Consider the following 41,687-nt stretch of genomic DNA (forward strand, 5'->3'; position numbering starts at 1 on the left):
AACCCCTCGGCTATATCCCGCCCGCCGAAGCTGAGGCAAACTACTATCGGCAACTTGAAACAGCTGCCGCTGAACCCGCATCAACTTAAACCAACCAGCCTCCACAATTCCCGGGGCGGTTCAGTCTGCCATGACCACGGTTGAACACTCTACCCCGCCCCGATTTGTTGGGACCACGGAAATGATACAACTCGCCTCGCTGGTGCCAGTTTCAGACAGAGCCCAGTGCTCTGTGGAACCTGTCCACGGGTGCAAGGAACTGCATCATGGAGCTTCGACATCTACGTTGCTTTGTCGCCGTTGCGGAAGAACTGCATTTTGGCCGGGCGGCCGAACGACTGCACATGGAGCAATCCTCCTTATCGCGCACGATCAAGGAACTGGAAGATCGCCTGGGGGCACGGCTGTTTGATCGCGATCGGCGTGGCACCCACCTCAACCAGGCCGGCAGTGTGTTTCTCCAGGACGTGCGCCGACTTTTCACCCTGCTCGAACAAGCCAGAAACGACGTACGTGCCGCTGCGGCAGGCAAGTGTGGCTTGCTGCATGTCGCACTGGCGGATGGGACAACCCATCCGCGTTTGGCGGACCTGCTTGCGCAGTGTCGTGAAGAGGAACCGTCGGTGGAAATTCGCTTGACCGAGGTGTCCCACGCCGAACTACTACGCGGCCTACGCGATGCGACTTTCGACGTAGGCTTTGCTCGCTCGGCCGATGTGGGCGAAAGCATCGAAACTCACGAGCTTTGGCGCGAGCCGCTGTTTGCCGCGCTGCCCGCCCGTCACCCCTTACTCTGCCACGCACGGATTCCGCTTGATGACCTTCTGCGCTAGACGACCATGCGCACGCGTCGGACCTGCCCGCGCCAAGGCAGGCGCGTCACGGTCGTGTCTTCGAACAGACCGCCCGACTTGGCGATCGCGCGCAGGTGATGCGCGAAGAACCGGAGATAGAACGCGCCGAAGGCGCTGCCCTGCGCGCGGGGACGCAGATAGTTCTGCAGCGCGTCTAGGTAGTCGTCAAAGTCCGGCTCGTCCTGGGCGTAGAACTGCACCACCCACGGATGCTCGTCGAGTTCGTCGAACGAGTCCTGCAAGGCGTTCTCGAGCGCATCGCGGGCATGCCACAGCCACGCCATCTCGCGGCCTTCGGTGCCAATCGGTAGCAGCTCGAAGAAGGCGGCGACCGACTGCCCGTCATCCAGCAGCATGCTCTTCGAGCCGGGCAGGTATTCGACCCAGGGCAACAGATCCGCGAAGGATGGCGCGACACCATAGAGCGCCTCGACATCCGCCTGGGTGGCCGGCTTGCGCTTGCCGCGATGCAGGGCGTCGCCCGGCGCAGGGATGCTGTGCACAGCCAAGGTAGAAACGTGCTGCTCCCACGCATCCGGCTCGCCAGCATCGGCGCCCGCACGCGGGACGGCCTTGCGCGGCCAAGGTAGCGACCACGCCATCAGTAGTCCTCCAGACGTCCCGACAGATCCCGATAAGCAGCAGCTTGCGCCGTTTCCATCGCGACTTCGCGAAACTCCTCGTCATAAGGAGGCAGCACGTTCCCGCCGATATCCTTCAACTTGAGGAAGACCGTGAATGGCAGTACGCAACGCAATACGCCCTTAGGACCAAAACCCCGGCGCCTTGACGGTACGCACCGATATCTTCGAGCCCTTGGCGGTCTTATGCGCCGTGCCGGTGCTCTCGGAGTAGATGTCCTTCAATACACCGTGATCACGCATGAACGCCATCGCCGCCGACGTCATGCTGCCGCTCTTGGTCGGCCGGTACGGGATACCGCTCGGGGATTTGCCGAGCAACAGTGTCAATAGGCCGCCGACGATATTCAGGTAGGTGGATTCGCTGCGTGGGCCGAGTTCACCCTCCGGCTTTTTTTCAGCGGCACGAGCCCCGCTCAACGCCTGGAATTCCTGATGCAACACGTCCCATGCCTTCAGCCGATCGGCAAGCTGGAGCTTGAGCGCCTCGCGATCCATGAGTAGCGCCTGCACCGCATCCATGCTGATCGCAGGATGAAGATGGCGCTCGAAAGCATCGAAGAGAAAAGCAGGACGCTGCTCGGGGTAGAAGCGAATCATCCATGCCTTCAGATCGACGTGACGGATGGTCAGGTCGGGCGTATCCAGAAGCGAAGCGTCGTCGCAGGTGATGCCGTTCTTGCCATAAGGCAAGTCACGATTAACCAGGGCGTCACGTAAACGTTCAAGGTTCAGGCAAAGCTGAGACTAGCGCGGGAAATCAGCGTGTTCCGGCAAGCCATTATGCTGCGTCAGCGCGCGCAAGATGCGCTGTTCAAATCGCAACAGCCTCGTCCACCGGATTGCCGCCTCAATGGGACGATAGAACACCTTGGTATGCGCGCGTAGAAGATGCAATTTGCCCATATTTCACTCCGCCTCTCAAATCAACGTGCGATCGGTTAACAACGGATAGGAGGATGGCGACCTGCTGAGACATCGCACTGCCACACTCATGCGCAATCCTGTGGCTGTCTGGACCGAACTGCCGGAAATGATGGCCTACTACCCGGCACTGATGACCAATGCCAGAAGGTTGGTATGAGGTGAGTTTTTAGGATTGCGGCGCGCGCCAGAAAAGACTTTTTGCGTCTTGTCGTTGGCGTCGCCGGAGCGATTGACGCGATTAGACCGAAAAAGTCATGCGTGAAACGCTATGTTGATGGGCATCCTTCCTGCGGGGTTTTAGCCCAATCTCTGGCGGAAAGGGTGGGATTCGAACCCACGATACGGTATAACCGTATACCGGATTTCGAGTCCGGCGCATTCGACCTCTCTGCCACCTTTCCTTTTCAGCTTCACCGGTAGGTCGCCCCGGCGAAGCGAAGATTATAGAACAACTCGCAGCAGCTTTCCAAGCCCTTCTTCAAAAAAATTTCGAAGCCGCGATTCCTTCTTCGCGACTCCTTGTCCGTTTAACTCGCGCTTGCGGCCGCGGCCGGTGCGGCAATCAACTCGAGACCGCCCATGTAAGGGCGCAGCGCGACCGGCACCGTCACCGAGCCGTCGGCGTTCTGGTAGTTCTCCAGCACCGCGACAAGCGCGCGGCCGACCGCAAGGCCCGAGCCGTTCAACGTATGCACGAGTTCCGGCTTGCCCTGCGCATTACGGAACCGCGCCTGCATCCGGCGCGCCTGGAACGACTCCGTGTTCGAGCAGCTCGAGATCTCGCGATACGTGTTCTGCGCCGGCAGCCACACTTCGAGATCGAACGTCTTGGCCGCCGAAAATCCCATATCCCCGGTGCAAAGCGCCATCACGCGATACGGCAGATCGAGCTTCTGCAGGATCGCTTCCGCGTGGCCGACCATCTCGTCAAGCGCGGCATACGACGTCTCTGGCGCGACGATCTGCACCATCTCGACCTTATCGAACTGATGCTGGCGGATCATCCCGCGCGTATCGCGCCCATACGAGCCAGCCTCCGAGCGAAAGCACGGCGAATGCGCGGTCAGCTTGAGCGGCAGCGCCGCCGCGTCGATGATCGAGTCGCGCACGGTGTTCGTCAGCGAAATCTCAGACGTCGAGATCAGGTATTGCGACGCCGCGTTCTCGTCGCCGCCCCGCTCGACGCGAAACATTTCGTCCGCGAACTTCGGCAACTGGCCGGTACCGTACAGCACGTCGGCGTTGACGATGTAAGGCGTATAGGTTTCGCTGTAGCCGTGCTGCTGCGTGTGTGTGTCGATCATGAACTGCGCGAGCGCGCGATGCAGCCGCGCAATGGGCCCGCGCAGCACCGAGAAGCGCGCGCCCGACAGTTTCGCGCCCGTGTCGAAATCGAGGCCGAGCGGCGTGCCGACGTCGACGTGATCCTTCACGTCGAAATCGAACTGGCGGGGCGTGCCCCAGCGGCGCACCTCGACGTTCTGGGTCTCGTCCTGGCCGACTGGCACGCTCTCGTGCGCAAGATTCGGCATCGCGAGCATCAGCTCCGATACGCGCGCCTGGATTTCGTCGAGCTTCGCCGCCGAAGCCTTCATCTCGTCGCCAATGCCGCTCACTTCGGCCATCACCGCCGACGTATCCTCGCCCCGCCCCTTCATCGCGCCGATCTGCTTCGACAGGCTATTGCGGCGCGCCTGCAGCTCCTCGGTGCGGGTCTGGATCGCGCGGCGCTGCGCTTCGAGCGCGGAAAACGCGGCGACGTCGAGGGTATAGCCGCGATCGGCGAGGCGCTTGGCGACGCCATCGAGGTCTTTACGCAGCAACTGGATGTCGAGCATGGGGGGACGAGGATTCGTTGAATGAAACCGGGATTTTAACGCACAGCGCCCGCGCGCCGGTGACCAGCCGGCTCAGCCGGCAATGGCCGGGCCGCGCCCTGCATCGCGGCCCGGCCATTGCCGGCCGAGCGCGGCGGACCGGTTCGTTGCCGCATGGCTCGCGGCGCGGCCCCGCGCTAGTCCTGCTTGCCCGCTTCGTTGTCCAGCTCGCGCAGCCACGCGAGCTTGTCGGCGATCTTCGCTTCGAGGCCGCGCGGCGTCGGCTTGTACCAGCGCGGCTCGCGCATGCCGTCCGGCAAATAGGTCTCGCCCGCCGCATACGCATTCGGCTCGTCGTGCGCATAACGGTACGCGTGGCCATAGCCCAGTTCCTTCATCAGCTTGGTCGGCGCATTGCGCAGATGCACCGGCACCTCGCGCGATTTGTCCTGCCTGACGAACGCCATCGCTTCGTTGAACGCGTTGTAGCCGGCGTTGCTCTTCGCCGCGCACGCGAGATACAGCACCGCCTGCGCAAGCGCCAGTTCGCCCTCCGGCGAGCCGAGCCGCTCGTAGGTCTCGGCCGCGTCGTTCGCGATCTGCATCGCGCGCGGATCGGCAAGACCAATGTCTTCCCACGCCATGCGCACGATGCGCCGCGCGAGATACTTCGGATCGGCGCCGCCGTCGAACATCCGGCACAGCCAGTACAGCGCGCCGTCCGGGCTCGAACCGCGCACCGATTTGTGCAGCGCCGATATCTGATCGTAGAAATTGTCGCCGCCCTTATCGAAGCGGCGCGCGTTCATCGTCATCGCGCTGTCGACGAACGCCGCGTCGATCGTCGACACGCCCGCGGACGAAGCCGCCGTCTGCGCCTGTTCGAGCAGGTTCAAAAAGCGCCGCGCGTCGCCGTCCGCATAGCCGACGAGCGTGTCGACCGCGCGCTCGTCGAACGTAAGGCCCGCGAGCGCGGTGTCTTGCGCGCGCTTGAGCAGCTGGCGCAGTTCGTCATCGGTCAGTGATTTCAGCACGTACACCTGCGCGCGCGACAGCAGCGCCGAATTCACCTCGAAGCTCGGATTCTCGGTCGTCGCGCCGATGAACGTGACGAGCCCCGATTCGACGAACGGCAACAGCGCATCCTGCTGCGCCTTGTTGAAGCGATGGATTTCGTCGACGAACAGAATCGTGTGGCGGCCGGTGCGGTTGAGCGTGTCGCGCGCCGCGTCCATCGATTCGCGGATGTCCTTCACGCCGCCCAGCACCGCGGACAGCGCGATGAACTCGCAATCGAACGCGAGCGCGGTAAGACGCGCGAGCGTCGTCTTGCCGACGCCAGGCGGCCCCCAGAGGATCATCGAATGCGGCTTGCCCGATTCGAACGCAAGCCGCAGCGGCTTGCCCTCTCCGAGCAGATGGGTCTGCCCGATCACGTCGCCGAGCGTTTTCGGGCGCAGCGCCTCGGCAAGCGGCCGGCGCGGTTCGACTGCAAACAGGTCCGACATGACCTTGGCTCCCACGAAAAACGATGGCGGCGCGCATGCGCCGCCCGACCGGACATTATGACAGCCGCATGCAAGATGCGCGGCGCCGCCGCGTCGGCGCGCCGCCCGAAACGAACCGGGCCCGCCACTGCTGGCGGGCCCGGGCGGGCATTGGCGCGAGCGGGAGGCGCTTAGCCGCTGACGACGTCCGCCCCCTTCGGCACGACGAACTTGAACTCGTCGGCCTTGAACGGCGGATTCGTTTGGATATTCGTGAACGTGAGCAGCGTCACGTTGCCGAACACGTCGTGCAGCTCCATCGCGGCGAGCACGCCGTTTTTGAAGCCGATGCCGATGCGCTGAAACTGCGTGTCCTGCGCCTTCGGCAGCATTTCGAGCCAGTCGATCCCGCCCTTCTCGCCCGCGTCGCGCAGCGTGTAGTTCTTCTCGAGATCGTTGCTGCCGAACAGGATCGCGGCCGGGCTCGCGCCGAGCGCGCCCGCGAGCTTGCGCTCGGTGACCTGGTTCAAATCCTTGTCGTACACGTAGAGTTTGTCGCCGTCGGCTTGCAGCACCTGCTGATACGGCTTCTGATACGACCAGATGAATTTGCCCGGCCGCGAAAACTCGAAGCTGCCGCTCGAATTGTCAGTGGGCTTGACGCTCGGCGCCGCGCCGCTCGCGGCCTTCGACGGCGTCTTGACGATCTGCTGCGTGAATTCGCCCTTCGCGCCGCGCACCTTCGACACGAATGCCTTCAATTGCTCGGTGCCGCTCGCGAACGCGTGCGACGCGGCAAGCGCGAGCGCCGCGCACGCCAGCGCGGCGCGCACCGTGCGCGCGAACGCTCGCCGCGCCGCGCGCGGCGAGCCGGTGTAGCCGGGATGGTTTGCCAACGACTGATCCTGCATGCTGTGGTTTTCTCCGTAGAAGGCCGGGGCGCCTGGGCGGCAGCCTCGGCGCGAACTCACTCGGCGTCGCGCGCGGGCACGAGGATTTCGCGGTTGCCGCTCGACGACATCGCCGAAACGAGCCCTGATTGCTCCATCTGTTCGAGCAGGCGCGCCGCGCGGTTGTAACCGATGCGCAAATGACGCTGCACGAGCGAGATCGACGCGCGCCGATTCTTGATCACGATCTCCACTGCCTGGTCGTACAGCGGATCGGCCTCGCTGTTCGCGTCGCCGCCGGCCGCGGCTGAGCCCTCGTCGCCATCGGCCGTACCGCCTTCGAGCAGCCCCTCGATGTAATTCGGCTCGCCATGCTCCTTGAGCTTGTCGACCACGCGATGCACCTCGTCGTCCGAGACGAACGCACCATGCACACGCACGGGCAGGCCGGTGCCGGGCGGCAGATACAGCATGTCGCCCTGGCCCAGCAGCGATTCCGCGCCCATCTGATCGAGAATCGTGCGCGAGTCGATCTTCGACGACACCTGGAACGCGATGCGCGTCGGCACGTTCGCCTTGATGAGGCCCGTGATCACATCGACCGACGGGCGCTGCGTCGCGAGAATCAGATGAATGCCGGCCGCGCGCGCCTTCTGTGCGATCCGCGCGATCAGTTCCTCGACCTTCTTGCCGACCACCATCATCAAATCGGCAAGCTCGTCGATCACGACGACGATATTCGGCAGCCGGCCGAGCGGCTCCGGATCGTCGGGCGTCAGGCTGAACGGGTTCGGAATTTTCTCTTCGCGCTTCTTCGCATCCTCGATCTTGTTGTTGTAGCCGGCAAGATTGCGCACGCCGAGCTTGCTCATCAGCTTGTAGCGGCGCTCCATCTCGGCCACCGTCCAGTTGAGCGCATGGCCCGCCTGGCGCATGTCGGTGACGACCGGGCACAGCAGATGCGGAATCCCTTCGTAGACGCTCATTTCCAGCATCTTCGGATCGATCAGGATCAGCCGCACCTGCTCGGCGCTCGCCTTGTACAGCAGCGACAGAATCATCGCGTTGATCCCGACCGACTTGCCCGAGCCGGTCGTGCCGGCAACCAGCAAGTGCGGCATCTTCGCGAGATCCGCGCACACCGGCTTGCCGCCGATGTCCTTGCCGAGGCCGAGCGTGAGCATCGACGGCGCGTCCGCGTAGACCTCGGAGCCGAGGATTTCCGACAGCCGCACCGTCTGGCGGCGCTGGTTCGGCAGCTCGAGCGCCATGTAGTTCTTGCCGGGGATCGTCTCGACGACGCGAATCGACACGAGCGACAGCGAGCGCGCGAGATCCTTCGACAGATTGACGATCTGGCTGCCCTTCACACCGGTCGCGGGTTCGATCTCGTAGCGGGTGACGACGGGCCCCGGATACGCGGCGACGACGCTCACCTCGACGCCGAAATCCTTCAGCTTCTTCTCGATCAGGCGCGACGTGAATTCGAGCGTGTCGGCGGAGATCGTCTCCTGCGCGGCGCTTGCCGGATCGAGCAGCGAGATCGCGGGCAACGTCGAGTCGCCCGGCAAGTCGGTGAAAAGCGGCTGCTGGCGCTCCTTCTCGGCGCGCTCGGATTTGGCCGGCGTGACCACGGGCGGCACGATCGTCACGGGCTCGTGCTCCTCGATGCGCACGCGCTCCTCCTCGACCTTGCCTTCGCGCTTGACGGCCGCCGCCTCGCCGAGCTTGCGGTCGCGCTCGGCCTCACGGCGCAGCCGCGCGAGCGTGACGGCCGAGATGATCGCGCCGCCCACGCGCTCGGCCACCGACAGCCACGAAAAGCGGAAATACAGCGACAGCCCGATCGCGAGCGCGATGAGCAGCACGAGCGTGCCGCCCGTGAAGCCGAACGCATGCGACACGCCGCGCGCGATCGTCTCGCCGACGACGCCGCCGGGCGCGCGCGGCAATGGCAGCTTCAGCGACCACATGCGCAGCGCCTCGACACCGTCGCTCGCGAGCAGCACGAGAACGAACGCGAAGCCTTCGGCAAGCCAGCCGATCGATTTTCCGGGCTTTTCCGGCTCGTCGGCCAGCGTCTCATGGCGCGTGATCCGGCGATAGTTCGCGGCCACGCGCCGCCCGAGCAGCACGACGAGCCAATAGGCGGAAAGCCCGAACAACAGCAGCATGATGTCGGCCGTCCACGCGCCGACCCGTCCCGCCCAGTTCGCGATGTGATCGACCTGCGCCGCGTGCGTCCAGCTCGGGTCGCTGCGGCTGTAGCTCAAGAGCGCCATGAGCAGGAACGCGAGCAGCGCGACCTGCAGGATCCAGCGGATCTCGACCAGAAGGCGCGACATGCGATGCGGCAGCGCTTGGGCCTGCGCGGTATAAGGAGCTTTTGCCATGAATCCGTCAAGAAGGCGATGAGACGGCGTCACACCGGGTGCGGGCCGCCGATCGTTCGATTCGGTCTATTGTAAACGCTGCACTGCCCGGCCAAGTGTAAATGACGGTAACGCGGGCCTCGCGCGTGAAGCCCGCGCGACGCTATCGCGCCGATTGAAAACGCGCGCGGCGGCACGGCGGGCGGGCCTTTATAATGCGCTCTTTGCCCCCATCTGCGACGCTATCCCGCTCGCATCGTGCCGCCCAGCGTCATCCGGCCGGCCGCTTTTTACGGATCATCCTCATGTCCACGCCCAAACACGCGAAAGTCCTGATTCTCGGTTCCGGCCCCGCCGGCTACACGGCGGCCGTCTACGCCGCCCGCGCGAACCTGTCGCCCGTGCTGATCACGGGCATCGCGCAAGGCGGCCAGTTGATGACGACCACCGACGTCGAGAACTGGCCGGCCGATGCGAATGGCGTCCAGGGGCCGGAGCTGATGCAGCGCTTTCTCGCGCACGCGGAGCGTTTCAACACGGAAATCGTGTTCGACCACATCCACACGGCGAAGCTGCACGAAAAGCCGATCCGCCTGATCGGCGACGCCGGCGAATACACGTGCGACGCGCTGATCATCGCGACGGGCGCGTCCGCGCAATACCTCGGCCTGCCGTCGGAAGAGGCGTTCATGGGGCGCGGCGTGTCGGCCTGCGCGACCTGCGACGGCTTCTTCTACAAGAACCAGAACGTGGCCGTGGTCGGCGGCGGCAACACCGCCGTCGAGGAAGCGCTGTATCTCACCGGCATCGCGAAGAAGGTGACGGTGATTCACCGCCGCGACAAGTTCCGCGCGGAGCCGATCCTGGTCGACCGGCTGCTCGAAAAGGAAAAGGAAGGCGTCGTCGAGATCAAGTGGAATCACGTGCTCGACGAAGTGACGGGCGATGACAGCGGCGTGTCCGGCGTGCGCATCAAGCACACGCAAACGGGCGCAACTCAGGACGTCGCCGTGCAGGGCCTGTTCATCGCAATCGGTCACAAGCCGAACACCGACATCTTCAACGGGCAACTCGAAATGAAGGACGGCTATATCATCACGTCGAGCGGCCTCGCGGGCAACGCGACGGCAACCAGCCTGGCGGGCGTGTTCGCGGCGGGCGACGTGCAGGACCACGTCTACCGTCAGGCGATCACGAGCGCGGGCACCGGCTGCATGGCGGCGCTCGACGCGCAGCGCTATCTCGAAAGCCTGCACGATCGCAAGTGACGATAACGGGCGCGACGCGACGCTACAATGGCGTCGTCGCGCGCCGCCCGCTCCAGGCTCAATGCCTCTGCCGCCAGCCGCTGCGTATCGCGCCGCGGCTTTTTCATGTCCGGCGGCAGCGCGCCGCCCCCTCGCATCCGACCGATCATGGCGAAGAACCAGCCCCATCCCAGCGACCCCGCGAAGCGGCAAGCCGCCGCCCGGCCCGCCACGCCGGCCCCCGCGCCCGCCAGCCCGCCGCCACCCGCCGCGCTGCGTGGCCAGGGGCTGGCCGGGCTCGGCGCGCTGCGCGCCGCGCTCGAGGGTCAAGCCGAGCAACGCGCCCGCGCGCAGGCACAGGCAGCCCAGGCCGCGCGCGAAGCCGCGGCGGATGCCAATCTATTCCGCCGCGAAATCGGCGACATCCAGCCGCTCGCCGCGCCGCAGCGCGCCGCGGGCAGTCGCACGCCGCCCGCTCCCGTGCCAAAACACACGCGGCAGGACGAAGCGGCGGTGCTCGATGCCACGTTGTCCGACGAATTCGATCCCGAGACACTGCTCGACGCCGACGAATCGCTGTACTACCACCGCCCCGGCCTGAGCCGCGACGTGGTCCGCAAGCTCAGAAGCGGCGCGTGGATCGTCCAGGCGCAGCTCGATCTGCATGGCATGCGCCGCGACGAAGCACGCGAGGCGCTCGCCGAATTCATCCGCGAATCCGCGAGGAAGGGGCTGCGCTGCCTGCGCGTGATCCACGGCAAGGGGCTCGGCTCGATCGGCAAGGAGCCGGTGCTCAAAGGCAAGGTGCGCGCATGGCTCGTGCAGAAAGACGAGGTGATCGCATTCTGCGAAGCGCTCGGCCACGACGGCGGCGCGGGCGCGGTGCTCGTGCTGCTGCGGCAGGCTGGCGCGGGCGGCGAGCGAGGGCCGCGTGCCGCATCCTAGGCTGACGCTGGCGATCACCGTACTCGAGGCGCTTGCCACGCTCGCGTTCGCGATCTCCGGTTTCATCGAGGCCCGCAAGAGCCGGCTCGACTCGGTCGGCACGTTCGTCGTCGCGCTCGCGACCGCGTTCGGCGGCGGCACCATCCGCGACATCCTGCTCGAGCGCCGGCCCTTCTATTGGGTCGTCCACGACGATTACGTGATCGCCATCTTCGCGATGGCGATGTTCGCGCCGATCGTGCTGCGGATGATGTCGCGGCTGTCGGCCGAGCGTGCGCTGCTCATCGTCGATGCGGTCGGGCTTGGCATCTTCAGCATCTCGGGCACGTCGATCGCGCTCGACGCCGGAATGCCGCGCTTCATCGCCGCGATGATGGGCGTGACCACCGGCGTCGCGGGCGGCATTCTGCGCGACGTGCTGTGCAACGACATCCCGCTGATCCTGCGCGACTCGCGCCCGTATGCAACCTGCGCGTTCGTCGGCTGCTGGTTCTATCTGCTGCTCGTGTGGCTGAAGCTCGATTCGGTCTACAGCGTGCTCGCCGCCACCGCGTTCATCCTCGCCGCGCGGCTCGTCACCTATAAACTCGACATCCGGTTGCCGCACTGAGCCGCGCACCCGAAAACGCAAAGGGCCGTTCGTTCCTGCCGGAACAACGGCCCTTCGTCATGGACGCAGGCTGACCTCGCGCGGCACGGCGGCGCCGCGCGCGCGTCACGCGATGCGCGCCTCGGTCGACGGATCGAACAGCACCGCCTTCGATACGTCGAACAACAGCGACAGCTTCTGCTGCGGCTTCGGATCGGCGGCCGGATGCACGCGGCTCACGATCCGCTTGCCGTTGACCTGCGCGAACACGTGCGTGTCCGGGCCGGTCGGCTCGGTCACGTCGACCGTCACGTCGATCGGCTGCAGCGACGATGCCTCGCCGTTGTGCGCGCTTCGCGCATCGGTGATCCGCTCGGGCCGCAAGCCGAGAATGACGTCCCGGCCGAGGTGGCCGTTCATCCGCTTCGCGTCGAACGGCAGGTGCAGCACGCCGCGCATCGCGCCCGTGTCGAGTTCGAGACCGACGCCGCTGCCCTGCTCGACCAGCTTGCCGTTGATGAAATTCATCGGCGGCGCGCCGATGAAACCCGCGACGAACAGGTTCGACGGCGAATCGTAAATCTCCTGCGGCGCGCCGAACTGCTGCACGACACCGTCCTTCATCACGGCGATCCGATCGCCGAGCGTCATCGCCTCGATCTGATCGTGCGTCACGTAGACGATCGTCGTGCCGAGGCGCTGATGCAACAGCTTGATCTCGGAGCGCATTTCGATGCGCAGCTTCGCATCGAGATTGGACAGCGGCTCGTCGAACAGGAAGAGCGACGGATCGCGCGCGAGCGCGCGGCCCATCGCGACGCGCTGGCGCTGGCCGCCCGAGAGCTGGCCCGGCTTGCGATCGAGCAGGTGCTCGATCTGCAGCATCGCGGCGACGCGCTCGACGATGCTCTTCTGCTCGCTCTTGGGCACCTTGCGGATGTTCAGGCCGAACGAGATGTTCTCGCGCACCGTCATCGACGGGTACAACGCATACGACTGGAACACCATTGCGATATCGCGATCCTTCGGCGACAGATCGTTGACGACCTGCCCGCCGATCCGGATCTCGCCCTTCGTCACGGTTTCGAGCCCGGCGATCATGTTGAGCAGCGTCGATTTTCCGCAGCCCGAGCCGCCGACGAGAATCAGAAACTGGCCGTCCTCGATATCGATATCGACGCCCTTGAGGACGGGTACCCCGTTCGGGTAAGTCTTGTACACGTCACGGATGGAAAGGCTTGCCATGCTGTGAATCCTCTGTCTTCAGTGCGGCGCGCGCGCCGCGTCGTGTCTCGTAATCCCGTATCGCCGCGCGGCGCCGGCCGCGCCCGCGTCATCCCTTTACCGCACCCGCCGTCAGCCCGCGCACGAAGTAGCGCCCGGCCAGCACGTAGACGAGCAGCGTCGGCAGCGCGGCGATGATCGCGCCCGCCATGTCGACGTTGTATTCCTTCACGCCCGTCGACGTGTTGACGAGGTTGTTCAGCGCGACCGTGATCGGCATCGAATCGACGCCGGAGAACACGATGCCGAACAGGAAATCGTTCCAGATCTGCGTGAACTGCCAGATCACGCACACCATGAAAATCGGCAGCGACACCGGCAGCAGGATCTTCGTGAAGATCGTGAAGAAGCCCGCGCCGTCGATGCGCGCGGCCTTCACCAGCTCGGCCGGCACGCTCACGTAGAAATTGCGGAAGAACATCGTCGTGAACGCAATGCCGTAGACGACGTGCACGAACACGAGGCCCGGGATCGTGTTCGCCATCCCGAAGTAGCCCTCCAGGCGCGCCATCGGCAGCAGGATCACCTGGAACGGGATGAAGCAGCCGACGAGCAGCATCGTGAAGAATGCATCCGCGCCGCGAAAGCGCCAGTGCGTGAGCACGTAGCCGTTGAATGCGCCGATCAGCGACGAGATCAGCACGGCCGGAATCACCATCTTGAGCGAGTTGAAGAAAAACGGCTTCATCCCGTCGCAGCGCACGCCGGTACACGCCTCGCTCCACGCCTTGACCCACGGAGCGATCGTCCAGTTGGACGGCGGCGTGAGCAGATTGCCGGTGCGCAACTGGTCGAGATCCTTGAACGACGTCGACAGCATCACGTACAGCGGGAACAGGAAGTACAGCGCGAACAGAATCAGCGCCGCGTAGATCACAGCCCGGCCGATCGTCATCTTAGGCTGCATTGCGGGTGCTCCTCGATTCGAGATACATGAGCGGCACGAGCACTGCGACGACGGTGGCGAGCATCATCACCGACGATGCCGCGCCGACGCCCAGCTGCCCGCGGTTGAACGAATACGTGTACATGAACATCGCGGGCAGCGACGACGACGTGCCCGGCCCGCCCGCCGTCAGCGCGACGACGAGGTCGAAGGTCTTGATCGTGATGTGACAGAGGATCAGCAGCACCGAGAAGAACACCGGGCGCATGCTCGGAATCACGATCTTGCGGTAAATCGTGGGCAGCGTCGCGCCGTCGACCTGCGCGGCCTTGAAGATCTCGCCGTCCACGCCGCGCAGCCCGGCGAGGAACAGCGCCATCACGAAGCCCGTCGATTGCCAGACGGCCGCGATCACGACGCAGAAGATCGCCTTGTCCGGATCGTCGAGCCAGCCGAACGAGAAGTTCGTGAAACCCCAGTCATGCATCACTTTCTCGAGGCCGAGGCCGGGGTTCAGAATCCACTGCCAAGCCGTGCCGGTGACGATGAACGACAGCGCCATCGGATACAGGAACACCGCGCGCAGCGCGCCTTCGTTGCGGATCTGCTGATCGAGCAGGATCGCGAGCAACAGGCCCAGCACGACGCAAATCACGATGAACGGAATGCCGAACCAGCCGAGGTTCGCGGCCGAGGTCCACCAGACGTCGTTGCCGAACAAATCGGAATAGCGGCCTAAGCCGTCGAACGTGTAGTTCGGCAGCAGCCGCGAATTCGTCAGCGACAGATAGCTGGTGATGGCGATGAAGCCATAAATGAACACCAGTGCGATCGCGATGCTGGGCGCGAGCACCAGTTTCGGAATCCAGCGATCGGCAAGCGCCGACAGCGGCGACGTGCGGCGTGCGGCGGCCGCGCTGGTTCCGTTTCCGCCAAGTGGGGCAGCCACGTGTTTCGACTCCTGGAACAAGATCGCCGGCGCCGCGGCGCGACGCCGCGAGCGGACAGCGGATGGGGCGCGAGCCGGCAACCGGCCCGTTTGCAGCACATGCGGCGCGCGCAATGCCCGGCGCGCTAAGATCCGCGCAACCGGGCTTGCGCACCGTTCGTTACTTCACCTTCGCGGCCTTCGCGAGCGCGGCGACCGCGCTCTTCGCGTCCTGCTGCGAGTTCATGAACTTCGTCACGACGTCGGTGATCGCGCCTGCGGTGGCGTCGCCCTGAGCCATGCCGTGCGCGAGCGACGGCACATAGCCGCCCGACTTGATCGCCGCCTGCCCGTCCGCGTAGGATTTCTTCGCGCAATCGTCGAACTTGTCCATCTTCACGCCCTGGCGCACCGGCACCGACCCCTTCAGCAGACTGAACTGCTCCTGGAACGCGGGTGTCATGATCGTCTTCGCCAGCGCGATCTGACCCGGCGTGGCCGCCTTCTGACCCTTCTGCTGGAAGAACACGAACGAATCGACGTTGAACGTGTAGGCGTTCGCCGTGCCCGGCACCGCCGCGCAGATGTAATCCTTGCCCGCCTTCTTGCCGGCCGCCTCGAACTCGCCCTTCGCCCAGTCGCCCATGAACTGCATGCCGGCGCGGCCGTTGATGACCATCGCGGTCGCGAGGTTCCAGTCGCGGCCGTTACGGCCGGAGTCGAAGTAGCTCTGGATCTTGCGGACCGTGTTGAACACGTCGAGCATTTGCGGGGAGGTCAGCGTAGCCTGGTCGAGATCGACGAGCGCCTTCTTGTAGAACGCCGGGCCCTGCGACAGCACCACGTCCTCCCACAGCGTCAGATCCTGCCACGGCTGGCCGCCCATCGCGACCGGTTGAATGCCGGCGGCCTTCAGCTTGTCGGCGACCTGGAAGAACTCGGCCCACGTGGCGGGCGGCTTCGCGCCGACCTTGTCGAGCGCCGCCTTGTTGATGTAGAGCCAGTTCACGCGGTGCACCGAGAACGGCGCCGCGACGTAATTGCCCTTGTATTTGATGATCTTGTCGATCTCGGCCGGCAGGTTCTGCTTCCAGTCGCCTGCTGCCGCGTTGATGTCGACGAGCACGCCCTGATCGGCCCATTCCTGAATCAGCGGCCCCTTGATCTGCGCGGCCGACGGCGCATCGCCGCTGATCACCTTGGTCTTCAGCGCGGTCATCGCCGCGGCGCCCGCGCCGCCCGCGACCGCGAAATCCTTCCACACGTAGCCCTGCTTTTGCAGATCGTCCTTGAGCACGCCGACGGCCTTCGATTCACCGCCCGACGTCCACCAATGCAGCACGGTGACATTCTCGGCCGCTTGCGCCGCGGCGGCGCCGAACATCAGGCCTGCGGCGCACAACGCGCCCATGATCGCGCGAACTTTCATCAGTTATCTCCTCCAGTTTGGGTCATCCACTCGCCGGACTTTCGATCGCGCCGAACGCGCGAAAGCCGGCTTATTGGCTAGGTCGCCGCACACACGACGGCACTAAACAAACGGCACAGGAAAGAAGACATGGGGAATCGAGCCGCGAACGACGCGCCATACGCGACGCATGGCGTGCGGGCCGATGCCGGCCGCGGGCTCTCAGAGGCTGAGTGCTGACTCGAGCTTCAACGACTGTCTCCTCCTGGGCTATCCGGTTGCGCTGCCCGACCATTGCCAGGCGTGCACCCCAGGGGCAGCAACGTGCACATATGCGCATCATCAATGTCCGATACCATCCGACGTGCGGCGTACACCTGCCGCACGCCCCGTCCGAAGTTCGCGCCTCTTCATGCCGTGCGCTTCTTTTCTTCATTCAGGTGCTACCCCTTGCGCCGGATTGTAGTTAAACTACAATTCAGTGTCAAAAATATTTTTATCGCACTACGGCCCACGATGCGCGGCATCGCGGGCGCCCGAATCCGTGGGAGACACATGCATACCGACTCGAGCTTCACCTTCGTTCTCTTCGGCGGCACCGGCGATCTGTCGATGCGCAAGATTCTCCCCGCGCTCTTCGAGGCGCACCGCGCGAACATGCTGGCCGAAGCCGGGCGGATCGTCGCGGTCGCGCGCGGCGCGGCCGATCGCGACGCCTACCTCGGCTGGGTCGAGGAGCACGTGAAGCCGCACGCGGTCAAAGCGGCCGGCAGCGCGTTCGACGAGACGGCCTGGCGAAGCTTCCTCGAGCGGATCGTCTACGTGAAGCTCGACGCGAGCCGCGCGGAAGACTACGCGCTGCTGCGCGACGCGGTCAACAAGCTGTCGGGCATCCGCGTGTTCTATCTCGCGACCGGCCCGTCGCTGTTCGTGCCGATCTGCAACGCGCTTGCCGCGGTGGGCCTCAACGAGGGCGCGCGCATCGTGCTCGAGAAACCGCTCGGCTACGATCTGCGCTCGTCGAACGCGATCAACGACGCGGTCGGAGAGATCTTCGCCGAAGAGCAGATTTACCGGATCGACCACTACCTCGGCAAGGAGCCGGTGCAGAACCTGCTCGCGCTGCGCTTCGGCAATGCCCTTTTCGAGCCGCTGTGGCGCCGCGAATGGGTCGAGAGCATTCAAATCACGATCGCCGAGGAACTGGGCGTCGAGGCGCGCGGCGATTTCTACGACAATACCGGCGCGCTGCGCGACATGGTGCAGAACCACCTGCTGCAACTGCTGTCGATCGTCGCGATGGAGCCGCCGCATTCGATGGATTCCGATTCGGTGCGCGACGAGAAGCTGCGCGTGCTGCGCGCGCTCAAGCCCGTCGATCAGCGCGACATCGGCAAGGTCGCGGTGCGCGGCCAGTACCACGCCGGCGTGATCAAGGGCGCGCAGGTGCCGGCCTATGCGACCGAACCCGGCGTGAAGCCGGATAGCCAGACCGAGACGTTCGTCGCGCTGAAAGTCGAGATCGAGAACTGGCGCTGGGCCGGCGTGCCGTTCTTCCTGCGCACCGGCAAGCGCCTGGCCGACCGCGTCGCCGAGATCGTCGTCAACTTCCGGCCGGTACCGCACTCCGCGCTCGGGCCCACTGCGCTGCGCGCGGGCGCGAACCGCCTGGTGATCCGGCTGCAGCCGAACGAGTCGATCCGCCTGTACTGCCTCGCGAAACAGCCGGGCGAAGGGATGAACCTCGCGAGCGTGCACCTCGATCTCGCGTTCGACCAGTTCTTCAAGGAAGGCCAGATGGAGGCGTACCAGCGCCTGCTGCTCGACGTGATCAACGGCCGCCTCGCGCTGTTCGTGCGTCGCGACGAGCAGGAGGCCGCGTGGCGCTGGGTCGAGCCGATCCTCAACGAGTGGGCGCGCTCGCTGAAACCGCCGAAGCCGTATGCAGCCGGCACCTGGGGCCCCGCCGCCGCGAGCGCGATGCTCGCGCAGCACGGCACCTGCTGGCTCGAAGAAGAAAACTGATGAATGCGGCGCGGCGGCGCGCGGCTTCGCCGGCCGCCGCCGCGCCGAGCAGCATCGATGCAGCCCCGCACAATTCGATGAATTCAATAAAGACAGTCTGGATGGAGGAGAAGTGATCGAGATTCACGCTTTCGAGACCCCGAGCGCTCAATCCGACGCGCTGGCGCGCGCGGTGGGCGAAGCGCTCGCGGCCGCGCTCGCGCAGCGCGCGCGCGCGACGCTCGCGGTATCGGGCGGCACGAGCCCGCGGCCGTTCCTGCAAACGTTGTCGAACGCGGCGCTCGACTGGCCGCGCATCGACGTGACGCTCGTCGACGACCGTTGGGTTCGCGACACCGACTCGGCCAGCAACGCGAAGCTCGTGCGCGAGACGCTGCTGCAAAACGCCGCCGCCGGCGCGCGTTTCACGCCGCTGGTGGATACGCGCGAGACACTCGATGCGCGGATCGCGGCGCTCAACGCGAGCGCCGCGCATGCGCTGCCCGACGTCGCCGTGCTCGGCATGGGCGAGGACGGCCACACCGCGTCGCTGTTCGCCGACGCGCCCGAGTGGGCGCACGCGATCACGACGCCCGAGCGCTTCGTCGCCGTGCATCCGGGCGCCGCGCCGCATGCGCGCGTGAGCCTGTCGCTCGACGCGCTCAAACACATCGATCGCCTGTTCCTGCTGATCGCAGGCAGCCGCAAGCGCGAGGTGCTCGAAGCCGCCGCCGCCGCGCCGCAACAGAACGCGATTTCGCAATTGGCCAACGACAAGGGGACAATACTCGATGTCTACTGGTGCGCAAATTAAAGCCGCCGCCGCGACCCAGCATGCGGACGGCCCGCGCCTGCTGGCCGACGTCGGCGGCACCAACGCGCGCTTCTCGCTCGAAACCGCCGCAGGCGAGATCGAGCAGATTCGCGTCTACCCGGTCGCCGACTATCCGACGCTCACCGACGCGATCCGCAAGTATCTGAAGGACGTGAAGATCAACCGCGTGAACCACGCGGCGATCTCGATCGCGAACCCGGTCGACGGCGATCAGGTGCAGATGACCAATCACGACTGGAGCTTTTCGATCGAGGCGACGCGCCGCGCGCTCGGCTTCGATACGCTGCTCGTCGTCAACGATTTCACCGCGCTCGCGATGGCGCTACCGGGCCTGACCGACACGCAGCGCCTGCAGGTCGGCGGCGGCACGCGGCGGCAGAACAGCGTGATCGGCCTGATGGGGCCGGGCACGGGGCTCGGCGTGTCGGGCCTGATTCCGGCCGACGACCGCTGGATCGCGCTCGGCAGCGAAGGCGGCCACGCGTCGTTCGCGCCGCAGGACGAGCGCGAGGATCTCGTGCTCCAGTACGCACGCAAGAAATTTCAGCACGTGTCGTTCGAGCGCGTGTGCGCGGGCCCCGGCATGGAGATCGTCTATCGCGCGCTCGCCGCGCGCGACAAGAAACGCATCGCCGCGAGCGTCGACACCGCCGAGATCGTCGAGCGCGCGCACGCGGGCGACGCGCTCGCGCTCGAAGCGGTCGAATGCTTCTGCGGAATTCTCGGCTCGTTCGCCGGCAGCCTCGCGCTGACGCTCGGCGCGCTCGGCGGCGTCTACATCGGCGGCGGCGTCGTGCCGAAACTGGGCGAGCTGTTCATGCGCTCGCCGTTTCGCGAACGCTTCGAGGCCAAGGGCCGCTTCGACACCTATCTCGCGAACATCCCGACCTATCTGATCACCGCCGACTATCCGGCATTTCTCGGCGTCTCCGCGATTCTCGCCGAGCAGTTGTCGAACCGCTCGGGCAGCGCGTCGTCGGCCGTGTTCGAGCGCATCAGACAAATGCGCGATGCGCTCACGCCCGCCGAGCGCCGCGTCGCCGATCTCGCGCTCAACCATCCGCGCTCGATCATCAACGATCCGATCGTCGATATCGCGCGCAAGGCCGACGTGAGCCAGCCGACCGTGATCCGCTTCTGCCGCTCGCTCGGCTGCCAGGGGCTGTCGGACTTCAAGCTCAAGCTCGCGACGGGCTTGACGGGCACGATCCCGATGAGCCACAGCCAGGTTCATCTGGGCGACACCGCGACCGATTTCGGCGCGAAGGTGCTCGACAATACCGTATCCGCGATCCTGCAGTTGCGCGAGCATCTGAACTTCGGCGACGTCGAGCACGCGATCGATCTTCTGAACAACGCGCGGCGCATCGAGTTCTATGGGCTCGGCAATTCGAACATCGTCGCGCAGGACGCGCATTACAAGTTCTTCCGCTTCGGCATCCCGACGATCGCATACGGCGATCTGTACATGCAGGCCGCATCGGCTGCGCTGCTAGGCCAGGGCGACGTGATCGTCGCGGTGTCGAAATCCGGCCGCGCGCCGGAGCTGTTGCGCGTGCTCGACGTCGCGATGCAGGCGGGCGCGAAAGTGATCGCGATCACGTCGAGCAACACGCCGCTCGCCAAGCGCGCGAACGTCGCGCTCGAAACCGATCACATCGAGATGCGCGAATCGCAGTTGTCGATGATCTCGCGAATTCTGCATCTCGTGATCATCGATATCCTCGCGGTCGGCGTCGCGATCCGCCGCGCAACACCCAATGCGGAACTCGCCGGGGCGATGGCGCGCGCGAAGGCGCATGCGGGCGCGAAGGCAGACGACGAAAGCGCGGACGTGCTCGATTGGCTGAGCCACGGCGCGTCGCCGGTCGCGCGGGACTAGCGCGGCCGCTCGGCGCGACGCGTTGCGCCGAACGCGGAAAAAGCGCCGCCGGCATGACCTCCGGCGGCGCTGATTTTTTGGATTGCCCGCGGCCCGATGCGAAGAAGGTGCTTGCTGCTAGCCATTGGGTGCTTGCTGCTAGCCATTGGGCGCTTGCCGAGCCGCACGGCCAGCGCGAGCCCAACATCGCGAGCCTGCCATCCATCCGCCATCGCTTGCCCGGCATCGCAGGTCCGCTATCGCTGCCCAACATCGCGGGCCCAAGGCTGTAGGTCCGCCATCGCAAGCCCACCATCACCGCCCGCCCATTGCAAACCCGAGGCCCCGGCCCACCATCACCGCCCCGCCGCCGCAAACCCTGAGCCGCCCCGGCCGCCGAGCGCCGCGGCCCTACCCGGCGTTTGTCACCGGCCGCCCGTGCCAGCGCAGCACGAGCACGCGCCCCACGAAACACAGCAGTCCCGTCGCACCGATCGTCACTCCCATCGCGAACGGCGAACCGTCGGACAGCGCGCCAATCACGACGCTCGCGAGCGCACCGAGCGCGAGCTGCATCGCGCCGAACACGGCAGCCGCCGCGCCGGCGTTGCGCGCATAGCGGTGCATCAGTTCGGTCGTGCAGTTCGCCGACAGCACGCCGACGACACCGACGACGAAAAAAAGCCCCGCGACGATCGACCACAGCCCGCCCAGCCCGGTGATCGCGAAGAACGCGACCGCGAGCGACGCCACGCAACTCACGAGCGCCGCGGCCGCGATGAGCGCGAGCGAGCCGACACGGCCAACGAGATGCGTGCTCACGAAGTTGCCGATCATGATGCCGACGACGTTCAGCCCGAACAGCAGCCCGTAATGCTGCGGCGACACGTGGAAATGCTCGATGTAGACGAACGGCGTCGCGGTGATGTACGCGAACATCGACGCGAACGCCATGCCGCCGCACAGGACGTAGCCCCACGCGAGCGGATCGGCGAGTATGTGCCCATACGCGGCGAACGCGCGCAGCACGCCCGAGCCGCCGCGTTTGTCGCGCGGCCAAGTCTCCGGCACGCGCAGAAACGCGGCCGCCGCGCACGCCGCACCGAACAGCGCGAGCACCACGAACACGCCGCGCCAGCCGAGAAAGCGCAGCACCTGGCCGCCGACGAGCGGCGCGAGCAGCGGCCCGACAGCGGTGACGATCGCGACCATCGACAACACCTTCGCCGCGTCGGCCGGCTCGTGCGCGTCGCGCGCGATCGCACGTGCGAGCACCGACGCCGCACCCGCGCCGAATGCTTGCAGGAAGCGCACGACGATCAGCTGGTCGATCGACGCAGCCGCGAAGCAGCCGATGCTCGCGAGCGTGAACAGCGCGATGCCGCCGAGCAGCACCGGCCGGCGGCCGTAGGTATCGGACAGCGGCCCGTAGAGCAGCATCCCGATCGAGAAGCCCGCCATGAAGCTTGTCAGCGTGCGCTGCGCGGCGGCGGCGCTCACCTGGAAGCCCGCCGCGATCGCGGGCAGGCTCGGCAGATACATATCGGTGGCAATCGGCCCGCACGCGGCAAGCGCGCCGAGCAACAGGATCAGCCGGCCGTCGGGCCGGCCTCGGGTGACGTGACGCATCGGAATTCCATACGGAAAGGGGCAGCCGAACCGCCTTGGCCGCGCACGCGCCAGCAGTTGCGCACGCCCGGTCCGCCTAGCCCGGCAAGACAACGAAAAAAGGCGACAGACCGCGCCGCCCTGGACCCGTGATTGTAAGCGAGCCGCTTCGGCGCTTCGGTTAAGCTTCTCATTTTGGTCCGACGCCCGCCCGCCGAATTGCCGACATGACTGCCTTCCTGCTGATCTGGAGCCCCAAGAAATGGCCGTGGCCCGAGCTGCCCGAGTTCGCCGCGCGCGTGCAGGCAGGCGAAGCGGTGGCGGATGTCTGGGGCTGCGGCTTCTCGCGCAGCATCCTGCCGGGCGACCGCGTGTTTCTGCACCGGGTCGCGCAAGAGCCCAAGGGCGTGTTCGGCTCCGGCTACGTGACGCGCGCGCCATACGAGGTGCCCGATCCGGCGACCAAGCGCGGCTACCGGCTCTGCATCGATTTCGTCTACGACTGGCTGGTCGACGGCCATCGCCAGGTCGTGATCACGCGCGACGCGCTGCGCACGCACCCGTATTCGGTGCAGACCTGGGACGCGCAGACCTCCGGCACGTCGATCAAGCCGATGGTCGAAGGCCCGCTCGAGAAGCGCTGGGCCGAGCTGACCGGCAAGCGCAAGCCGCCGCGGCGCGCGTAGCCGCACGCACGGGCGGCGGATGGCAGCGGCGCCGTCGAGCGGCCGTCCCGGCGCGCCAAACCGTCACGCCCGAGCCGGAGTCGCGCCGCACGCGTCTTAGGTACAATCGAGCGGTTAGCGCATAGCCATCCCCGATACGCCGTCCGACGCGAGCCATGGCCCCGCCGCTCGCGCGCACGGCCCTCTCTGTCGCAGGTCCCATTCATGTCGAACAATCAAACTCTCTTCGAACGCGCGCAACGAACCAATCCGGGCGGCGTCAATTCGCCGGTGCGCGCGTTCCGCTCGGTCGGCGGCACGCCGCGCTTCGTCAAGCGCGCGCAAGGCGCGTATTTTTGGGACGCCGACGGCAAGCGCTATATCGACTACATCGGCTCGTGGGGGCCGATGATCGTCGGCCACGTGCATCCGGAGGTGCTCGAGGCGGTCCAGCGCGTGCTTGCCGACGGCTTTTCGTTCGGCGCGCCGACCGAGGCCGAGATCGAAATCGCCGAGGAAATCGTGAAGCTCGTGCCGTCGATCGAGCAGGTGCGCATGGTCTCGAGCGGCACCGAGGCGACCATGAGCGCGCTGCGCCTTGCGCGCGGCTTCACCGGCCGTAGCCGGATCGTCAAGTTCGAGGGCTGCTATCACGGGCACGCCGACAGCCTGCTCGTGAAAGCGGGCTCGGGGCTGCTCACGCTCGGCAACCCGACGTCGGCGGGCGTGCCGGCCGATGTCGCGAAATACACCACCGTCCTCGAATACAACAACGTCGCCGCGCTGAACGAAGCGTTCGCCGCGTTCGGCGATGAAATCGCCGCGGTGATCGTCGAGCCCGTCGCGGGCAACATGAATCTCGTGCGCGGCACGCCCGAATTCCTGAACGCGTTGCGCGCGCTGTGCACGAAGCACGGCGCCGTGCTGATCTTCGACGAGGTGATGTGCGGGTTTCGCGTCGCGCTCGGCGGCGCGCAGCAGCACTACGGCATCACGCCGGATCTCACCTGCCTGGGCAAGGTGATCGGCGGCGGCATGCCCGCCGCCGCCTTCGGCGGCCGCCGCGACATCATGGCCGAACTCGCGCCGCTCGGCGCGGTATATCAGGCCGGCACGCTGTCAGGCAATCCGGTCGCGGTCGCCGCGGGGCTCGCGACGCTCCGGCTGATCCAGGCGCCCGGTTTCTACGATGCGCTCGCCGGCAAGACGCGCCGGCTCGCCGACGGCCTCGCCGCCGAGGCGCGCGCGGCAGGCGTGCCGTTTTCGGCCGACGCGATCGGTGCAATGTTCGGCCTTTACTTCACCGAGCGCGTGCCGACCAGCTTCGCCGACGTCACCAAGAGCAACATCGAGCGCTTCAAGCGCTTCTTCCACCTGATGCTCGACGAAGGCGTGTATTTCGCGCCGTCCGCTTACGAGGCGGGTTTCGTGTCGAGCGCGCACGACGACGCGACGCTCGACGCAACGCTTGCCGCCGCCCGCCGCGCGTTCGCGGCGCTCGCCGGCTGAGCGCGCGGCCGCTCGAACCACAGGACGGGCCCATGTTTTCGGAACAGGACTTTATCTACATGCAACGCGCGCTCGCGCTCGCCGCGCGCGGAATGTACACGACGACGCCGAATCCACGCGTCGGCTGCGTGATCGTCAAGGACGACGCCGTGATCGGCGAAGGCTTCACCCAGCCGGCCGGCCAGGATCACGCGGAAGTGCAGGCGCTCAAGGACGCGCGCGCGCGCGGCAACGACGTGCGCGGCGCGACCGTCTACGTGACGCTTGAGCCGTGCAGTCACTTCGGCCGCACGCCGCCGTGCGCGCACGCGCTGATCGACGCGCGCGTGGGCAAGGTGGTCGCCGCGATGGAAGACCCGAATCCGCAGGTGTCCGGACGCGGCCTCGCGATGCTGCGCGATGCGGGCGTCGACGTGCGTTGCGGCCTGCTCGCGCACGATGCGCACGAGCTGAACGTCGGCTTCGTGTCGCGGATGACGCGCGGCCGGCCGTGGGTGCGGATGAAGACCGCCGCGTCGCTCGACGGCCGCACCGCGCTCGCCTCCGGCGAGAGCCAATGGATCACCGGCGAAGACGCGCGCGCTGACGGCCACCAATGGCGCGCGCGCGCGTGCGCGATTCTGACGGGCATAGGCACCGTGCGCGAAGATGATGCCCGGCTCACCGTGCGCGGCGTCGACACGCCGCGGCAGCCGCGGCGCGTGCTGATCGACAGCCGCCTCGACGTGCCGCTCACCGCGCGCATTCTCGAAGGCGCGCCGCCCGTCATTTTCTGCGGCGCGCTCGACGCGCAGCGCGAAGAGCGCGCGCAGGCGCTGCGTGCGCGCGGCGCCGAGATCGTGCCCCTGCCGAACGCGCACGGCAAGGTCGACTTGCCCGCGATGCTCGCCGCGCTCGGCGAGCGCCAGATCAACGAGCTTCATGTCGAAGCAGGCCATAAGCTGAACGGCTCGCTGCTGCGCGAGCATTGCGTCGACGAGCTGCTCGTCTATATCGCGCCGACCCTGCTCGGCGCGGATGCGGCATCGATGTTCGATCTCGCCGGACCCGCGTCGCTCGCGGACCGCGCGCGGCTCGCATTTCACAGCGTCGAGCGCATCGGCGGCGACCTGCGCGTGCTCGCGCGTTTCGCCGGCGCTCACGCCGCTGCGCCCTCCACTCACTGACAACGGAAACCGACCAAGATGTTTACCGGAATCGTCGCGGCAGTCGGCCGCATCGAAACGATCGCGCCGCTGGGCGCCGAACCCGAGGCCGGCGTGCGCGCCACCGTGCACGCGGGCGCGCTCGATCTGGCCGACGTCGCGCTCGGCGACAGCATCGCGATCCAGGGCGCGTGCATGACAGTAATCGCGAAGACGGCCGATACGTTCGACGTCGAGATCTCGCGCGAAAGCCTGAACCGCACGGTCGGCCTCGCCGCGCCCGGCGACGTGAATCTCGAAAAGGCGCTGCGCGCGCACGACCGGCTCGGCGGCCATCTGGTGTCCGGGCACGTCGACGGGCTTGGGGTCGTCACGCGCTTTGCGCGCGTCGGCGAGTCGCACGAGTTGCGCATCGTCGCGCCGCGCGAACTCGGCCGCTATCTTGCATACAAGGGATCGATCACCGTCAACGGCGTGAGTCTCACGGTCAACGCGGTCGACGATCAAACGCACGGCTGCGAATTCTCGATCAACCTGATTCCTCATACGGTCGAGGTGACCACACTCAAGCATTTGCAGCCGGGCTCGCAGGTCAATCTCGAAATCGATCTGATCGCGCGGTATGTGGAGCGGATGCTGGCCACCGCATCCGCGGCCGGCGGCCAGCCTTCCCGGTAAATCGATTGCCGGAATCAGCCGCCAGCCCCACCAAGCTGCCGCGCGATGCGCCGCCGCAATTCCGGCAGCACATCGGAGCCGAACCACGGATGACGCTTGAACCACGCCTGATTGCGCGGTGACGGATGCGGCAGCGGCAGCACCGCCGGGCCATATTCGCGCCACGCTTGGACGGTTTCGGTCAGCGACGCCTTACGCGCGTCGCGCAGGAAATGCCGCTGCGCATACTGGCCGATCAGCAGCGTGAGACGGATCGCCGGCAGTTCCGCGAGCAGACGGTCGAGCCACAGCCGCGCACATTCCGGACGCGGCGGATTGTCGCCGCTCGCGCCGCGGCCCGGATAGCAAAATCCCATCGGTACGATGGCAAACCGCGACGCGTCGTAGAACGTGCCAGCATCGACGCCGAGCCATTCGCGCAGCCGCTTGCCGCTCGCGTCGTCCCACGGCACGCCGCTCGCATGCACGCGCGCGCCCGGCGCCTGCCCGACGATCAGGATGCGCGCGCCGCGCCGCGCGCGCAGCACTGGACGCGGGCCAAGCGGCAGCTCGGCCTCGCACGCGCGACACGCGCGAATATCGGCGAGCAGCGCGTCGAGCGGGGTGCGGGGTGGTTCAGGCATCGGCGCAGATCATCGTGTTCCAGGCTCGCGCATCGCGCGGCAACGGACATTGTAAGCCGGGCGCTTGCCAACCCAGACCAGGCTGGGCCGAGGATCGCGCGGGCCGATCCAGGCCGCTCCGCCATGTGCCCCGGCAACCCGCGGAATGCGAGGCCCGCGCCCCGCCCGCGGATTCATCCGCGCCCGGCCGCACCGGCCGTTCGGCCAATGCAACGCGCCGTCGCGCCATCCACGGCGATAACCCGCCGCGCGTGGCGTAAAATACGCCCTTTCCCTTTCATGCATCCCTTTATGACGCTCGCCTCCACGCCCGACATCATCGCCGAGTTGAAAGCCGGCCGGATGGTGATCCTGGTCGACGAAGAAGACCGCGAAAACGAGGGCGACCTCGTGCTCGCCGCTGAATTCGTCACGCCGGAAGCGATCAATTTCATGGCGCGCTACGGCCGCGGGCTGATTTGCCTCACACTCACGCAGGAACGCTGCAAGCTGCTGAACCTGCCGCTGATGACGTACCGCAACGGCACGCAGTACGGCACCGCGTTCACGGTCAGCATCGAGGCGGCCGAAGGCGTGACGACGGGCATCTCGGCGGCCGACCGCGCACGCACGATCGCCGCCGCCGTCGCGCACGACGCGCGGCCCGAGCACATCGTGCAGCCCGGCCACGTGTTCCCGATCATGGCGCAGCCGGGCGGCGTGCTGGTGCGCGCGGGTCACACCGAGGCGGGCTGCGACCTGACCGCGCTCGCGGGCCTGACGCCCGCGGCCGTGATCTGCGAAGTCATCAAGGACGACGGGACCATGGCGCGCCTGCCGGATCTGATCGAATTCGGCCGCGAGCACGGGCTGAAGATCGGCACGATCGCCGATCTGATCCACTACCGCAGCCGCACCGAATCGATCATCGAACGGGTCGCCGAGCGCACGATGCAAACGGCGCACGGCACGTTCAGGGCCGTGCTGTACCGCGACCATCCGAGCGGCTCGCCGCATATCGCGCTCGTGCGCGGCACGCCCGCGTCGCACGAGGCAACGCTCGTGCGCGTGCACGAGCCGCTATCGGTGCTCGATCTGCTCGAAACCGGCGTGTCGACCCACTCGTGGACGCTGCACGCCGCGATGAAGGCGATCGCCGAGCGCGAGTGCGGCGTGATCGTGCTGCTCAATTGCGGCGATACCAACGAGCACCTCGTCGACGTATTTCTCGCGTTCGGCGAACAAGAGAAGGCGGCCGCGCTCAAGCGCCGGCCGGTCGATTTCAAGACGTTCGGCATCGGCGCGCAAATCCTGCGCGATGTCGGCGTCGGCAAGATGCAGGTGCTGTCGAATCCGCGCAAGCTCGGCAGCATGTCCGGCTACGGCCTCGAGGTCGTCGGCTTCGAGCCGATGCCGGGCGGCGCGTAACGGTTTTGTCACGGCTTTCGTGCCGTACTTGTCGTCAGCCTGCGCTGCAGTCAATCACACCGCTCATCCACTTTACGGAAAAAACATGGAAATCGGACAATATCAACCGAATCTCGAAGGCGAAGGCCTGCGTATCGGCATCGTTCAGTCGCGCTTCAACGAACCCGTGTGCAACGGCCTCGCCGATGCATGCGTCGAGGAACTGGAACGGCTGGGCGTTGCCGGCGAGGACGTGCTGCTCGTGACGGTGCCGGGCGCGCTCGAAATTCCGCTCGCGCTGCAAAAACTCGCGGAAAGCAACCAGTTCGACGCGCTGATCGCGCTTGGCGCGGTAATCCGCGGCGAAACGTATCACTTCGAACTCGTGTCGAACGAGAGCGGCGCGGGCATCACGCGCATCGCGCTCGATTTCAACACGCCGATCGCGAACGCCGTGCTTACGACCGACACCGACGAGCAGGCGATCGCGCGCATGACCGAAAAGGGTCGCGACGCCGCGCGCGTCGCCGTCGAGATGGCAAACCTCACGATCACGCTCGATCAACTGAGCGACGATGAAGAGGACGAGGACGAGGACGACGAAGAAGACGACGAAGAGGAACGCGCATGAAGAAGAGCGCCCGCCGGCAATCGCGCGAGCTTGCGACGCAAGGCCTGTATCAATGGCTGCTGTCGAACGCGGCGCCGGGCGAGATCGACGCGCAATTGCGCGGCGCGCTGGGTTACGACAAGGCCGACAAGACGCTGCTGGATACCCTGCTGCACGGTGTGATCCGCGAACACGCGGCGCTCTCGGACGCGCTCTCGCCGAACCTCGATCGCCCGATCGACCAGCTCTCGCCCGTCGAACGCGCGGTGCTGCTGATCGCGACGTATGAACTCACGCATCAGATCGAAACGCCGTATCGCGTGATCATCAACGAAGCGGTCGAATTGACGAAGACGTTCGGCGGCTCGGACGGCTACCGGTACGTGAACGGCGTGCTCGACAAGCTCGCCGTCAAGCTGCGGCCGGCCGAAACGCAGGCGCGGCGCGACCCGTCGTAATGCGCCCGGCAGGCGCGCCGGGCGGCTGCCGGCCCGCCCGCCTGCCGGCCGATGCCGCGCGCGGCGCTCATGCGGCTGCGCCGCCGTCGCGCGCGGGCGTTTCCCGCCGCGATCCTTTCTTCGCTCGCTCCCTTTTTGTAACCGCCTTTATCCGACGATGAACACCGCCGCCGATTCGCTCGTCAGGCTTGCGTCGCGCGTCGATGCGATCGAGCCGTTTTATGTGATGGAAATCGTCAAGGAAGCCGCCGCGCTCGAGCGCGCGGGCCGCGACATCATCCACATGAGCATCGGCGAGCCGGATTTCACCGCGCCGGAGCCGGTCATCGAGGCGGCCGCCGCCGCACTGCGCCGCGGCGTCACGCAATATACGAGCGCGCTCGGCATCGCGCCGCTGCGCGAAGCGATCGCCGCGCACTACGCGCGCGCATACGGGCTCGCGATCGAACCCGAGCGCATCGTCGTCACGGCGGGGGCGTCAGCCGCGCTTTTGCTCGCCTGCCTCGCGCTCGTCGGCCGCGACGACGAAGTGTTGATGCCCGACCCTTCATACCCGTGCAACCGTCACTTCGTCGCGACAGCCGAGGGCTGCGCGATCCTCGTGCCGAGCGGCCCCGAAGCGCGCTTCCAGCTCACCGCGCGCGACGTGGACGCCCATTGGACCGAGCGCACGCGCGGCGTGTTGCTCGCGTCGCCGTCAAACCCGACGGGCACGTCGCTTGCGCCCGACGAACTCGGCCGGATCATCGGCGCGGTGCGCGCGCGTGGCGGTTTTGCGATCGTCGACGAGATTTATCAAGGATTGAGCTACGGCGGCGCGCCGGTATCGGCGCTGTCGTTCGGCGACGACGTCGTCACCGTCAACAGCTTCTCGAAATACTTCAACATGACGGGTTGGCGGCTGGGCTGGCTCGTCGTGCCGCCGGCGCTCGTCGCCACGTTCGAGAAGCTCGCGCAGAACCTGTTCATCTGCGCTTCCGCGCTCGCGCAGCATGCGGCGCTCGCGTGCTTCGAGCCGGATACGCTCGCCATCTACGAAGCGCGCCGCGCCGAATTCCAGCGCCGCCGCGACTTCATCGTGCCGGCTATCGAATCGGTTGGCTTCAAAGTGCCGGTGATGCCGGATGGTGCGTTCTATGTATACGCGCAGTGCGGCGGCGTCGCGCACCCGGCGGCCGGCGACAGCGCCGCGCTCACTCAGGCGATGCTGCACGACGCGGGCGTGGTGCTGGTGCCGGGCATGGATTTCGGCACCCACGCGCCGCGCGGCTATATCCGGCTGTCGTATGCAACCGCGTATGCGCGGCTGGAAGAAGCGATCGAGCGGCTGCGCAAACTATTTGGCGGGTAATCAAAGGCCGCGCGCCGCGCCAGATTGCATGGGCGGGCAGGCATACAGGCCCGCGCAAACGAAACGCTGACCCAACGGGCTCGGCGCGCCGTATCCGCCCAGCGCGATTGACCCGGGCGTACCGCCCCGGTCGTTCAGCGGTGCGTCGCGCGATCCGCGCCAGGCCGCATCACACCACACCGCTCGACCCCGCATGACGCGCGGCGTGGGCTCGCCGCCCAACGCTGCCAAGTCACGGACGCTTCCAGCCGTCTGCCCGAAAAACGGTCTGGCCGGATGCAAAAAGGCCGAGCCCGCTGAAAGCGCGGCCCGGCCTTTTCTCATTCCTGCTCCTCAACCGTTCCGGCCGAAACCGGAACAGCGGCGATCCCGCCGAGGCGCCGAGTCAGGTACCGAGATCGGACGCAGCAGGATCGTGCTTCGCCGCCGTATCGACACTGGCATCGTCGTCCTGCGGCTGCGCCTTCGACGCGGCAGAATTCATCGTCAGCGGGCGCGCGCTGTCGAGCGTCGCGTGCACGCGCTTTTGCGATCCGCCCGTCGCGCCCGGCGCCGACACCGCCACCGTCGTCACCGCCCCCTGCGCAGGCTGCGGCGGCGTGAAGATCGGCACCTTGCGGCCACGCGCGACATCGCGCAGCCGATCGCGTTCGCTGATCACCTTCGCGCCATAGCCACCGTCATCCGCCGACGTCGCGCCGACGTACAGCCGCAACCCGCCGGCGACCGAGCCGCCGCGCGCAATGCAATCCTTCAGCACGAGCGCGCCGACCTGAATGTTGACGAGCGGCTGCAGCGCCGCGCCCGTGCCACCGAAATACTCGAATTTGTCTGAGTGGACCTTCGACATCACCTGCATCAGGCCCTGCGCGCCGACGCCGCTCTCGGCATACGGATTGAACCCCGATTCGATCGCCATCACGGCCAGGATCAGCAGCGGATCGATGCCGACGTCCCGGCCCGTCTCGAATGCCGTCTTCACGAGTTGACCGAGCGGCTCCTGCGCAACGCGGTAGCGCCGCGCCAGATAAGTCGCGACGAGCGCCTGCTCGCGATTCGATACGAGCGTGCGATTGTCGCGCGCATCGGCGGCAACGCGCTGCGCCGGGATCAGTTTCGCGAGGGACACCGGCGACGCGCCATTGCGCACCGCATCGAGCGTCGCGTCCGCCGGGCTCGCCGCGGCTGCCACGGCCGGCGTGGCAGATACCGTCTCCGCACGGACCGCCGCTTCGCTCTCGTTCACGCCCGACGGGCCGAACGACGGCAGCGGATGACCGCTGAGCAGCCGCGCCGGGCCTGCTTCGACCGCAGCCGACACGAAAGGCATCAGCTTCGCCGCCAACGTGCCGCGCACGTTCGGCAGCAGCCACAGCGCGAGCGAAACCCCCACCGCGCAGCAACCGACGACGCTAAACAAATGGTGACTGACACGCGTCCCACGACGCAGCGCGACGCGCAACAGCTGCGCATGCCGCTCGTTGGGACGCCACGATAACCAAGCATTCATTCAGATCCTCCATGAGCATGACTCCTGCGGCTCGCTCGGCTCTGGATGGCGAGACGTGACGCGCTGCCGCGGAATCAAGACACCGAGCGTCTTGGTTGGACCGCATCGGTATCGGAGAAACGGTATAAGTACCGTCCGGGGGCCACGGCGGAATTGAGCCTGCGCACAGAGGCGGGCACACGCGCGGTGGCTCCCACGCAAAAAGCCAGCGCTGACTGGGCGCTGGCCAGGGCAACAAACAGACCGTCGAAAAACCGTGCAGGTGTCGGCCGACGGAGACGCGTTGCGTCTATAGGACCGGGGATGGATTGGTTCAAAAAACTTGAGCCTGCAACCAATGTGAGCGGATTCTAGCAGGGTTTTATAGATCGTCAACACTATAGAAATCCATTTTCATAACAAAAAGTAATCATTCGGCAGCGCGCCGCGGCCGATGCCGCTTGCCGTCTGGCATCCCGATCCGCCGCCATTTTTGAGATTTCGGGCGGCTGACCATTCGGCCGGGTAAAATCGGCGCTCGCTTACGGGTGGATTCGATGCCCGCCCTCACCGCCGCCGCCTGCCGCGCGCGGCCCGGATATTCTTCATGAGATACAAAGATTTACGCGATTTCACGAACAACCTCGAGCGGCTCGGTGAGCTGCGGCGCGTCACGCAACCCGTATCGCCCGTGCTCGAGATGACCGAGCTTTGCGATCGCGTGCTGCGCGCGGGCGGCCCCGCTCTGCTGTTCGACGCGCCGCCTGGCTATCGGTTTGCGGTGCTCGGCAATCTTTTCGGTACGCCGCGGCGCGTTGCGCTCGGCATGGGCGTCGATGCCGACGACCAGGCCGCGCTCGCGTCGCTGCGCGACATCGGCCGGCTGCTGTCCGCGCTCAAGGAGCCCGATCCGCCGAAAAGCCTGAAGGATGCCGGCAAGCTGCTGTCGCTCGCGAAGGCCGTTTGGGATATGGGGCCGAAAACCGTATCCGCGCCGCCGTGCCAGGAAATCGTTTGGGAAGGCAACGACGTCGATCTCGCGCGGCTGCCGATCCAGACTTGCTGGCCGGGCGACGCGGCGCCGCTCGTCACGTGGGGGCTCACGGTCACGCGCGGGCCGAACAAGACCCGCCAGAATCTGGGCATCTATCGCCAGCAATTGATCGGCCGCAACAAGCTGATCATGCGCTGGCTCGCGCATCGCGGCGGCGCGCTCGACTTCCGCGAGTTCGCGCTGCGCAATCCCGGCCAGCCCTATCCGGTCGCCGTTGTGCTCGGCGCCGATCCGGCGACGACGCTCGGCGCGGTCACGCCCGTGCCCGACACACTGTCCGAATACCAGTTCGCCGGCCTGCTGCGCGGCGCGCGCACCGAACTCGCCAAATGCTTGACGCCCGGCGTCGATACGCTGCAAGTGCCCGCGCGCGCCGAGATCGTGCTCGAAGGCTTCATCCATCCGCAGCGGGACCACGACGCGGCGCCCGCGCCGGCCGGCGCGCCGCCCCGGCCGGCCACCGGCCCGGCGGCGGCCTACGAGCACGCGCTCGAAGGTCCATACGGCGATCACACTGGCTACTACAACGAGCAGGAATGGTTTCCGGTGTTCACCGTCGAGCGCATCACGATGCGCCGCGACGCGATCTATCACACGACCTACACCGGCAAACCGCCCGACGAGCCGGCCGTGCTCGGCGTCGCGCTGAATGAAGTATTCGTGCCGCTGCTGCAAAAACAGTTTCCCGAGATCACCGATTTCTACCTGCCGCCCGAAGGCTGCAGTTACCGGATGGCGATCGTCCAGATGAAGAAGAGCTACGCGGGCCATGCAAAACGCGTGATGTTCGGCGTTTGGAGCTTTTTGCGGCAGTTCATGTACACGAAGTTCATCGTGGTCGTCGACGAGGACGTCGACGTGCGCGACTGGAAGGAAGTGATCTGGGCGATCACGACGCGAGTCGATCCGGCGCGCGACACCGTGCTCGTCGAAAACACGCCGATCGACTATCTCGATTTCGCGTCGCCTGTCGCGGGCTTGGGCTCGAAGATGGGCCTCGACGCGACCAATAAATGGCCCGGCGAAACGCAGCGCGAATGGGGCCGCCCGATCGAGATGGACGCCGCCGTGAAGGCGCGCGTCGATCGGCTGTGGACCGAGATCGGTTTGTCGTGAGCGCCGCCGCTGCCGTGGCGTTGGGCGCCGTCATCGCGCGATGAGCCCGGACGACGAAGTATGAGCGCTGCATCGATGCTGTCCGACGGTTTTCTGCTGTCGCTGTCACTGTGTCTCGATATCGGGTTGGTCAACGTCGCGATGCTGTCGCTCACGCTGTCGCACGGCTTCAAACCGGGCTTCTGGCTCGGGCTCGGCTCGTGCGTCGGCGATCTCGTCTACGCGGCGCTTGCGCTTGCCGGCATGGCGGCGCTGCTGCAGTTTGTCGCGGTGCGCTGGATCGTGTGGCTCGGCGGCGGCGCGATGCTGCTGTTCCTCACATGGAAGATGACGCGTGACGCGCTGCTGCCCGCGCCAGCCGGAGCGCAACCGCATTCAAGCGCGCCCGCGCGTGCCGGCGCATGGCGCAGCTTCACGCGCGGGCTGCTGCTCGCGATGTCGTCGCCGTCGGCGATCCTGTGGTTCGCCGCGGTCGGCGGCGCGCTGATTGCAAAGGCGGGCGCGACCACGCCTGCCGCTGCGTCGGTGTTTCTGGCGGGGTTTTTTCTCGGCGGGCTCGCCTGGACGATCTTTATCTGCACACTCGCGAACCACGGCAGAAAGCGCGCGGGCACAGGGCTGATGCGCGCGTGCCATTTGATATCGGCGCTGTTGTTCGCTTATTTCTCGTATGGCGTGATCGCCGGCGGCTATCGCGACTTGATTCTGAGCGCCGCCGCCTGACAGCGGCCGGACTTGCATGGGCCGCAACGCGGCAGGCGAGCGGCTCGGCAGCTCGGCAGCAAGTGTGCCACCGTGGACGCTGCGGTGCCAAGCGCGGCCGAACCGCTTCGGCGTGACCGCTTCGCCGCGCTCGCGTTGCCCCGCCGCCAAGCCCGCCGCGCACGGCACATCGCTCACCCGTGCAACCACTCGCCGTAGCGCGCGAGATCGACGTTGCCCCCGCTCAGGATTACGCCGACGCGCTTGCCCGCCACCGGCAGCACGCCATCCAGCACCGCCGCCGCCGCAAGACAGCCGGTCGGCTCGACGATCATCTTCATGCGCTCGGCGAAAAAGCGCATCGTGTCGACCAGTTGCGCGTCGCTGACCGTGACGATTCGCTCAACGAGCTTACGGATGATCGGAAAATTGTGCACACCGACATGCGTCGACGCCGCGCCGTCCGCGATCGTGCGCGGCACCGGAATATGCACGACCTCGCCGCGCGCCAGCGACTGCTGTGCGTCGTTGCCCGCCTGGGGCTCGACGCCGATCACGCTGCAGCCGGACGCGAGCGCCGCCGCCGATAACGCGCTGCCCGCGATCAATCCGCCGCCGCCCAACGGAACGACGAGCATATCCAGCTCACCCACTTCGTCGATCAGCTCCTTCGCCGCCGTCCCCTGCCCCGCGATCACATGCGGATGGTCATAAGGCGGCACGAGCGTCATCCCGCGCTCGTTGGCAAGCCGCGCGCCAATCTCCTCGCGGCTTTCCGTATAACGGTCATAGGTGATCACCTCGCCGCCGTACTCCTTCGTCGCCGCCATCTTCGCGGCGGGCGCATCTTGCGGCATCACGATCGTCGCCCAGATGCCCGCGAGCCGCGCGGCGAGCGCAATCGCCTGCGCATGATTGCCGGACGAATAGGCCAACACGCCGGCGCGACGCTGCTCGACATCGAAATGCGAAATCGCGTTGTATGCGCCGCGAAACTTGAATGCGCCCATCCGCTGAAAATTCTCGCATTTGAAGAATACCGTCGCGCGGGTGCGCGCATCGGCAGTGCGGGACGTCAGCACGGGCGTGCGATGCGCGGCGCCGGCCAGCCGGGCCGCTGCGTCGGTGACGTCGTCATAGGTGGGAAGAACGACGGAATCACGGGTGGGGGAAGTGGACATGGGCGATGGCGCAACGAGGCGACGGGTTGGAATGAAGCGAATATTGTCCCAGCTTCACCCGGCTTTTGCTGCCCAGAAATACGAACGGCGCGGCACGAATCGCTCCGTGCCGCGCCGTCATGCGGCGCGCCGCCTGCCGGGCACGCCGGCCCACCAGCGTCAACGGCGCCAGTGTGGCCGGCCGTAGCCGCCGTAATAGCCGTGATGCCAGTACGGACGCCCGTAGTAACCGCCAACCACGACCGCGGGCGGCGGGTAATAGACGGGCGGCGGCGCGTAGACGACGGGCGGCGGCGCGGCGTAAACCGGATACGCCGGCGCGACGAGCGGCACTCCGATGCCGACGCCGATCGACACGTGCGCGTGCGCCGCACCCGTGATGCCGAGACCCAGCGCGGCGGCGGCGATCAACGGAACGAGCTTTTTCACTTTGGTTCTCCTGGGCGACAGGCATCAGGCGCCGGCCGCATCGGCAGCAAAGGTAGCTTGCTGCATGCGACGAATGTAGCGAAAACCGGTATCACCAGCCACGGCCATTTGTTGCAAATTGCAATTTCGAAAATCGGGCCGGCATTGGCGTGCGCGGCATCGTGAAACGCCATGCGCGGGCGGCCCGTCGGCCGTTCGGCGGATCGTGGACGATCGCCGCAGACACGCGCGCCACAGCCGCGCCGGGCGCTGCGCGGCCGGTAATGAACGATTACAAATTAGAGACAAGACATTGCCGGCAAAAGCCGGATTCCGCTCTGGCAGACACACCAATTTTAGGGCTGGAACGCACCGGGCGCCACCAAATACGCGATACTGATGGATTGCGCGCCCCCACCTCAGGACCGCCATCATGCCCTTATCCGCCTCGCCCCGCATCGGCTTCATCGGCGCGGGCCGGCTTGCCCGTTGCGTCGCGCGCCGGCTCGCTCGCGCCGGATACTCCGTCGCCGCCATCGCGAGCCGCTCGGCCGCGTCGGCCGCGGCGCTGGCCAAACTGGTCGACATCGATTCGGCCGCTCGCGAAGCTCACGCCGACGCCCGCCCGGCGGCGCCGCAAGCCGCTCGTTGCGTGGCGCTGGACTCGCCGCAAGCGGTCGTCGACCACGTCGAGCTGATCTTCCTGAGCGTGCCCGACGACGCGCTCGCCGAGGTCGCCGCCAGCCTGCGTTTCGCGCCGGACCGTGCGCGCGGGCAAGCGCTTGTCCATTGCAGCGGCGCATCGAGTCTCGCGCTGCTGGCGCCCGCGCGCACGCAACGCGCCGCGACGGGCAGCTTCCACCCGCTCTATCTGTTCGGCGGCGGCGATGCTGACCTCACGCGCATCGAAGGCTGCTCGGTAGCGATCGAAGCCGACGGCGTGCTGAACGATCTGCTCGCCGCCTTCGCCGCCGCGCTCGGCTGCCATCCGCTGCCATTTCCACAAGGCAAACTGACACCGGACGACCGGATGCTTTATCACGCGGCCGCCCACTATGCGGCAAGCTTCACGCTGTCCAATCTCGCCGAATGCGTCGAGCTGTGGCGCACGCTCGGCCTAGCCGAGGACGATGCGCTGCGCGCGCTGCTGCCAATGCTTGCCGGCACGCTCGAAACCGCGCGCGACAAGGGGCTCGCCAACGCACTGTCAGGCCCCGTGTCGCGCGGCGACGCCGGCGTCGTCGCGCGGCAGCTCGCGCGCCTCGCATCGCAAGGCGGCGATCACGCGGCGTTCTACGCGCTCCATACCCGCCGCGCGCTCGCGCTTGCGCGGCGGCGCACACCGTCGTCCGTTCCACCCGCGTCGCTCGATGCGATCGAGCGCGCCGTCGCCGCATCGCTCGCGCCCGGGCGCGCCGCAACCCGCCCCGCTGACGGCGAGCCGTGATAAGGTGACGCCCGATGCGCGCCGTCCGCGAACGGCGCCGGCACGCTACCCGACCGCCAGTACCCAGAAAAGGATGCCAACGATGTTCGGCGAGATCGCCCGCTTTCTACTCAATACCGTCTTCACGCTGTTCGGCGCCGCGCTGCTCCTGCGCGTCTGGCTGCAAGCCGTGCGCGTGCCGCCGTACAACCCCGTCACGCAGACCGTGCTGCAAGCGACCAACTGGCTCGTGCTGCCCCTGCGGCATATCATCCCGGGCGTGCGCGGGATCGATTGGGCGAGCGTCGCCGCAACCGTCATCACGTCGCTCGTCTATGTGACGCTGATGGTGTCGATGGCAGGGGTGGACGCGCTGTCGATCGTGCCAACGCTCGTCATTGTCGCGCTGCTGACGGTCGTGAAGTGGGCGCTCAATCTCGTGCTGTGGCTGACGATTCTGATGGCGCTGCTGTCATGGCTCAATCCGCGCTCGCCCGCGATGGAAATCCTCTATCAACTGACCGCGCCGCTCCTGAATCCGCTGCGCCGGCTGATTCCGAATCTCGGCGGCATCGATTTGTCGCCGCTCCTGCTGTTCGTGATCGTCCAGGTGCTGATCATGATCGTCACGCGCGCCGCCGTTTCGCTGACGCTGTTCGGCATCTGATGCGCCGCGCGCTCCGGCACCAGCGGCATCATCGCGCGCCGCCGGGCGCCGCCGACGCCGCGCCTTCGTCGAGATTGTCGATCACGCCGAAGCACGCCGGAATCGTCGCGTAACAAAGCCGCACTTTCTCACGCGATACACGCTCGATCAGCCGCCGCGCTTCGTCGTCGGTCGCGACGAATTCGACTTCGATCGCAAGCGAGCCTTGCAGCTCGAAAAAACGGGCTTCGTGCAGCATCCGGTGCCGGCCGAATCCCGCGATCGCGCGAAACGCCGAGCCGCCGGCAATGCCCATCCGGTTCGCCTCGTCGAGCAGCCACTCCCAGAGCGGCTTCCAGTGCAGGCGATGATCCTCATGGACATAAAAGCGCAGCAAGACCCGATCTTGCGCGCGCGCCTCGCCGACGATCCCGTTCATCGCTCCCTCCCCCGCCTACGGCGGATCAGCCTGGCACGAGCCACGCTCGCGCGCTCACCATGCCGAGCCACGTCAACGTGAATGAACCTATCAAGTGTAGAGCAGCGACGGCCAACGCCCAACCGAGCTCACCTTGCGTCAGATGCGAAATCACTTCGGCCGAATAGGTGGAAAACGTCGTGAGGCCGCCCATGAAACCCGTGATCACGAACAGCCGCCATTCCGGCGGCAACCCCGCCTTCGCGCTGAACACGGCGATCGCGACGCCGATCAGATAGCCGCCGATCAGATTCGATGCGAGCGTGCCGAGCGGCACGGCGGGAAAGACCGCATTCAGGCCGAGGCTCAAAAACCAGCGCAACAATGCGCCGAGCCCGGCGCCGACGAAAATGGCTGCGATCGAATAGAACAAGACTGCTCCTATCTGGCATTGAATGAAGAGGTAGATACCCATCACACTTCGGCGTGCCGACGCAACCGGCGCTCGAGCGCGAGAAACCCGTCATCATACGTCCGCCTCCCGCGCGCCGCATCGCTTGCCGCATCGGCGGCCGCCAGCACGCCCGGCTGGGCCGCTCCGCCGCGCGCGCCCGCTCGACGATGCGCGCGCCTACTATTCGCACCACGCCCGGCCGCCGGGGCGCGCGTGCGCGGTGGGCAGATCGGCACGGCGAGCCAAAGGCAAACGAACACGCGTCAGTCACTTGGCCTGCGTGACGGGTCGAAACTGGACATGCGTCGAATCGACGCTATCATCGCGGATGCCGAAATCATACGTTCCCGAATCGGGATAAATGCTCATGACCACAACGATCGCCGGGCCCGACGGAAAACTGCGCTGCCGCTGGTGCAGCGCCGCCCCCGAATTTCTTCCCTATCACGATAGCGAATGGGGCTTTCCGGTCGACGACGATCGCCACTTGTTCGAAAAGCTGTGCCTCGAGAGCTTCCAGTCCGGGCTGAGCTGGCGCACGATCCTAGCGAAACGCGAGAATTTCCGCGCGGCGTTCCATCACTTCGACTTCGACAAGATCGCACGCTACACCCAGCGCGACGTCGATCGCCTGCTCGCCGACGCAGGCATCGTCCGCCATCGCGGCAAGATCGAGGCGGTGATCAACAATGCACAACGGGCCCGCGAACTCATCGAGCAGGAAGGATCGCTTGCGGCGTTCGTCTGGCGTTACGAGCGCCGTGCCGAGCCGCGCGCCAAAGCGCAGGCGGTGGTGTCGACGTCGCCCGAATCGATCGCGCTGTCAAAGGCGCTAAAGGCACGGGGCTGGAAATTCGTCGGGCCGACCACCGTCTATTCGTTCATGCAGGCGATGGGAATCGTCAACGATCACGCCGACGATTGCGTGATCAGAACAAAGGCCGAGCAAGCGCGCACGAAGCTCAAGCGGCCTGGGAGCCGGTAACTGACACGCAAAGGGCAGCGGCGTTCGCCAACGAACACCGGCGCTTGCGCGTTGCTGCGTGACCTCGAGGAAGACCGGCAGACGAAAGCCGTCCATTCGATGGCGATATCCAACCGGTTCATGATTTGCGGCAAACGCAAGCGGCCCATGAGCGCGGCGCACACGATATGTATCGCCGCATCGGCGACGAAGGGCAATTCGGCATGCGCGTGAGCGGCTCGAGACGCAGTGTCAGGCCGTATCGGCCACTCACTCGGCCATCGCCTAAGCGCGGCTTTTGCGCTCGAGCGGCGAGGCGGCAAGCTCATAACAGGCTCGCTTCGCCACCGCGTCGAAAACGCATGCACGAAAGCGGCGAAGAACCATCCGGGCGCGCTGAAGAGATCACGCCGTTTTGACGGCACGAGCCACGCGCGAAACACAGCGGACGATGTGCCGCACGCTATGAATCAAGCGGTCTCGAATTTGTCGCGGCGCGCAGGCGCTTCGATCTCCGAGGACACGGGCTTCGCCGGGTAAGAAGGTAGCTGGCTCCGTGAAGTGATTTGCGGAGCGTAGATGCGTTGCCCAACCTGGGAAATTACCTTATACTGCGGCGCTCCGCGGGCGTCGTATAATGGCCATTACCTCAGCTTCCCAAGCTGATGACGTGGGTTCGATTCCCATCGCCCGCTCCACCGCATCAATTGCGGTGGACTAGACTAAATCTGACAGTGGTTGGTTTTTCATGCTGGCGCGCATTGGCGCGAAGGGCGTAGCCCGTAGCGGCAATGCGCGCCGCGAACAGCAAGGAGTCCACA

Annotated in this window: 34 protein-coding genes, 2 tRNA genes and 3 pseudogenes; 21 read left to right on the plus strand and 18 right to left on the minus strand. The window is 66.3% G+C overall.

The features are described from left to right. Window positions 1–266 precede the first annotated feature (266 nt). Window positions 267–833, plus strand: a complete 567-nt coding sequence (locus WS68_RS26310) for a LysR family transcriptional regulator (RefSeq protein ID WP_082710076.1) — start codon at window positions 267–269, stop codon at window positions 831–833. Here the strand turns inward: WS68_RS26310 and WS68_RS15305 are convergent. From WS68_RS15305 to WS68_RS15335, 7 genes and pseudogenes are all read right to left on the minus strand, one after another. After that, a pseudogene (locus WS68_RS15305) lies at window positions 833–1,456 on the minus strand (conjugal transfer protein); the annotation flags it as partial. The gene WS68_RS26310 and the pseudogene WS68_RS15305 sit on opposite strands and share 1 nt — an antisense overlap. An 11-nt stretch (window positions 1,457–1,467) precedes the next feature. Beyond that, window positions 1,468–1,789 (minus strand): annotated as a pseudogene (locus WS68_RS28965) (DEAD/DEAH box helicase); the annotation flags it as partial. Window positions 1,790–2,732: 943 nt separating this feature from the next. Then, window positions 2,733–2,823, minus strand: a tRNA-Ser gene (locus WS68_RS15315). Window positions 2,824–2,949: 126 nt separating this feature from the next. Beyond that, window positions 2,950–4,260 carry a serine--tRNA ligase gene (serS, locus tag WS68_RS15320; RefSeq protein WP_059571619.1) on the minus strand — a complete coding sequence of 437 codons (1,311 nt, stop codon included), beginning with the start codon at window positions 4,258–4,260 and terminating at the stop codon, window positions 2,950–2,952. Between the two features lie 176 nt (window positions 4,261–4,436). Beyond that, window positions 4,437–5,747, minus strand: a complete 1,311-nt coding sequence (locus WS68_RS15325; RefSeq protein ID WP_059571620.1) for a replication-associated recombination protein A — start codon at window positions 5,745–5,747, stop codon at window positions 4,437–4,439. A gap of 170 nt (window positions 5,748–5,917) precedes the next feature. Further along, window positions 5,918–6,637, minus strand: coding sequence for an outer membrane lipoprotein chaperone LolA (gene lolA, locus WS68_RS15330; RefSeq protein ID WP_059571621.1), 720 nt, complete (start codon window positions 6,635–6,637; stop codon window positions 5,918–5,920). Between the two features lie 56 nt (window positions 6,638–6,693). Continuing rightward, window positions 6,694–9,009, minus strand: coding sequence for a DNA translocase FtsK (locus WS68_RS15335; RefSeq protein ID WP_059571622.1), 2,316 nt, complete (start codon window positions 9,007–9,009; stop codon window positions 6,694–6,696). 284 nt (window positions 9,010–9,293) lie between these two features. Here WS68_RS15335 and trxB point away from each other — a divergent pair, with 284 nt between their 5' ends. The 3 genes from trxB (at window position 9,294) to WS68_RS15350 (ending at window position 11,790) form a co-directional block, all read left to right on the plus strand. Beyond that, entirely contained in the window at window positions 9,294–10,256 is a 963-nt protein-coding gene (gene trxB, locus WS68_RS15340) for a thioredoxin-disulfide reductase (protein WP_059571623.1), read from the plus strand. 147 nt (window positions 10,257–10,403) lie between these two features. Next, window positions 10,404–11,180: a Smr/MutS family protein gene (locus tag WS68_RS15345; protein ID WP_059571651.1), complete on the plus strand. Its 777-nt coding sequence runs from the start codon at window positions 10,404–10,406 to the stop codon at window positions 11,178–11,180. After that, complete coding sequence (locus WS68_RS15350; RefSeq protein ID WP_059571624.1) at window positions 11,167–11,790, plus strand: trimeric intracellular cation channel family protein; 624 nt, start codon at window positions 11,167–11,169, stop codon at window positions 11,788–11,790. Before WS68_RS15345 ends, WS68_RS15350 begins: the two co-directional genes overlap by 14 nt. A 105-nt stretch (window positions 11,791–11,895) precedes the next feature. Here WS68_RS15350 and WS68_RS15355 read toward each other — a convergent pair whose 3' ends face one another. The 4 genes from WS68_RS15355 to WS68_RS15370 all read right to left on the minus strand — a co-directional run bounded on the left by WS68_RS15355 (window position 11,896) and on the right by WS68_RS15370 (window position 16,296). Beyond that, window positions 11,896–13,014, minus strand: a complete 1,119-nt coding sequence (locus WS68_RS15355) for an ABC transporter ATP-binding protein (protein WP_059571625.1) — start codon at window positions 13,012–13,014, stop codon at window positions 11,896–11,898. 88 nt (window positions 13,015–13,102) lie between these two features. Then, window positions 13,103–13,960, minus strand: coding sequence for a carbohydrate ABC transporter permease (locus WS68_RS15360; protein WP_059519912.1), 858 nt, complete (start codon window positions 13,958–13,960; stop codon window positions 13,103–13,105). Next, window positions 13,950–14,888, minus strand: coding sequence for a carbohydrate ABC transporter permease (locus WS68_RS15365; protein WP_059571652.1), 939 nt, complete (start codon window positions 14,886–14,888; stop codon window positions 13,950–13,952). Before WS68_RS15365 ends, WS68_RS15360 begins: the two co-directional genes overlap by 11 nt. A gap of 160 nt (window positions 14,889–15,048) precedes the next feature. Beyond that, entirely contained in the window at window positions 15,049–16,296 is a 1,248-nt protein-coding gene (locus WS68_RS15370) for an ABC transporter substrate-binding protein (RefSeq protein WP_059571626.1), read from the minus strand. Window positions 16,297–16,830: 534 nt separating this feature from the next. On the opposite strand from WS68_RS15370, the gene zwf reads away from it, so the two are divergent. From zwf to WS68_RS15385, 3 genes are all read left to right on the plus strand, one after another. Beyond that, a complete protein-coding gene (gene zwf / locus WS68_RS15375) occupies window positions 16,831–18,300 on the plus strand; it encodes a glucose-6-phosphate dehydrogenase (RefSeq protein WP_059571627.1) in 1,470 nt (489 codons plus the stop codon). 112 nt (window positions 18,301–18,412) lie between these two features. Further along, complete coding sequence (gene pgl, locus WS68_RS15380; protein ID WP_059571628.1) at window positions 18,413–19,093, plus strand: 6-phosphogluconolactonase; 681 nt, start codon at window positions 18,413–18,415, stop codon at window positions 19,091–19,093. Continuing rightward, a complete protein-coding gene (locus WS68_RS15385; RefSeq protein WP_059571629.1) occupies window positions 19,071–20,996 on the plus strand; it encodes a bifunctional transcriptional regulator/glucokinase in 1,926 nt (641 codons plus the stop codon). Before pgl ends, WS68_RS15385 begins: the two co-directional genes overlap by 23 nt. 390 nt (window positions 20,997–21,386) lie before the next feature. Here the strand turns inward: WS68_RS15385 and WS68_RS15390 are convergent, their stop codons facing one another. Continuing rightward, window positions 21,387–22,604, minus strand: coding sequence for a Bcr/CflA family multidrug efflux MFS transporter (locus WS68_RS15390; protein WP_059571630.1), 1,218 nt, complete (start codon window positions 22,602–22,604; stop codon window positions 21,387–21,389). Window positions 22,605–22,810: 206 nt separating this feature from the next. Here WS68_RS15390 and WS68_RS15395 point away from each other — a divergent pair, with 206 nt between their 5' ends. From WS68_RS15395 to WS68_RS15410, 4 genes and pseudogenes are all read left to right on the plus strand, one after another. Beyond that, window positions 22,811–23,269: a hypothetical protein gene (locus WS68_RS15395; protein ID WP_059571631.1), complete on the plus strand. Its 459-nt coding sequence runs from the start codon at window positions 22,811–22,813 to the stop codon at window positions 23,267–23,269. 183 nt (window positions 23,270–23,452) lie between these two features. Beyond that, window positions 23,453–24,757: pseudogene (gene hemL, locus WS68_RS15400) on the plus strand (glutamate-1-semialdehyde 2,1-aminomutase); the annotation flags it as partial. Between the two features lie 32 nt (window positions 24,758–24,789). Beyond that, a complete protein-coding gene (ribD, locus tag WS68_RS15405; protein WP_059571633.1) occupies window positions 24,790–25,923 on the plus strand; it encodes a bifunctional diaminohydroxyphosphoribosylaminopyrimidine deaminase/5-amino-6-(5-phosphoribosylamino)uracil reductase RibD in 1,134 nt (377 codons plus the stop codon). Between the two features lie 18 nt (window positions 25,924–25,941). After that, complete coding sequence (locus tag WS68_RS15410) at window positions 25,942–26,580, plus strand: riboflavin synthase (protein WP_059571634.1); 639 nt, start codon at window positions 25,942–25,944, stop codon at window positions 26,578–26,580. A 14-nt stretch (window positions 26,581–26,594) separates the two neighbouring features. On the opposite strand, the gene WS68_RS15415 is transcribed toward WS68_RS15410, so the two are convergent. Continuing rightward, window positions 26,595–27,203: a uracil-DNA glycosylase family protein gene (locus WS68_RS15415; RefSeq protein WP_059571635.1), complete on the minus strand. Its 609-nt coding sequence runs from the start codon at window positions 27,201–27,203 to the stop codon at window positions 26,595–26,597. A 291-nt stretch (window positions 27,204–27,494) separates the two neighbouring features. Here WS68_RS15415 and ribBA point away from each other — a divergent pair, with 291 nt between their 5' ends. The 4 genes from ribBA (at window position 27,495) to WS68_RS15435 (ending at window position 31,008) form a co-directional block, all read left to right on the plus strand. Further along, complete coding sequence (gene ribBA, locus WS68_RS15420; protein WP_059571636.1) at window positions 27,495–28,610, plus strand: bifunctional 3,4-dihydroxy-2-butanone-4-phosphate synthase/GTP cyclohydrolase II; 1,116 nt, start codon at window positions 27,495–27,497, stop codon at window positions 28,608–28,610. An 85-nt stretch (window positions 28,611–28,695) separates the two neighbouring features. Further along, on the plus strand, window positions 28,696–29,220 hold the full coding sequence (gene ribH / locus WS68_RS15425) for a 6,7-dimethyl-8-ribityllumazine synthase (RefSeq protein WP_059571637.1): 525 nt from the start codon (window positions 28,696–28,698) through the stop codon (window positions 29,218–29,220). Beyond that, complete coding sequence (gene nusB, locus WS68_RS15430; RefSeq protein WP_059571638.1) at window positions 29,217–29,657, plus strand: transcription antitermination factor NusB; 441 nt, start codon at window positions 29,217–29,219, stop codon at window positions 29,655–29,657. The genes ribH and nusB overlap by 4 nt, the downstream gene beginning before the upstream one ends. Before the next feature lie 157 nt (window positions 29,658–29,814). Further along, on the plus strand, window positions 29,815–31,008 hold the full coding sequence (locus WS68_RS15435) for a pyridoxal phosphate-dependent aminotransferase (RefSeq protein WP_059571639.1): 1,194 nt from the start codon (window positions 29,815–29,817) through the stop codon (window positions 31,006–31,008). A 385-nt stretch (window positions 31,009–31,393) separates the two neighbouring features. Here WS68_RS15435 and WS68_RS15440 read toward each other — a convergent pair whose 3' ends face one another. Continuing rightward, window positions 31,394–32,518, minus strand: a complete 1,125-nt coding sequence (locus WS68_RS15440; RefSeq protein WP_059571640.1) for a transglycosylase SLT domain-containing protein — start codon at window positions 32,516–32,518, stop codon at window positions 31,394–31,396. A 586-nt stretch (window positions 32,519–33,104) separates the two neighbouring features. Here WS68_RS15440 and WS68_RS15445 point away from each other — a divergent pair. Together WS68_RS15445 and WS68_RS15450 are read left to right on the plus strand one after the other, a co-directional pair. Then, window positions 33,105–34,667, plus strand: a complete 1,563-nt coding sequence (locus tag WS68_RS15445; protein WP_059571641.1) for a UbiD family decarboxylase — start codon at window positions 33,105–33,107, stop codon at window positions 34,665–34,667. A gap of 60 nt (window positions 34,668–34,727) precedes the next feature. After that, window positions 34,728–35,390, plus strand: a complete 663-nt coding sequence (locus WS68_RS15450) for a LysE family transporter (RefSeq protein ID WP_156429524.1) — start codon at window positions 34,728–34,730, stop codon at window positions 35,388–35,390. Window positions 35,391–35,563: 173 nt separating this feature from the next. Here the strand turns inward: WS68_RS15450 and WS68_RS15455 are convergent, their stop codons facing one another. Continuing rightward, on the minus strand, window positions 35,564–36,550 hold the full coding sequence (locus WS68_RS15455; protein ID WP_059571642.1) for a threo-3-hydroxy-L-aspartate ammonia-lyase: 987 nt from the start codon (window positions 36,548–36,550) through the stop codon (window positions 35,564–35,566). A 159-nt stretch (window positions 36,551–36,709) separates the two neighbouring features. Then, a complete protein-coding gene (locus WS68_RS15460; RefSeq protein ID WP_059571643.1) occupies window positions 36,710–36,979 on the minus strand; it encodes a hypothetical protein in 270 nt (89 codons plus the stop codon). Between the two features lie 412 nt (window positions 36,980–37,391). Between WS68_RS15460 and WS68_RS15465 the strand changes: the two genes are divergently transcribed. Together WS68_RS15465 and WS68_RS15470 are read left to right on the plus strand one after the other, a co-directional pair. Further along, window positions 37,392–38,405 (plus strand): DUF2520 domain-containing protein, encoded by a 1,014-nt coding sequence (locus WS68_RS15465; RefSeq protein WP_059571644.1) that lies wholly within the window; start codon window positions 37,392–37,394, stop codon window positions 38,403–38,405. 82 nt (window positions 38,406–38,487) lie between these two features. Then, window positions 38,488–39,051 carry a YggT family protein gene (locus WS68_RS15470; protein WP_059571645.1) on the plus strand — a complete coding sequence of 188 codons (564 nt, stop codon included), beginning with the start codon at window positions 38,488–38,490 and terminating at the stop codon, window positions 39,049–39,051. A 28-nt stretch (window positions 39,052–39,079) separates the two neighbouring features. Here the strand turns inward: WS68_RS15470 and WS68_RS15475 are convergent, their stop codons facing one another. Both WS68_RS15475 and crcB read right to left on the minus strand, forming a co-directional pair. Continuing rightward, window positions 39,080–39,469 (minus strand): DUF190 domain-containing protein, encoded by a 390-nt coding sequence (locus WS68_RS15475; RefSeq protein WP_059571646.1) that lies wholly within the window; start codon window positions 39,467–39,469, stop codon window positions 39,080–39,082. 25 nt (window positions 39,470–39,494) lie between these two features. Beyond that, complete coding sequence (gene crcB, locus WS68_RS15480) at window positions 39,495–39,881, minus strand: fluoride efflux transporter CrcB (RefSeq protein WP_059571647.1); 387 nt, start codon at window positions 39,879–39,881, stop codon at window positions 39,495–39,497. A gap of 388 nt (window positions 39,882–40,269) precedes the next feature. Between crcB and WS68_RS15490 the strand changes: the two genes are divergently transcribed. Further along, window positions 40,270–40,887: a DNA-3-methyladenine glycosylase I gene (locus WS68_RS15490; protein WP_059571649.1), complete on the plus strand. Its 618-nt coding sequence runs from the start codon at window positions 40,270–40,272 to the stop codon at window positions 40,885–40,887. A gap of 602 nt (window positions 40,888–41,489) precedes the next feature. Further along, window positions 41,490–41,564, plus strand: a tRNA-Gly gene (locus tag WS68_RS15500). The last annotated feature ends 123 nt before the right edge of the window (window positions 41,565–41,687 follow it).

Origin of the sequence: Burkholderia sp. TSV86, from assembly GCF_001522865.1 — a bacterium.
Lineage (GTDB): Bacteria > Pseudomonadota > Gammaproteobacteria > Burkholderiales > Burkholderiaceae > Burkholderia.

Bases quoted from the DNA above. Each gene is read 5' to 3' on its own strand.
- WS68_RS26310 (WP_082710076.1), top strand. From the start codon at position 267: ATGGAGCTTCGACATCTACGTTGCTTTGTCGCCGTTGCGGAAGAACTG.
- serS (WP_059571619.1), bottom strand. From the start codon at position 4,260: ATGCTCGACATCCAGTTGCTGCGTAAAGACCTCGATGGCGTCGCCAAG.
- WS68_RS15325 (WP_059571620.1), bottom strand. From the start codon at position 5,747: ATGTCGGACCTGTTTGCAGTCGAACCGCGCCGGCCGCTTGCCGAGGCG.
- lolA (WP_059571621.1), bottom strand. From the start codon at position 6,637: ATGCAGGATCAGTCGTTGGCAAACCATCCCGGCTACACCGGCTCGCCG.
- WS68_RS15335 (WP_059571622.1), bottom strand. From the start codon at position 9,009: ATGGCAAAAGCTCCTTATACCGCGCAGGCCCAAGCGCTGCCGCATCGC.
- trxB (WP_059571623.1), top strand. From the start codon at position 9,294: ATGTCCACGCCCAAACACGCGAAAGTCCTGATTCTCGGTTCCGGCCCC.
- WS68_RS15345 (WP_059571651.1), top strand. From the start codon at position 10,404: ATGGCGAAGAACCAGCCCCATCCCAGCGACCCCGCGAAGCGGCAAGCC.
- WS68_RS15355 (WP_059571625.1), bottom strand. From the start codon at position 13,014: ATGGCAAGCCTTTCCATCCGTGACGTGTACAAGACTTACCCGAACGGG.
- WS68_RS15360 (WP_059519912.1), bottom strand. From the start codon at position 13,960: ATGCAGCCTAAGATGACGATCGGCCGGGCTGTGATCTACGCGGCGCTG.
- WS68_RS15370 (WP_059571626.1), bottom strand. From the start codon at position 16,296: ATGAAAGTTCGCGCGATCATGGGCGCGTTGTGCGCCGCAGGCCTGATG.
- zwf (WP_059571627.1), top strand. From the start codon at position 16,831: ATGCATACCGACTCGAGCTTCACCTTCGTTCTCTTCGGCGGCACCGGC.
- WS68_RS15385 (WP_059571629.1), top strand. From the start codon at position 19,071: ATGTCTACTGGTGCGCAAATTAAAGCCGCCGCCGCGACCCAGCATGCG.
- WS68_RS15390 (WP_059571630.1), bottom strand. From the start codon at position 22,604: ATGCGTCACGTCACCCGAGGCCGGCCCGACGGCCGGCTGATCCTGTTG.
- WS68_RS15395 (WP_059571631.1), top strand. From the start codon at position 22,811: ATGACTGCCTTCCTGCTGATCTGGAGCCCCAAGAAATGGCCGTGGCCC.
- ribD (WP_059571633.1), top strand. From the start codon at position 24,790: ATGTTTTCGGAACAGGACTTTATCTACATGCAACGCGCGCTCGCGCTC.
- WS68_RS15410 (WP_059571634.1), top strand. From the start codon at position 25,942: ATGTTTACCGGAATCGTCGCGGCAGTCGGCCGCATCGAAACGATCGCG.
- WS68_RS15415 (WP_059571635.1), bottom strand. From the start codon at position 27,203: ATGCCTGAACCACCCCGCACCCCGCTCGACGCGCTGCTCGCCGATATT.
- ribBA (WP_059571636.1), top strand. From the start codon at position 27,495: ATGACGCTCGCCTCCACGCCCGACATCATCGCCGAGTTGAAAGCCGGC.
- ribH (WP_059571637.1), top strand. From the start codon at position 28,696: ATGGAAATCGGACAATATCAACCGAATCTCGAAGGCGAAGGCCTGCGT.
- nusB (WP_059571638.1), top strand. From the start codon at position 29,217: ATGAAGAAGAGCGCCCGCCGGCAATCGCGCGAGCTTGCGACGCAAGGC.
- WS68_RS15435 (WP_059571639.1), top strand. From the start codon at position 29,815: ATGAACACCGCCGCCGATTCGCTCGTCAGGCTTGCGTCGCGCGTCGAT.
- WS68_RS15440 (WP_059571640.1), bottom strand. From the start codon at position 32,518: ATGAATGCTTGGTTATCGTGGCGTCCCAACGAGCGGCATGCGCAGCTG.
- WS68_RS15445 (WP_059571641.1), top strand. From the start codon at position 33,105: ATGAGATACAAAGATTTACGCGATTTCACGAACAACCTCGAGCGGCTC.
- WS68_RS15450 (WP_156429524.1), top strand. From the start codon at position 34,728: ATGAGCGCTGCATCGATGCTGTCCGACGGTTTTCTGCTGTCGCTGTCA.
- WS68_RS15455 (WP_059571642.1), bottom strand. From the start codon at position 36,550: ATGTCCACTTCCCCCACCCGTGATTCCGTCGTTCTTCCCACCTATGAC.
- WS68_RS15465 (WP_059571644.1), top strand. From the start codon at position 37,392: ATGCCCTTATCCGCCTCGCCCCGCATCGGCTTCATCGGCGCGGGCCGG.
- WS68_RS15470 (WP_059571645.1), top strand. From the start codon at position 38,488: ATGTTCGGCGAGATCGCCCGCTTTCTACTCAATACCGTCTTCACGCTG.
- WS68_RS15475 (WP_059571646.1), bottom strand. From the start codon at position 39,469: ATGAACGGGATCGTCGGCGAGGCGCGCGCGCAAGATCGGGTCTTGCTG.
- WS68_RS15490 (WP_059571649.1), top strand. From the start codon at position 40,270: ATGACCACAACGATCGCCGGGCCCGACGGAAAACTGCGCTGCCGCTGG.